General features: G+C 67.0%; 48 protein-coding genes and 1 pseudogene (1 of these 49 running past the window's edge). 27 read left to right on the forward strand and 22 right to left on the reverse strand.

All coding sequences use genetic code 11. The annotated features are described in order from the left end of the window. Together HCU76_RS16385 and HCU76_RS16390 are read left to right on the forward strand one after the other, a co-directional pair. A protein-coding gene (locus HCU76_RS16385) for an ion transporter (protein ID WP_218510015.1) crosses the window boundary here: on the forward strand, positions 1-608 show its 3' portion. The gene continues 286 nt to the left of window position 1, outside the view; the window shows 608 of its 894 coding nt (coding positions 287-894); the start codon falls outside the window, past its left edge; the stop codon is at positions 606-608. A gap of 99 nt (positions 609-707) precedes the next feature. Further along, positions 708-1025, forward strand: coding sequence for an EthD family reductase (locus HCU76_RS16390; protein ID WP_218510016.1), 318 nt, complete (start codon positions 708-710; stop codon positions 1023-1025). Between the two features lie 32 nt (positions 1026-1057). On the opposite strand, the gene treF is transcribed toward HCU76_RS16390, so the two are convergent. From treF to HCU76_RS16405, 3 genes are all read right to left on the reverse strand, one after another. Next, positions 1058-2587, reverse strand: coding sequence for an alpha,alpha-trehalase TreF (gene treF, locus HCU76_RS16395; protein ID WP_371319840.1), 1530 nt, complete (start codon positions 2585-2587; stop codon positions 1058-1060). 101 nt (positions 2588-2688) lie between these two features. Continuing rightward, positions 2689-3924, reverse strand: a complete 1236-nt coding sequence (locus HCU76_RS16400) for a CaiB/BaiF CoA-transferase family protein (RefSeq protein ID WP_218510017.1) — start codon at positions 3922-3924, stop codon at positions 2689-2691. A gap of 170 nt (positions 3925-4094) precedes the next feature. After that, positions 4095-5297 carry an acyl-CoA dehydrogenase gene (locus tag HCU76_RS16405; RefSeq protein ID WP_218510018.1) on the reverse strand — a complete coding sequence of 401 codons (1203 nt, stop codon included), beginning with the start codon at positions 5295-5297 and terminating at the stop codon, positions 4095-4097. A gap of 178 nt (positions 5298-5475) precedes the next feature. Here HCU76_RS16405 and HCU76_RS16410 point away from each other — a divergent pair, with 178 nt between their 5' ends. Both HCU76_RS16410 and HCU76_RS16415 read left to right on the forward strand, forming a co-directional pair. Continuing rightward, a complete protein-coding gene (locus HCU76_RS16410) occupies positions 5476-6387 on the forward strand; it encodes a LysR substrate-binding domain-containing protein (protein WP_218510019.1) in 912 nt (303 codons plus the stop codon). 384 nt (positions 6388-6771) lie between these two features. Continuing rightward, a pseudogene (locus HCU76_RS16415) lies at positions 6772-8052 on the forward strand (ABC transporter substrate-binding protein); the annotation flags it as partial. 313 nt (positions 8053-8365) lie between these two features. Here HCU76_RS16415 and HCU76_RS16420 read toward each other — a convergent pair. After that, on the reverse strand, positions 8366-10168 hold the full coding sequence (locus HCU76_RS16420; RefSeq protein ID WP_218510020.1) for an NAD(P)/FAD-dependent oxidoreductase: 1803 nt from the start codon (positions 10166-10168) through the stop codon (positions 8366-8368). A gap of 117 nt (positions 10169-10285) precedes the next feature. On the opposite strand from HCU76_RS16420, the gene HCU76_RS16425 reads away from it, so the two are divergent. The 7 genes from HCU76_RS16425 (at position 10286) to HCU76_RS16455 (ending at position 18895) form a co-directional block, all read left to right on the forward strand. Next, positions 10286-10441, forward strand: coding sequence for a hypothetical protein (locus tag HCU76_RS16425; protein ID WP_218510021.1), 156 nt, complete (start codon positions 10286-10288; stop codon positions 10439-10441). A gap of 241 nt (positions 10442-10682) precedes the next feature. Continuing rightward, positions 10683-12650, forward strand: a complete 1968-nt coding sequence (locus HCU76_RS16430; protein ID WP_256354229.1) for an adenylate/guanylate cyclase domain-containing protein — start codon at positions 10683-10685, stop codon at positions 12648-12650. Between the two features lie 26 nt (positions 12651-12676). Further along, entirely contained in the window at positions 12677-13855 is a 1179-nt protein-coding gene (locus HCU76_RS16435) for a phosphatase PAP2 family protein (RefSeq protein ID WP_218510022.1), read from the forward strand. 12 nt (positions 13856-13867) lie between these two features. Then, positions 13868-15826 (forward strand): hypothetical protein, encoded by a 1959-nt coding sequence (locus tag HCU76_RS16440; protein ID WP_218510023.1) that lies wholly within the window; start codon positions 13868-13870, stop codon positions 15824-15826. Positions 15827-15909: 83 nt separating this feature from the next. Next, on the forward strand, positions 15910-16695 hold the full coding sequence (locus HCU76_RS16445) for an enoyl-CoA hydratase (RefSeq protein ID WP_218510024.1): 786 nt from the start codon (positions 15910-15912) through the stop codon (positions 16693-16695). Positions 16696-16744: 49 nt separating this feature from the next. Beyond that, on the forward strand, positions 16745-18148 hold the full coding sequence (locus tag HCU76_RS16450; RefSeq protein WP_218510025.1) for a selenium-binding family protein: 1404 nt from the start codon (positions 16745-16747) through the stop codon (positions 18146-18148). Positions 18149-18193: 45 nt separating this feature from the next. After that, on the forward strand, positions 18194-18895 hold the full coding sequence (locus tag HCU76_RS16455) for a hypothetical protein (RefSeq protein ID WP_218510026.1): 702 nt from the start codon (positions 18194-18196) through the stop codon (positions 18893-18895). 154 nt (positions 18896-19049) lie between these two features. Here the strand turns inward: HCU76_RS16455 and HCU76_RS16460 are convergent, their stop codons facing one another. Continuing rightward, a complete protein-coding gene (locus HCU76_RS16460) occupies positions 19050-19442 on the reverse strand; it encodes a cupin domain-containing protein (RefSeq protein ID WP_218510027.1) in 393 nt (130 codons plus the stop codon). Positions 19443-19569: 127 nt separating this feature from the next. Between HCU76_RS16460 and HCU76_RS16465 the strand changes: the two genes are divergently transcribed. Continuing rightward, the gene (locus HCU76_RS16465) at positions 19570-20463 is read left to right on the forward strand and encodes a GyrI-like domain-containing protein (RefSeq protein WP_218510028.1); all 894 of its coding nucleotides are present in this window, start codon (positions 19570-19572) and stop codon (positions 20461-20463) included. Here the strand turns inward: HCU76_RS16465 and HCU76_RS16470 are convergent, their stop codons facing one another. Further along, positions 20464-21027: a hypothetical protein gene (locus tag HCU76_RS16470; protein ID WP_218510029.1), complete on the reverse strand. Its 564-nt coding sequence runs from the start codon at positions 21025-21027 to the stop codon at positions 20464-20466. Positions 21028-21206: 179 nt separating this feature from the next. Here HCU76_RS16470 and HCU76_RS16475 point away from each other — a divergent pair, with 179 nt between their 5' ends. From HCU76_RS16475 to HCU76_RS16490, 4 genes are all read left to right on the forward strand, one after another. Then, the gene (locus HCU76_RS16475; RefSeq protein WP_218510030.1) at positions 21207-21866 is read left to right on the forward strand and encodes an ATP-binding cassette domain-containing protein; all 660 of its coding nucleotides are present in this window, start codon (positions 21207-21209) and stop codon (positions 21864-21866) included. Between the two features lie 303 nt (positions 21867-22169). Then, positions 22170-25004 carry a xanthine dehydrogenase family protein molybdopterin-binding subunit gene (locus HCU76_RS16480; RefSeq protein ID WP_218510031.1) on the forward strand — a complete coding sequence of 945 codons (2835 nt, stop codon included), beginning with the start codon at positions 22170-22172 and terminating at the stop codon, positions 25002-25004. Beyond that, positions 25001-25555 (forward strand): (2Fe-2S)-binding protein, encoded by a 555-nt coding sequence (locus tag HCU76_RS16485; protein ID WP_218510032.1) that lies wholly within the window; start codon positions 25001-25003, stop codon positions 25553-25555. Before HCU76_RS16480 ends, HCU76_RS16485 begins: the two co-directional genes overlap by 4 nt. 2 nt (positions 25556-25557) lie before the next feature. After that, positions 25558-26826 (forward strand): cytochrome c, encoded by a 1269-nt coding sequence (locus HCU76_RS16490; protein WP_213954622.1) that lies wholly within the window; start codon positions 25558-25560, stop codon positions 26824-26826. A 233-nt stretch (positions 26827-27059) separates the two neighbouring features. Here HCU76_RS16490 and HCU76_RS16495 read toward each other — a convergent pair whose 3' ends face one another. Both HCU76_RS16495 and HCU76_RS37210 read right to left on the reverse strand, forming a co-directional pair. After that, positions 27060-27386 (reverse strand): DUF427 domain-containing protein, encoded by a 327-nt coding sequence (locus HCU76_RS16495; protein WP_213954673.1) that lies wholly within the window; start codon positions 27384-27386, stop codon positions 27060-27062. Continuing rightward, entirely contained in the window at positions 27356-27679 is a 324-nt protein-coding gene (locus HCU76_RS37210) for a hypothetical protein (RefSeq protein WP_213954623.1), read from the reverse strand. Before HCU76_RS37210 ends, HCU76_RS16495 begins: the two co-directional genes overlap by 31 nt. Before the next feature lie 58 nt (positions 27680-27737). On the opposite strand from HCU76_RS37210, the gene HCU76_RS16505 reads away from it, so the two are divergent. Then, complete coding sequence (locus HCU76_RS16505; protein WP_213954624.1) at positions 27738-29633, forward strand: adenylate/guanylate cyclase domain-containing protein; 1896 nt, start codon at positions 27738-27740, stop codon at positions 29631-29633. A gap of 86 nt (positions 29634-29719) precedes the next feature. Here the strand turns inward: HCU76_RS16505 and HCU76_RS16510 are convergent, their stop codons facing one another. The 6 genes from HCU76_RS16510 to HCU76_RS16535 form a co-directional block, all read right to left on the reverse strand. Continuing rightward, entirely contained in the window at positions 29720-30529 is an 810-nt protein-coding gene (locus tag HCU76_RS16510; protein WP_213954625.1) for an SDR family NAD(P)-dependent oxidoreductase, read from the reverse strand. Between the two features lie 11 nt (positions 30530-30540). Continuing rightward, positions 30541-31470 (reverse strand): branched-chain amino acid ABC transporter permease, encoded by a 930-nt coding sequence (locus HCU76_RS16515; RefSeq protein ID WP_213954626.1) that lies wholly within the window; start codon positions 31468-31470, stop codon positions 30541-30543. Between the two features lie 25 nt (positions 31471-31495). Beyond that, complete coding sequence (locus HCU76_RS16520; RefSeq protein WP_213954627.1) at positions 31496-32812, reverse strand: ABC transporter substrate-binding protein; 1317 nt, start codon at positions 32810-32812, stop codon at positions 31496-31498. A 94-nt stretch (positions 32813-32906) separates the two neighbouring features. Next, entirely contained in the window at positions 32907-33809 is a 903-nt protein-coding gene (locus HCU76_RS16525) for an NAD(P)-dependent oxidoreductase (RefSeq protein ID WP_213954628.1), read from the reverse strand. Between the two features lie 13 nt (positions 33810-33822). Continuing rightward, positions 33823-35763, reverse strand: a complete 1941-nt coding sequence (gene iolC, locus HCU76_RS37215) for a 5-dehydro-2-deoxygluconokinase (protein WP_213954629.1) — start codon at positions 35761-35763, stop codon at positions 33823-33825. Positions 35764-35800: 37 nt separating this feature from the next. Continuing rightward, positions 35801-36682, reverse strand: a complete 882-nt coding sequence (locus tag HCU76_RS16535) for a MurR/RpiR family transcriptional regulator (protein ID WP_213954630.1) — start codon at positions 36680-36682, stop codon at positions 35801-35803. Positions 36683-36792: 110 nt separating this feature from the next. Between HCU76_RS16535 and HCU76_RS16540 the strand changes: the two genes are divergently transcribed. The 4 genes from HCU76_RS16540 to HCU76_RS16555 are packed head-to-tail and all read left to right on the forward strand — an operon-like array spanning position 36793 to position 39927. Continuing rightward, complete coding sequence (locus HCU76_RS16540) at positions 36793-37836, forward strand: branched-chain amino acid ABC transporter permease (protein WP_213954631.1); 1044 nt, start codon at positions 36793-36795, stop codon at positions 37834-37836. Then, positions 37833-38579, forward strand: coding sequence for an ABC transporter ATP-binding protein (locus tag HCU76_RS16545; protein ID WP_345944653.1), 747 nt, complete (start codon positions 37833-37835; stop codon positions 38577-38579). Before HCU76_RS16540 ends, HCU76_RS16545 begins: the two co-directional genes overlap by 4 nt. Beyond that, complete coding sequence (locus HCU76_RS16550; protein ID WP_256354230.1) at positions 38576-39283, forward strand: ABC transporter ATP-binding protein; 708 nt, start codon at positions 38576-38578, stop codon at positions 39281-39283. Before HCU76_RS16545 ends, HCU76_RS16550 begins: the two co-directional genes overlap by 4 nt. 5 nt (positions 39284-39288) lie before the next feature. After that, positions 39289-39927, forward strand: coding sequence for an ATP-binding cassette domain-containing protein (locus HCU76_RS16555; protein ID WP_256354231.1), 639 nt, complete (start codon positions 39289-39291; stop codon positions 39925-39927). 30 nt (positions 39928-39957) lie between these two features. On the opposite strand, the gene HCU76_RS16560 is transcribed toward HCU76_RS16555, so the two are convergent. From HCU76_RS16560 to HCU76_RS16570, 3 genes are all read right to left on the reverse strand, one after another. Next, a complete protein-coding gene (locus HCU76_RS16560) occupies positions 39958-41958 on the reverse strand; it encodes an acetoacetate--CoA ligase (RefSeq protein WP_213954633.1) in 2001 nt (666 codons plus the stop codon). A gap of 32 nt (positions 41959-41990) precedes the next feature. Beyond that, positions 41991-43259: a GAF domain-containing sensor histidine kinase gene (locus HCU76_RS16565; protein WP_213954634.1), complete on the reverse strand. Its 1269-nt coding sequence runs from the start codon at positions 43257-43259 to the stop codon at positions 41991-41993. A gap of 93 nt (positions 43260-43352) precedes the next feature. Continuing rightward, positions 43353-44657, reverse strand: a complete 1305-nt coding sequence (locus HCU76_RS16570) for an AsmA-like C-terminal region-containing protein (RefSeq protein ID WP_218510034.1) — start codon at positions 44655-44657, stop codon at positions 43353-43355. Positions 44658-44728: 71 nt separating this feature from the next. Here HCU76_RS16570 and HCU76_RS16575 point away from each other — a divergent pair, with 71 nt between their 5' ends. Then, complete coding sequence (locus HCU76_RS16575) at positions 44729-45151, forward strand: hotdog fold thioesterase (protein ID WP_213954636.1); 423 nt, start codon at positions 44729-44731, stop codon at positions 45149-45151. A gap of 101 nt (positions 45152-45252) precedes the next feature. Beyond that, complete coding sequence (locus HCU76_RS16580; protein ID WP_218510035.1) at positions 45253-46554, forward strand: solute carrier family 23 protein; 1302 nt, start codon at positions 45253-45255, stop codon at positions 46552-46554. A 156-nt stretch (positions 46555-46710) separates the two neighbouring features. On the opposite strand, the gene HCU76_RS16585 is transcribed toward HCU76_RS16580, so the two are convergent. Genes HCU76_RS16585 through HCU76_RS16595 form a run of 3 tightly spaced genes read right to left on the reverse strand, consistent with a single transcriptional unit; the run spans position 46711 to position 49298 of the window. After that, on the reverse strand, positions 46711-47892 hold the full coding sequence (locus tag HCU76_RS16585; RefSeq protein WP_371319841.1) for an acyl-CoA dehydrogenase family protein: 1182 nt from the start codon (positions 47890-47892) through the stop codon (positions 46711-46713). Positions 47893-47912: 20 nt separating this feature from the next. Then, entirely contained in the window at positions 47913-48431 is a 519-nt protein-coding gene (locus HCU76_RS16590; RefSeq protein ID WP_213954638.1) for a MaoC family dehydratase, read from the reverse strand. 48 nt (positions 48432-48479) lie between these two features. After that, complete coding sequence (locus HCU76_RS16595) at positions 48480-49298, reverse strand: CoA ester lyase (protein ID WP_256354233.1); 819 nt, start codon at positions 49296-49298, stop codon at positions 48480-48482. Between the two features lie 134 nt (positions 49299-49432). Between HCU76_RS16595 and HCU76_RS16600 the strand changes: the two genes are divergently transcribed. The 4 genes from HCU76_RS16600 to HCU76_RS16615 all read left to right on the forward strand — a co-directional run bounded on the left by HCU76_RS16600 (position 49433) and on the right by HCU76_RS16615 (position 54174). Next, positions 49433-50218, forward strand: coding sequence for a GntR family transcriptional regulator (locus HCU76_RS16600; RefSeq protein ID WP_218510037.1), 786 nt, complete (start codon positions 49433-49435; stop codon positions 50216-50218). Between the two features lie 84 nt (positions 50219-50302). After that, positions 50303-51286, forward strand: a complete 984-nt coding sequence (locus HCU76_RS16605) for a tripartite tricarboxylate transporter substrate binding protein (protein WP_218510038.1) — start codon at positions 50303-50305, stop codon at positions 51284-51286. A gap of 133 nt (positions 51287-51419) precedes the next feature. Beyond that, positions 51420-52901 (forward strand): MmgE/PrpD family protein, encoded by a 1482-nt coding sequence (locus HCU76_RS16610; protein ID WP_218510039.1) that lies wholly within the window; start codon positions 51420-51422, stop codon positions 52899-52901. A 10-nt stretch (positions 52902-52911) separates the two neighbouring features. Then, positions 52912-54174 carry a CaiB/BaiF CoA-transferase family protein gene (locus HCU76_RS16615; RefSeq protein WP_218510040.1) on the forward strand — a complete coding sequence of 421 codons (1263 nt, stop codon included), beginning with the start codon at positions 52912-52914 and terminating at the stop codon, positions 54172-54174. A 63-nt stretch (positions 54175-54237) separates the two neighbouring features. On the opposite strand, the gene HCU76_RS16620 is transcribed toward HCU76_RS16615, so the two are convergent. Together HCU76_RS16620 and HCU76_RS16625 are read right to left on the reverse strand one after the other, a co-directional pair. Then, positions 54238-55983, reverse strand: coding sequence for a wax ester/triacylglycerol synthase family O-acyltransferase (locus HCU76_RS16620; RefSeq protein ID WP_213954644.1), 1746 nt, complete (start codon positions 55981-55983; stop codon positions 54238-54240). A gap of 59 nt (positions 55984-56042) precedes the next feature. Then, complete coding sequence (locus HCU76_RS16625) at positions 56043-56885, reverse strand: triacylglycerol lipase (RefSeq protein ID WP_256354234.1); 843 nt, start codon at positions 56883-56885, stop codon at positions 56043-56045. Positions 56886-56927: the final 42 nt, after the last annotated feature.

Below are 56927 nucleotides of genomic sequence, written 5' to 3' on the forward strand. Positions count from 1 at the left end.
GGCCGGACCGCTATGCCTTCAGCGTGTTCGGCATCATCGACCTGCTGGCCCTGCTGCCCACCTATCTTGCGGTGCTGGTGCCGGGCATGCATGCGCTGATCGACGTGCGCGTGCTGCGGCTGCTGCGCGTGTTCCGCGTGTTCAAGCTGACCGAGTACGTGGCGGAGTACGGCGCGCTGGGCCAGGCACTGGCGGCGTCGCGGCGCAAGATCCTGGTGTTCATGTCCTTCGTGCTGATGGTGGTGGTGGTCATGGGCACGCTGATGTACGTGGTCGAGGGCCCGGAACATGGGTACACCAGCATCCCGGTGGGCGTGTACTGGGCCATCACGACGATGACCACGGTGGGCTTCGGCGACATCGCGCCGAAGACCGGCATCGGCCGTGCGATCGCCTCGGTGATGATGCTGCTGGGCTGGGGCACGCTGGCAGTGCCGACCGGCATCGTGAGCGCCGAGTTCACGGTGCAGCGCCAGGGCCGCCGCACCACCACGCGCACCTGCCACGAATGCCTGAGCGAAGGGCATTCGCCGAATGCGCGCTTCTGCAGCGACTGCGGCGCAAAGCTGCCGGCCTACCAGCACGACGCGGCCGACGCGCGTGCATAGCGTCCGTAGCGTCCGGGCGAACTGCATCGGCCCGGCGGCGCTTGCCGGCGCACGGTTGGCCCTCTATCCTCTGGAGCCCAACTACAAGGAGACCAAGCCGTGATCAAAGTGAGCGTGATGTACCCCTACAAACCCGACGCGCGGTTCGACCACGTCTATTACCGCGACAAGCACATGCCGCTGTTGAAGGCCCGCCTGGGTGACGCTTGCCTCTACTACACGATAGACAAGGGCCTGGCCGGCGGCGCGCCCGGCGACCCGCCGACCTACATCGGCATGTGCCACGTCTTCAGCGACTCGGTCGAGATCTTCCAGGCCGGCTTCGGTCCGCATGCGAAGGAAATCCTGGGCGACATCGCGAACTACACCGACCTGACGCCGGTCATGCAGATCAGCGAAGTGGTGGTCGAGAAGTAGGCAGCCCCCAGGGCCGGGCCACGCCGGCCCGCCTATCGATGCATCGGCTCGGCCGCATGCGCCACGCAGGCATGCGCCGTGTGTTGCGGATGCGCATGCAGCAGCGCGCGCGTGACGCCGTTGGTCCAGCCGAAGCCGTCCTGCAGCGGATATTCGCCACCGCCGCCGCCGGTCGTCATCTGGTGCTCGACCTGGCGCAGCGCGTACTTCTCGACCAGCTTGCCCTCGCGTTCGTAGACCGCCGCCACGGTGGCGAGCCAGCGGTGCGCGATGGTGCGCGCCAGGTCGTCATGGCCGTACTTGTGGAAGCCGCTCATCGCCATCCATTGCAGCGAGGCCCAGCCGTTGGGCTGGTCCCATTGCTGGTCGCTGGTGCATTCGGTGGTCGACAGGCCGCCGGGGGCGAGCAGGCGCTGTTGCACGGTGGCGGCGAGCGCGTCGGCCTGCGGCGGGTCGGCGAGGCCGGCGAACAGCGGCGCGATGCAGGCCGCGGTGAGGCAGCTTCGGCGCTGGCGGAGGCGCCAGTCGTGGTCGAAGAAGGCGCCTTGGGCTTCGTCCCACATCCATGCCATGACGGCGGTCTTGCGGGCGGCTGCATGCGCTTCGAATTCGCGCGCGGTGCCGGCGTCGCCCGCCTGCCTGGAAAGCTCGGCGATCGTCGTCTCCAGCTTGAAGAGGAAGGCGTTGAGGTCGACCGGCACGATGTCGGTGGTGCAGATGCTCACGAGCGAATCCCGCTCGTCATGCTGCGGATGTTCCGCGAGCCAGCGCGTGCTGAAGTCCCAGCCTGACTCGGCCGCGGCGCGCAGGTCCCGGTACACCTCCGATGGCTCGCGGCCCGAGAGGCGCGCGGTCGTCACGTCTTCCAGCCAGGCCTCCTCGCGCGGCTCGTCGCGCTCGTCCCAGTAGCGGTTGAGCACGCTGCCGTCGGGCAGGCGCACCGCACGGCGATCGGCACTGCCCGGCGCCAGGCCATCGCTGCCGCGCATCCACCACGCATGTTCCTGGCGAAGCTGCGGCAGGAAGTCGGTCGCGCTGCATTTGTCGACGCTTTCCGACAGCTCGACCATGAACGCGAACAGCGGCGGCTGCGAGCGGCCGAGGTAGTAGGTGCGCGTGCCGTTGGGCACATGGCCGTAGGTGTCGATGAGGTGCGCGAAGTTGACGACCATGTCGTGCAGCAGGTCGGTGCGCCCGCTCGCCACCAGGCCGATCATGGTGAAGTACGAATCCCAGTAGTACATCTCGCCGAAGCGCCCGCCGGGCACCACGTAGGCATGCGGCACCTGCAGGGACGAGCCGCCCGGCGGATGCTCCAGCGGTTGCCGCGTAAGCACCGGCCACAGGTCGTCGATGTGCGCACAAAGCGGCTGGCCCGGCACCGAGATGTAGTCGCTGGGCGGGGGCAACTGCACCTCGAAGTGCTGGTCGACGAAGGCCTTGAGGTCGAAGCCGTCGGCCTTGCCTTGCGCGCGGTAGGCCTGGAGGATTTCCTGCGGGTCCTTCAGCGGCGCGCAGTCGACGAAGGTCTTGCTGTCGGCGAACACGCGTGCGCCCTGCACTGCCGTGAACAGCTCCTGGTAGCGGTCGGCCGGCGTCAGCGTGTCCGGCGCCGGGCAGGCCGAGGCGCGCGCCGCGGCATGTTGTCGGGAGTGGCCCTGGCTCAGACCACCCCCGCGGCGCGCAGGGCCGCTGCCTGCTGCGCGTCCACGCCGAGTTCAGCCAGCACTTCGAAGGTGTGCTGGCCCAGCGCAGGCGGCGCGTGCCGCAGCACAGGCGGGGTGGCCGACAGGCGCAGCGGACTCGCCACGCCGACGATCTGGTGGATGCCGTCGCCGGCATCGCGCGGCATCGTGACGGCCAGGCCGCGCGCCTTGACCTGCGCGTCGTCGAAGGCCTGGTCGATGTTGTTGATCGGGCCGCAGGGCACGGCCTTGTCTTCGAGCAGTGCGATCCATTCGGCCGTCGTGCGCGTGCGGGTGACGGCTTCCATCTCGGGGATCAGCACCTCGCGGTGTTTCACGCGCAGCGTGTTGGTGGCGTAGCGCGGATCGGTGGCCCAGCCCGGACGGCCGGCCGCCTCGCAGAAGCGCGCGAACTGCCCGTTGTTGCCGATGGCCAGCAGCATCGCGCCGTCCTGGGTGTGGAAGTCCTGGTAGGGCGCGAGGCTCGGATGGCTATTGCCCTGCCGTTGCGGCGCGACACCGGTGTTGAGGAAGGCGCTGGCCTGGTTGGCCAGGATGGCCATGCCGACGTCGAGCAGCGCCATGTCGATGTGCTGGCCCTCGCCGGTCTTGTGGCGCACGTTCAGCGCGGCGAGGATCGCGGTGCTGGCATAGACGCCGGTGAACAGGTCGGTGAGCGCCACGCCCACGCGCAGCGGGCCGCCGCCGGGTTCGTCATCCGGGCGGCCGGTGATGCTCATCATGCCGCTGGTGGCCTGGATCATCAGGTCGTAGCCGGCGCGCGTGGCATGCGGGCCGTCGTGGCCGAAGCCGGTCACGCTGCAGTAGATGAGGCGCGGGTTGAGGGCCTTGAGGCTGTCGTAGTCGAGCCCGTAGGCCTTGAGCCCGCCGGTCTTGAAGTTCTCCACCACGATGTCGCTCTGCGCGGCCATCTGCTTCAACAGCACCTGGCCCTCGGGCGTCGCCATGTCGATGGTGACCGAGCGCTTGTTGCGGTTGCAGGACGTGAAGTAGGTCGACTGGTGCGTGTCGTGGCCCTGCGCGTCCTTGAGGAAGGGCGGGCCCCAGGTACGCGTGTCGTCACCCGTGCCGGGGCGCTCGATCTTGACCACGTCCGCGCCCAGGTCCGCAAGGATCTGCGTGCACCACGGGCCGGCGAGCACGCGCGAGAGGTCGAGAACCTTGATGCCGTCGAGTGCTGCTTGGGGGGTCATGTCGAGCTGAGGTTTGGATGCGGGTACCGGCCGCGAAGGACGCGAAGGACGCGAAGGACGCGAAGGTTGCGCGAAGGACGCGAAAAATACAAAGAAAACTTTGAAGGTCTTCTTTCGCGTCCTTCGCGGAACCTTTGCGTCCTTCGCGTACGGCCAAGTCCGAATTCGCGTCAGTTCGCGAAGGCGGCGATGCCGGTGATGGCGCGGCCCAGGATCAGCGCGTGGATATCGTGCGTGCCTTCGTAGGTGTTGACCACTTCGAGGTTGACCAGGTGGCGCGCCACGCCGAACTCGTCGCTGATGCCGTTGCCGCCCATCATGTCGCGCGCCAGCCGGGCGATGTCCAGCGACTTGCCGCAGTTGTTGCGCTTCACGATCGAGGTGATCTCGACCGCCGCGGTGCCCTCGTCCTTCATGCGGCCCAGGCGCAGGCTGGCTTGCAGGCCCAGCGTGATCTCGGTCTGCATGTCGGCCAGCTTCTTCTGGATCAGCTGGTTGGCAGCCAGCGGGCGGCCGAACTGCTTGCGGTCCAGCACGTACTGGCGGGCGCGGTGGAAGCAGTCCTCGGCCGCACCGATGGCGCCCCAGGAGATGCCGTAGCGTGCGCTGTTCAGGCAGGTGAACGGGCCTTTCAGACCTTGCACTTCGGGGAAGGCGTTTTCCTCAGGGCAGAACACGCCGTCCATGACGATCTCGCCGGTGATGCTGGCGCGCAGGCCGACCTTGCTGTGGATCGCCGGGGCGCTCAGGCCCTTCATGCCCTTCTCCAGCACGAAGCCGCGGATCGGGCCGACGGCGCCGCTCTCGCTGACTTCCTTGGCCCACACCACGAACACGTCGGCGATCGGCGAATTGCTGATCCACATCTTGCTGCCGCTGAGCGAATAGCCGCCCGGCACCTTCTTGGCGCGGGTGGCCATGCTGCCGGGGTCGGAGCCGTGGTCGGGTTCGGTCAGGCCGAAGCAGCCGATCCATTCGCCGGTCGCGAGCTTGGGCAGGAACTTCTGCTTTTGCGCGACGGTGCCGAACTCGTTGATCGGCACCATGACGAGCGAGCTCTGCACACTGGCCATCGAGCGGTAGCCCGAATCGACGCGCTCGACTTCGCGGGCGATCAGGCCGTAGCAGACGTAGTTGAGGCCGGGGCCGCCGTATTCCTCGGGGATGGTCGGGCCGAGCAGGCCAAGCGCGCCCATTTCGCGAAAGATCGCCGGATCGGTGATGCCGCTGCGGAAGCCTTCGATGACGCGCGGCAGCAGGCGCTCCTGGCAATAGGCGTTGGCCGCGTCACGCACCATGCGCTCGTCGTCGGTGAGTTGCTGGTCGAGCAGCAGCGGGTCGTCCCAGTGGAAGTGGGCTTTGTTCGAGGCCATGGGGGCTTGTCTCCGGAAAGATGTTGAAACGGGAATGAGGCTGATCGTAGCGGTGGGAGGGGTGCGGCGCAAACGAGTTCTTTGCACCCAGTTATGCGATGGACGCATGTCTTGGCGGGCTGCCACTACGCCACTTCATTGGTAAGGCGGCGCTGCGAGTCATACACTGCCGGTATACATGCGCCGCAAGATCCCGCCCCTCCAGACGCTCGTCTGCTTCGACGCTGCCGCGCGCCACGAGAGCTACACCCGCGCGGCGCAGGAACTGTCGCTCACGCAAAGCGCGGTGTCACGCCAGATCGGCACGCTGGAATCGTTCCTTGGCGTGGCGCTGTTCCGCCGCACGCGGCACGGCGTCGCGCTCACGGCCAGCGGCGCGGCCTATGCGCGGCAGATCACCAAGCGTTTGGAAGCGATGGAGCGCGACACGCTCGACGCGATGTCACACCAGGGCGAAGGCGGCTCGCTCGCGCTGGCGGCCGTGCCGACGTTCGCCACGCGCTGGCTGATCCCGCGATTGCCCGCCTTCGCGGAAATGCGGCCCGACGTGGTGGTGCACATCGAGACCCGCACGCGGCCCTTTCTCTTTGCGGATGCCGAGTTCGATGCCGCGCTGTATGCAGGGACGCCCGCGCAGGTTGCCAATTGGGCTGGCACGCGGGCATTGCTGCTGCTGCACGAGGATGTGGTGCCGCTGTGCAGTCCGAAGTTGCTGCCGCGCGGCAAGCCGGTGGCGCCAGCCGCGATCGCGAGGCTGCCGCTTCTGCAGCAGAGCACGCGCCCCGACATCTGGCGCCAGTGGTTCGACGCGCAGCAGGTCGATGCGCCCGGTGCGCGCGGCGGCCCGCGCTACGAGTTGTTTTCGATGCTGGCGACGGGCGCGGCCCATGGGCTCGGGGTTACGCTGATGCCGACCATGCTGGTGGCCGACGAACTCGCGCGCGGCGAACTCGTGGTGGCCTGCGCGCGACCGTTGGCGGGCGAGCGCAACTACTACCTCGTCACGCCCGACCGCGGCGATCCGCCACCATTGCTGGAGCTCTTCGCTGGATGGTTGCTAGGACAGGCGCAGGCATCGATGCGGCGTTAACGTTCTTCGTCCGCACCCCGACGACTCCGGGCGTCACAAGGATGTGACGCTCGCTGTCCTTCTTTCGGGGGATGTCAGCAGCAGCTTTCGCGGTCTAGAGTGGGGTGAGGCCTTCGCCTCCTTGCCTACGCGAATGAAGGGCTTCAGATGGACGTTGCGCTCGACTTCACCTGCACCATGCAAGAGAGCAGAGCGGTCAAGGTGCCGGCACGTGGCAATGCCATGGACAGCACGCCTGTATTGACTGGCACCCATCGCGCAAGGAACCCCCGCCTGATCGCAAGTGGAAAGGCCACCGGCCCTGGCGTTTCGCAGGCAACCACGGGAGGATTCATCGTGATTGCACACAACGTGGTCATGGCATTGCGGCGAGAAGTGCTGGCAATGGGCATCTTGCTGGCCCTGAGCAGCACCGCCCATGCGCAAGTCCTGCGCTGGGCCAGCCAGGGCGACCTGCAAACCCTTGATCCGTACTCGCAGAACGAACTGCTGACGAACTCGATCAACGGTCAGGTGTACGAAGCGCTGGTCGGGCGGGACAGGCAGCTTGGCCTTGTTCCCGCGCTGGCGACGCAGTGGCAACAGGTGAGTCCGACCCTCTGGCGCGTGCAGCTACGTCCCGACGTGAGGTTTCACGGGGGGCAGGCCTTCACCGCCGCGGATGTCGTTTTTTCCGTCGAACGGGCCAGGGATCCTGCATCCACCATCCGGGCCTATGCGTCGGCGCTCGGGACCGTCCGCGCGCTCGACCCGCTAACAGTCGAATTTGCGTTGCCGCAGTTCAATCCGATATTCGTGGAACAGTTGTCGCTGGTGCAGATGATGAGCAAGTCATGGTGCGAGGAACACGACGCCGTCAAGCCCCAGGACTTCAAGGCGAACGAGGCACGGTATACGACGCTCAATGCAAACGGCACCGGGCCCTTTATCCTTGTTTCCCGGCAACCCGATGTAAAGACGACGTTCAGGCGCAACCCCGGCTGGTGGGGCAAGTTCGACGGAAACGTGTGGGAGGTAGTCTATACACCGATCAAGAGCGATCCGACGCGCACGGCGGCACTGATCTCCGGCGAACTCGAACTAGTACTCGACCCCCCTCCCCAGGACACGGACCGGCTTCGCGCCACCCCCGGCTTGAAGATCGTGGACGGCGTCGAGAACCGCGTCCTGTTCATCGGAATGGACCAGGGGCGGGACGAATTGAAATACAGCTCGGTCAAAGGCGCCAATCCCTTCAAGGACGTCCGCGTTCGCAGAGCGCTCTACCAGGCGATCGACATCGAAGCGCTGCGCACGTCCGTCATGCGTGGGCAGGCGCGGCCCACGGGGGTGTTGGCGCCTTCGCCGCTTGGCGCCTTCAACGATCCGGAACTTGAGAAGCGATTGCAGTTCGACCTGCCGACCGCCCGGAACCTCATGGTGCAGGCGGCCTACCCCGACGGGTTCGAGGTAACGCTCGACTGCCCCAACAACCGCTACATCAACGACGAGAAGATTTGCGTTGCGCTTGCCGGGATGTGGGCGCGGATCGGCGTGAAAGTGAGGGTCAACGCCCAGCCCAGGGCCATCTACTTCGCCAAAGCCGAAAAGCTCGACGTGTCGATGTACCTGCTCGGATGGGGAGGGGCGATTACCGACGAGGAGGTGACACTCACACAGGTTCTGCGTTCGCGCGGAGAGAACGGCATCGGCTATTACAACTGGGGGGACTACAAGAACCCCAGGCTGGACGCGCTGGCTGCGGCATCGTCCATCGAGTTTGATCCTGTCAAGCGGGAGCAATTGATCAAGGCCGCCCTGCGTGAGCATGGGGAACAGGTCCATCACATTCCGTTGCACCGCCAGGTCATCCCCTGGGCCATGCGCAGCAATGTCGAAGCCGTGCACAGGCCGGACAACTGGCTGGAGTGGCGGTGGGTGACGGTACGGTTATTCGACAAGGGAGCGGCCGCCGGAGAGGGCGGCCATTGCTCAACCGTCAACGCCTGTGGAACGTCGGCGCGCGCTCGTACACCGGCGTCGGGATGCCTTCCATGCGCGCCTTTAACTGCAGCGACAGGAACTGCGAATAGTGGCGTGACTGGTGCAGGTTGCCGCCATGGATCCAGAGGTTGTCGACCTGCGTCGGCTTCCACATGTTGCGCAGTTCGCCCTCCCACGGACCAGGATCCTTGGTGGTGTCGGAGCCCAGGCCCCAGCACTTGCCGACCTTGTCCGCAACTTCGGGCGACACGATGTCGGCCAGCCAGCCGTTCATCGAACCGTAGCCCGTGGCGTAGACGAGCAGGTCGCAAGGCAACTCGGTGCCATCGGTCAATGTCACCGAACGCTCGTTGACGCGCGCGATGTTCACGCCGCTCCTCAACTTGATGCTGCCATTGGCCACCAACTCGGAGGCACCCACATCGATGTAGTAGCCCGAGCCGCGCCGCAGGTACTTCATGAACAGGCCCGATCCGTCATCGCCAAAGTCGAGCATGAAGCCGGCCTTCTCCAGCCGCGAATAGAGATCCGCATCGCGTTTCTTCATCTCCTCGTACACGGGGATGTGGAATGTGTGCATGACCTTGTAAGGCACCGACGCGAAGATCAGGTCGGCCTTGTGATGGTCGATGCCGCTCTTCACCGCCTCCTCGGAATAGAGCCCGCCCAGCGCAAGTTGCATCAGCGATTCAGACGGCGCGATGTGCGTCGACGAGCGCTGGATCATGGTCACGTCCGCGCCGTTCTCCCACAGTGCCGCGCAGATGTCGTGCGCCGAATTGTTCGAGCCCAGCACCACGCACTTCTTGCCCTTGTAGGCTTCCGGGCCCGGGTGCGCGCTGGAGTGATGCTGGTCACCCTTGAAGTTCTCCGCGCCTTCGATCTTCGGCGTGTTCGGATAGCCCGATACGCCCAGCGCAAATACCAGTTGCCTCGGCCGGAGCACGACCTCCTTGCCGTCGCGCTCGACCGTTACTTCCCACTCCTTCTTTGCCTCGTCGAAGCGCGCCTTCTTCGCGGTGGTCGAGCTCCAGTAGTTGAGCTCCATCACTTTGGTGTACATCTCGAGCCAGTCGCCGATCTTGTCCTTCGGCGAGAACACGGGCCAGTCGTCGGGGAACGGCAGATACGGCAGGTGGTCGTACCAGACCGGGTCATGCAGGCACAGCGACTTGTACCGGTTTCGCCAGGAGTCGCCGGGCTTTGCGTTGCGCTCCACAATGATGGTCGGCACGCCCAGCCTGCGCAGCCGCGCACCGAGTGCGATGCCACCCTGCCCGCCGCCGATGATCACGACCTCGGGTTGCTTCGTGTAGCCGAGCGATTGCTCCTCTTCCTTGCGCTTTTCGAGCCAGGACTTGCGGCCCGGCTGCTGTCCATGCTCTGCGCCCTTGATGCGTTCGCTGCCGGTCTTTTCCTCGTGGCCCTTGAGTTGGGTCATCGTGGTGAGCAGCGTCCAGGCCTTGCCATCGCGCAGGCGCAGGTGGCCGCGTCCGCGTGCAACGCGGGTCTCGAAGGTGAACCACGTGTCGATGATTCCGCCAGCCTCGGTCGCCTCGCCCTCGATGGCGAAGTTGGACGGCGCTGTGTCGGCCAGGCGCGCCTTCAGCATCGCGCGGATGGCGTCGGCACCCTCCTGCGTTCGGATGTTCCAGGTGAAGGACACCAGGTCGCGCCAGTAGCTGTCGGATTCGAAGAGGGCGACGGCGGCGTCGATGTCGCCTTTGGCAAGTGCGGCGCCGAATTCGGCAAGCCATGTGGTCGCGGCCTGGGTCGGGTCAACGGTCACTTCGGTCATTGAGCATGTCTCCGTAGCGTTGATTGAAAGTCGGCCGGACATGATCTGCCTGCGATGGGGCGGGTGCGCCGGGGTTAACCCGGAAATGGTGTACCGCTTGTCAGGAAACTGGCGCAGATGCGCATGCCGGGCGTGGTCATCAAATCGATCGGGTTGCCGCCGCATGTGGTGTCTGAATTGGACCTTGCCTGGCGCGCCGCCGATGAGCAGGACAGCCCGGTGGTCGAGCGGTATCGGCAGATGCGCGGGGCCGATTCATTAGGGAGACTCTGAACAAGTCCCTCGCGGACCGCGCATCCTCGGCTCGGGCGGTCTGCGGTGTTGCAAATCCTCGCCATAGCTTTGGCTGTGGCTCCGGTTTGCGCCTTGCATCCCATCCCGGGTCGAGGCGCGCACTCTCGCGGGGACTTGTTCAGAGTCTCCTTAGTCCGGGGGATGACCCGGCCGGCGAACGCAGCCTAGAGTCGCTCGTGGTTTTCGCTCACAGGAGCGAATCGCGAACGAAGGGCCTCCGATGGAAGCTGCGTACAACTTCACCTGCACTGCGCGAGAGGTCGTAGCAGGCATGGGGTTGGCAAGCAGCCGTGGTCCGGTAGGGGCCAGAAAGAGGGCCGCCTTGCCGCGCGCGCCGTATGCGCGGGCGGCGGCAGTCATCGACCTTGTCATCGGGAGCCGCCGCCTCGACAATTCCGTCGAGGGCTACATGGTCAACAACAACAAGATCGCGGTCGAAACGGAGCGCGTCGTGCGCACGGTGCTGGTTGTCGACGTGGTTGAATCAGTTCGCCTGATGCAACTCGACGAGGCCGGCGCTGTGCGGCACTGGCGCGCGTTCGCAGACGAAGTTGCCGATCACATCGTGCCCGCCCACGGTGGGCGGCTGGTGAAGAGCCTCGGCGACGGCCTGATGATCGAGTTTCCGCTTGCGCCGCAAGCCGTCGAAGCAGCCTTCGCGTTGCAGCAACTCACCGAACGTCTCAACGAAGGCGTCCCCGAAGTCAACAAGATGCGTGTGCGGATCGGCGTACACGTCAGCCCGCTGATCGCCGATGCGCGCGATATCTACGGTCACGGCGTCAACCTGACTGCGCGGCTCGCCACGCTTGCCGGCCCCGGCGAGATCGTGGTGTCCGCTGACGTCCGCGATCAACTGACGCCGCAACTCGACGCCGACATCGAGGATCTCGGCGAGTGCTACCTCAAGCACTTGAAGCAACCCGTGCGCGCCTTTCGCGTAGGCGCGGTCGGCGACCAGCCGGTGCTCTCGTCGGCCGAAGCTGGCGGCCAATTGCGGACCACGATCGCAGTGGTCCCATTCACGGCACGTGGCGTTCAACCGGAGCACGACGTGCTGGGCCAGATCCTGGCCGATGACGTGATCTCTGCGCTGTCGCAGTCGCCCCAGATCAACGTCGTGTCCCGCCTGTCGACGACCGCCTTTCGCGGGCGCGAGACACCGCTGAAACAAATGAGCGTGTTCCTCAACGCCGACTATGTCGTGTCCGGTTCGTTCACGATCGAGGGCGATCGGTTGTCACTGCGCGCCGAGTTGGCCGAAACCGGCTCGCAATTGGTCGCCTGGTCGAAGACGCTGAAGGGCGACGTGAACGCGGTGATTGCCGGCAAGGACGAACTTGCCGGACGACTGGTGGCAGAAACCTGTGCCGCAATGATGATGCACGAGTTGCAGCGATCGTTCGGCAAGGGACTGCCGACGCTGGAAAGCCATACGCTGCTGCTGTCGGGCATCACGCTGATGCACCGAATCTCGCCGCTCGCATCGAAGCGTGCGCAGCAGATGCTGCAAGCCCTGATTGATCGTGCGCCGCGCCTGGCAGCCCCGTACGCATGGATGGGCAAATGGCACGTACTGCGCGTCACGCAGGGCTGGTCGGAGGACCCCAAGGCCGATGGGAAGCAAGCGCTGGACAATGCCCGCCGGGCGCTCGACCGCGATGCGACGCTGTCGCTGGCCATGACAGTCGAGGGGCAAGTCAACACCTACATCCACAAGCGGCTCGATGTCGCCGAGGAGTGCTACGAGTCTGCGCTTCGCGAGAATCCCAACGATTCGCTCGCATGGTTGCTGAAGGGCACGTTGCACGCGTTTCGCGACGAAGGCACTGAAGCAGTGCGCCATACCCGGCAGGCCCTCAAGCTTTCGCCGCTGGACCCGCTCAAATACTACTTCGACTCGTTGGCTGCGACGGCGGCGCTGTCAGCAGGCCAATATCCGCGCGCATTGAAGCTCGCGCAGGCCTCGCTGCGATTGAACCGCACACATGCCTCGACCTTGCGCGCACTGATCACCGCTCAGTGGCATCTGGGCCGTGAGGAGGAGGCACGCGCGACAGCGCGCGACCTCTTGAGGATCGACCCTGATTTCAAGGTTTCGACATTCCTGGACAGATCACCTACGGCGCCCTTCAAGCTTGGCAAGGCGGTTGCCTTTGCCCTGAAGAGCGCCGGAGTTCCGCAGTAGCAGCGCAACAAGAAGAGGAGTCGGACATGAGCTATCTCGAAGGCGTTGAGGGTGTTGAAGGTGTCGAGGGTGTGGAAGGCGTGGAAGGTGTAGAGGGCGTGGAAGGCGTGGGGCATTTCTCCCGAATGCCTGTCTCGTCGCTGATTGCGCACCGGGAGGGCATCGTCGGGTATTGGGCCGATCCCACCAACTGGCCCTACAAGACTGGATGGGACAGCAGTGAACTGGACCCCGGGGCGCATGGCCCGTTGTGGCGCTGGGATCCCCGCATCCGGCGCTTCCTGTTCGAGTTCGAGTTGCTGTCGTCGCTGTACTTCGCGTTCGACACGACATACGACGCCAACAACGTGCCGCTGCCACGGGCCACCTTGTACAGCTTCCAGCCGACCAACGTGCCGTCGAGCACGGCGGCGCCCGTGGGCACGTGGTCCGGGTTCTTCAGCATGACCCGGCCATCCGAGGCCAGGCTCCTGAAACAGCTCGACCTGATGAATGGCTACGCGGACCTCCGGCGCGACCGGGCACGCGAGATCGTCGCCCAGATGTCGCCGCAGTTCGCTTTCTGGGGTTCGGTGATACCGATCTATCCGGCGCGCCATCGGTACACGCTGGAGCTCATCGAGATGGTCCTGCGGCTGGCCAAGCACGCCGAAATGCAGTTCAAGAACGCCCTGTGCGTTCGACGCCCGAACGAGTACTCGCCGCAGATTCAACCGATCATCCAGACGCCGGTGCATGGCTCGCTGCCAAGTGGCCACTCGACGGAGGCTCATGCGGTGGCAAGGGTGCTGTATGCGCTGGTCTCGAAGGGAGCGCCGCCTCTCGACGGGGGCGGGCTGGTCAAGCCCGAATTACTGCTCCTGCGCCAGCAACTGAAGCGCCAGGCCGCCCGCATTGCCATCAACCGGACGGTGGCTGGCTTGCACTACCCGGTTGACAGCATGGCCGGACAGGCGCTGGGGCTCGCTGTCGGCGACTACTTCATAGCGCGGGCGACCGTTGGGGGCCAGGTGGCCGCCTGGACGTTCGACGGTGCGGTCTATCCGGCCTTGCAGGATTTCACAGGGTCGGAGATCTACGACGAGGTAACCAACGGCCGCCAGAGTTCGCTGCCCGCCTATCTCGTGTCGGACCCCACGTTCACGGTCAACATCGCCCCGGGCTTGAACTGGCTGTGGGGCCAGGCGACAGGCGAATGGCCTTGATGCGAGGCGATCATGTCCACGCATACACCTTTCAACAACAGCGCATCACCAGCCCATCCCTATCTCGACTGGGCGATTGCCACCAACTTCGCCTATCTGCGTCCCGGTGAGTGGATACCGCTCCTTGTGGAGACCGAAAGCGGCCCCGAAAACTCGCGAGGCAGATTCATCAGCCTCGAATGGCTCGAAACCGCGTCTCGGGACGACATACGAATTCCCCACCTGTTCCGGCAACCGCTGTCTGAAGAACTCGAGTCTCTCCACCCCGTCACGATATATGTGATGCTGATTCGCCGGGAAGGGGCTGGCGCGCTCGTGGCCGACGGCGGCTGGCAACAGACGATTCGCAGGGCGGAGATGGGGCCGCCCATGCCTGACGCGGCTGCCGGCGAAGGCCCCTTCAACGAGCCGCCCACGATCGACACGCCCGACGCGGCAGTCGTGAACCAGCGTGTCCTCATGGCAGTGATCGACGAAGGCATTGCCTATGCCCACCGGCGCTTCGCCGCCCGTGCCGGAACGGCAATCCAGACGCGAATCAGGTACTTGTGGCAGCAGGATGAGGCGGGCACCGGCGGCAATGAATTGACCGGAGCCCAGATCGACCTGGCAGTCAACGCAAATGCATCCGGGGCCGGCGAGGAAGGCGTCTATCGCGCCCTCGGCGGCCTGGAAATGAATGCGGACGGCTACAAGCCATTGGCTCGCCGCCGCTCGCACGGCACGAGCGTTCTCGACCTTGCGGCCGGGTACGAGCCCGCCGTCCCAAAGGGAAAGCAGCGTCCGATCATCGTCGTCGATATGCCCGAAGCCGCCGTCGGCGATCCCGCAGGATCGACGTTGAATGCCCACGCCCACTGGGGACTGGCCTACATCGTGGCGCGCGCAATATCGATGTGCCAGCCCGATGAGGTGTTGCCGGTCATGGTCAATATCAGCTATGGACCGCACGAAGGGCCTCACGATGGCAGCTCGATGCTTGAAAGGTTCATGGACTATCTCGTCCAGGTGACGCCTCTTTTGCGGATCCCCATGAAGATCTTTCTGGCCGCCGGCAACTATCGACAGTCGCGCACGCATGCGCACATCGCGTCGTTGCAGGCGTCGGCGACCACGACACTTCAATGGCGTTTGCAGCCGTGCACCATGACGCCGAGCTTCATGGAAATCTGGTTGTCCCCGACGGCGGGCGCGAGCGTCCAGGTCACGCTCATTGCGCCGGACGGGCGGCAGTTCGCGGCTCCCACCTTTGGTCCAACGATCAGCGTGCTGTATGCCCCGGCCGGCACCTATTCGGCGCTGCGCAGCGTCGTCTTCCTGTTTGTCGCGCCGACTGCTGTCGATCCCTGGATCGAGCCCGCCAATCCGATCGTTCCTTCCGGGCTGTGGACGGTCACAATCAAGAACACCTCCCAGACGCCGCTGGACATCGACGCATGGATCAGGCGCAGCGACACGCCCGGCGGGCGCCGGGCGAAGGGGCGACAGTCCTATTTCGATGACCCGTCTTACCAGCGATTCGACGCCAACGGACGGCCAACGGAATTTGACGGTGGCACAAGCTACGTCATGCGCCAAGGCACGCTCAGCGGCATCGCGACCGGACAGCGCACTCACGTGATCGGCGCCTTTCAGCGGGCGGCGACGCCATGCACCTGGATGCCCGCGGCCTACTCTTCGGAGGCATCTGCGGCCATGCGGGCCCCCAACTGGCTGCTGCCCGGCGACGATTCAACGGCTTGCTGGGGCGCGTTGGGCGCCGGCACCCGCAGCGGCGCACGCGTCGCGATGAGCGGGACCAGCGTGGCCGCACCACAAGCCGCGCGGAACTTCGCGGACCTGGGGCCGCCAGGGGTCTTCGTGCAGGTGTCGAATCGTGTGCCGGTCGCCGACCAGCCGTGGGTCGCAGGCGCCGGGCTGATCAACGTGCAGCCTCCGCTGGATCGGGACTGGGGAAACAACCGGCCATAGCATGCGGCACAACGCAGCCCTGTTGCGCCGTCTGAGGTGGGTGTAGCCTTGCCCCCTGAAGATGCTCCGTCAAGGACTGAACCATGCGCGCCGATGTGCCCACCGCCGAACCCTTGCTGCAGCGTGAAGACCAGCACGCCGTTGCCACACTGAGACTGAACCGACCGCATCAGTTCAACGCCCTGTCGGAGGCGATGCTGACCGCGTTGCAGCGCGAGATCGACGACATCGCCGCCGACACCAGCGTGCGATGCGTGGTGCTCGCCGCCGCCGGCAAGGCCTTCTGCGCCGGCCACGACCTGCGCGAGATGCGCGGACGCCCGGAACTGTCGTACTACCAGACCCTGTTCGCGCAGTGCAGCACCGTCATGCCGGCAATCCAGTCCTTGCCCGTGCCGGTGATCGCGCGCGTGCAGGGCATCGCCACGGCGGCGGGCTGCCAGCTCGTCGCGAGTTGCGACCTGGCCATCGCGGTGGACACGGCACGCTTCGCCGTTTCGGGCATCAACGTCGGCCTGTTCTGCGCGACGCCTTCGGTGGCCCTGTCGCGCAATGTCTCGACGAAGCGCGCCTTCGACATGCTGGTCACCGGCCGCTTCATCGATGCAGGCACCGCAGCCGACTGGGGCCTGGTCAACGAGGCGGTGCCCGAGGCCGAACTAGACGCGGCCGTCGCGCGCAAGGCCGCGGAGATCGTGGCGAAGAGCCCTACCGCCGTGCGCTGGGGCAAGTCGATGTTCTACCGCCAGCGTCAGATGGCGCTGGCCGACGCCTATGCCTACGCCGGCGACGTGATGGCCCGCAACATGATGGAAGAGGATGCCGGCGAAGGCATCGACGCATTCCTCGCGAAACGAATTCCGAAATAGCGCCGAGCGGCGCATACTGGCGCCCCGTGCTTTTTGCAGGAGCCCTGACATGCTCGAGTCACTGCGAACCGACCCGACCTTCCATCCATCGCCGCGCCTGGCGATGGAGGCCGAGCCCGAGCGCATCGCGTACACCGCCCTGCTCTCGCCCGACGCGTCGCGACCCGATGCGCTGGCGGTCGTCGACGTGGATCCGGCCTCCCCCGCCTACGGCACCGTGCTGCACCGGCTCGACATGCCGAACAAGGGCGACGAGTTCCATCACTTCGGCTGGAACGCCTGCAGCTCTGCGCTGTCGCCGATGTCGGGCCATGCCTTCCTGAAGCGACGCTACCTGGTCATCCCCGGCATCCGCTCCTCGCGCATCTACATCGTCGACACGCAGCCCGACCCGGCCAAGCCCACGATAGCGAAAGTGATCGAGCCCGAGGAGGTCTTTCGCAAGACCGGCTACTCGCGCCCGCACACCACGCACTGCGGCCCCGAAGGCCTCTACATCAGCACGCTCGGCGGCGCGGGTGACGGCACACAGGGCCCGCCTGGCGTGTTCATCATGGACTGCAAGAGCTTCGAGATCCAGGGCAAGTGGGAGATCGACCGCGGCCCGCAGAAGCTGCACTACGACTTCTGGTGGAACCTGCCGCGCGACTACATGGTGTCCAGCGAATGGGGCCTGCCGGCGCAGTTCGAGAACGGCATCGTGGCCGAAGACCTCCTGGGCAACAAGTACGGCCACCAGCTCCACTTCTGGGAGCTGAGCGGGCGCCGGCACATCCAGACCATCGACCTTGGCGCGAATCACCAGATGGCGCTGGAGGTACGGCCCGCCCACGACCCGGCGCGGGAGTATGGATTCGTCGGCGTGGTGGTCGACACCACCAACCTCGAGGCCTCGATCTGGACCTGGTGGCGCGAAGGCGGCACGTTCCACGCGAAGAAGACGGCGACGATCCCGCCGGAGCCCGCGGACGCCGCGCTGCTGCCGGACCTGCTCAAGGGCTTCGGCGCGGTGCCGCCGCTGGTGACCGACATCGACCTCTCCCTGGACGACCGCTTCCTGTACGTCGCCTGCTGGGGCACCGGCGAGCTGCGACAGTACGACGTCACCGACCCGATGAACCCGAGGCTTTCCGGCAGCGTGCACGTCGGCGGCATCGCGCGGCGCACGCCGCACCCGAATGGCTCGGCCTTCGGCGGTGGCCCGCAGATGACGGAGATCAGCCGAGACGGCAAGCGCGTGTACTTCACCAACTCGCTCTACAGCAGCTGGGATGCGCAGTTCTATCCCGCCGGCGTGCCGGGGCGCATGGTGATGTGCAACGTCGGCGAGAACGGCGGCATCGAGCTCGACAAGAAATTCGTGGTCGATTTCGGCGCGGAATTCGGCGCCCACCAGATCCGCCTGCAGGGGGGCGACTGCTCGACCGATTCGTTCTGCTATTCGTCGGCGTGAGGTCTTGCAAAGGCCCGCGGGGCGACGCCGTGGGGGATCGCCGGGATGAATGATCTCGCGCCCTCATGGCCGCTGTGGGCCGGCGTGGTGGCGATCGGCATCTACCACGGGCTCAATCCCGCAATGGGCTGGCCGCTGGCCGTGGCGCGCGGGCTGGACCAGAAGCGCGGCGCGGCTGTGTTCGGCAGCTGGATGCCGCTGGGCGCCGGCCATTTGCTCGCGATGGCGATCGTGCTCGTGCCCTTCGCGGTGCTCGCCTGGCTGCTGCAATGGAGCCGCGAGATCCGCATCGTCGTCGGCGCGCTGGTGCTGCTGTTCGGCATCGCGCAACTGGTGCTGCCGCAACGCCATCGGCGCCTCGCACGCATCAAGCCGACGCAACTCGCGCTCTGGTCCTTCCTCATGGCGACGGCACACGGCGCAGCGCTGATGCTGCTGCCGATCCTCATGGGGCTGTGCGATGCGCCGGCTGCGACGACCGCCTCGGTGGGCCTGCTCGACCACGGGAACGTGATGGACCTCATGCGAACCAGCCTGGGCACCGCAGTCGTCGTCTCGCTGGTGCACACGGCCGCGATGATCGGCTCGGGACTTTCCGCGGCGTGGATCGTCTATCGCTACCTCGGCCTGCGCGCGCTGCGCACCGCCTGGCTCAACCTGGAAAAGGTGTGGGCGCTCGGCCTGATTGCATCCGGCGGCGCGGCGGTGATGACAGCGCTTGCGATGACGGGCACGTCGGCGTCATGATTTCTTGAATACGGGACCGGGTACCGAACGCAGAGATCGCGAAGGTTACGCAAGGTCGCGAAAGAAGACCAAAAGAATTTATGGCATTCCTTTTGCGACTTCTGCGAAACCTTTGCGACTTCTGCGTTCGGCTGTCCGTATTCAGGACACGCCATCAGGGATAAGGCCTCACCCTGTCCTGCTCCGCCGGGTCATTGCGCGACACCACGGCGCGCGCCGGCTCCGTCGTGCTGAGGTTGATGGCCACATGCGGCACGCCGGGCGGGATGAAGAGGAAGTCACCCGGCTCGCTGATCACCGACTGCTGGAGCCCTTCGCCATACATCGTCTGCACGCGCCCCTGCAGCACGTAGATGGCGGTTTCATGCCCCTCGTGGAAATGCGGTTGCGAGCGCGCGCCCGGTGGAATCACCACCAGGTGCATCGACAGGCCGCAGGCACCCGCGCTGTGCCCGGAGATGCCGACGAAATACGGCAGGCCCTGGGCGGTGGCCACTTCGAGGTCGGGACGTACGGCGGTCACCGATGGTGTTGAGACGGACGACATGGCGCTCCTTCCTGGCAGACGGATTGAACAGGCAAATATTGCCAGATCGGCGCCGGTAATGCGCCCCCGTCGCAGGCATCGCCGCTGGCGCTTCGCCTGCTCCCCATAATGCCCGGGGAGACAAAACATGACTTCGCGCGACAGCCGATCCGAATACGAATGGCGCATGCACAAGGTGCTGACGCACATCGACGCCCATCTCGACCAGCCGCTGGAGTTGGCCGCACTCGCCGACGTGGCGCACTTCTCGCCCTATCACTTCCATCGGCTGTTCGCGGCCTGGATGGACGAGACGCTGGGTGACTACGTGCGCCGGCGCCGCGTCGAGGTGGCCGCGCTGCGCTTGCAGACGCAGCCGCGCCTGTCGGTGCTCGAGGCGGCGCTGTCGGTGGGCTTTGGTTCAGGCGAGGCGTTCTCTCGCGCGTTCCGTGCGCGCTTCGGCAGTTCGCCCAGCACCTGGCGCGCAAATCGCAATCCGGATCAGGACGGCTTGCCCGACCTTGCGAAGAATCCGGCCTCAGCACGCAAAGCCCAGCACTCCGGGGAACCCATGAACGTCCAGATCATCAGCCGCCCGCCCACGCTCGTCGCTTACCTGCGCCATATCGGCCCCTTCGGCGCACCCGTTGGTGCGTTCTGGCAAGACCGGGTGGCGCCGTGGATCGGCGCCAACAAGCTGTGGCACCGGCCGCGCTACGGCATCAGCTACGACGACCCGAGCATCACGCCGCCCGAGCAATGCCGCTATGACGCATGCGTCGAAGTGGACGAAGACTTCAAGCCGACCGGCGGCTTCCAGAAGACAACCCTGCCCGGCGGCCGCTATGCCGCGTTGGCGTATCGCGGCACGCCAGACGGGATCCTCCAGGCATGGAACGCGCTGCTGCGCGACTGGTTGCCATCGAGCGGCTTCCAGTTCGACCACCGGCCCGCGTTCGAGTACTACCCGGTGGACAACGCCTATGACCCGGCGACGGGCGCTTTCGCATGCCAGATCTGCATTCCGATCGCGCCGCTGTAGTCAGCGCCCCGGTCGCAGGTCGCGCAGCGCGATCGCCAGGCAGCCGCCGAAGAACAACGCGCCCAAGGCGCCGTTCCACTTGTCCGCACTGCTGCCCCCTTCCAGCACCATCCACAGGCCCCCCAGCACGAACACCAGGCTCGCCACGGCCAGGGTGGTCATGAGGATCCGCTGCCCCAGGGTAGCGGGCCGGCGCGGCGGGCTGTAGTGCACCGCGGGTCCGGTGAAGCCAAGCCGCTGCGGCAGCATGTCGAGCGCCTCGTCGGCCTCGCCCGGCGACAGGCGGAACACGCGCTTCACCGCGTCGATGCGCAACTGCCGCCAATGGCCCTGGCTGTCCGTCACCGGCACCGCTGCGATCCCGGGCGCAGGAAAGACGACGGGCTCCGTCGTCACGCCGCGATTGGGCACTTGCACCAGCACCTCCCCGGCCGGCAGCGCGACCACGCGCACCGTATCCCAGGGCCCGGCGCGATCGTCGTCGTAGTGTCGGTGCTCCACGCGCAGCATGCCGTCGGGCGACAGCGCCACGACGGGATCGGCTTGCGGTGGGTCGAGGGGCATGGCGTGGCTCAGAGTCGTTGGCGCACTTCCTTCATGGCCGCAGATTAGCGAGGCCGAAGCGCCCGCGCGATCCCTCGCGTGGCCTATGCCATGCGCTGTGCCGTGCAGATCGGCGCCAGGACCCGGCTGGCACAATCGCCGCGAACCACCCCGCGCACCCTGTCGATCGCCGACCCCGTATGACCGCGACCCCCGACGCCATCCTGCACCTGCAAGACCTGGGCTTTGCGTATCCCGGGCAGCCCCCGCTCGCCACGCGCTGGACGGCTTCGATCGCCGCCGGCGTCACGCTGCTTCACGGCGACACGGGCAGCGGCAAGTCCACCTTGCTGCGCATCCTCGCGGGCACGCAGCCGGCCACGGGGCGCCTGTCCATCGCGAACGTCCGCCTCGATGCCTCGCCCGAGGCCTATTGCCGCAAGGTGTTCTTCATCGAGCCGGACACCGACGCCTTCGACAAGCAGAAGACCGCACGCGAATGCACCGCATCCTTGCGTGCGGACGACCCTCACTTCGACGCGAGCCGATGGCAATCGCTCGTCGACGGCTTCGCGCTGGCGCCGCACATCGACAAGCCGATGTACATGCTCTCCACCGGCTCCAGGCGAAAGACCTGGCTTGCCGCCGCGCTGGCATCGGGCCGCCCGCTGACCTTGCTGGACGAGCCCACCGGCGCGCTCGATGCCGCATCGATCCGCTGCCTCTGGCGCACGCTGGGCGAGCTGTCGCGCGAGCCGCGTCGCGCCTTCGTCATTGCCAGCGGCGAGCGGATCGCCGGCGTGGCGCTGGCAGCCACGATCGACTTGCCGTTGCAGGCTGCCGGCGCTTCAATCGCGTAGCTGCATTCCCGAAGCGCCGGCATTGAATTCGGGCCACAACGTGTATTTTCCAATGACATGGAGATCATCTGAATTCGTGAATGCGGCCCATTGAGTACTCGGTAAAGATAGTTGACATTCGCAATTAATTCGACACGTTGCGCCGCGTCACCACGGACACGCAATTTGTCATTTTTCCTTTGCTTCTTTGCGGTCCAGACATGACACTCACCGCTGCCGAAAACGAGACACGATCCCGTTGCCGGCAACACGATGGATAAATCCGATGCCTTGCCGAATGGGCGCGGAATCAAGGAGGTGACAATGAATCAACGCACTGGCGTGTCCAGGCGCAATTTGCTGAAAATGGGCGCCGCCGGCGGCCTTGGCGTCTGGGTAGCGCCGCTCTTCAGCCCAGCGTACGCGGCGCTGTTCGAAAGCAGGATGCTCACGCCCATTGCTTTCAACGGCGCGGACGGTTCGGTCAAGTTCCGCGTCGACGGAACGGCCAAGGTGACAGGCGACAAGGTGTTCGCCTATGACATCCGCTCCCGCGACATGCCGCACTGGCCACAAGTCCAGTCGCACGCATTGCTGTTGCGCGCCACCTTCGCCGATCGCGCCTTCACCGGCATCGACATCTCCGCGCTCGGCGACGACCTGAAGCCCGATCGCATCGTCACCGCCGAAGACCTGGCACGCGACAAGATCGCCTTCCCCGCCTTCTACGGCGACGACATGCTGCTGCCCACGGGCAAGACGCCGGCCTACCTCGGCCATGCGGTCGCGCTGCTCATCTACAACGACTTCGTGCGCTTCCGCTACGCCAAGACCCGGCTGCGCTCGCTCGACAACAACAGCGTGGTCCAGGGCGGCCCCGTCACCGGGCCGCTGGAGCGCGAGCCCTGGGCCGGCTTCCGCTACATCCGCGTCGGCGGCCGGACCGCCTTCGACGACGACAGCTTCTCCACCTTGAAGGACACGGTGCTGTTCCCGTCGTTCAAGAAGCGCCAGGCCAACTGGCCCGAAGCGCTGATGGATGGCAAGGTCAACGAGCAGGGCATGGCGCATGCCAGGGCCATCGCCGACGAGCTGGACAAACCCGGCGAGGACCTGCTCGTGGTGAGCCGCGAATACTTCTCGCAGTCCATCGACACCTCCGCGCTCGAGCCCGACAACGCCAACTGCTGGTACGACCCCGACAAGCAGGAGCTGCACATGGTCGTGCCAACGCAAGGCCCGGTCGAAGTGGTCGAGTCGATGACGCAGATGCTGGCCAAGGCAGCCTTCCCGGTCAAGAACCTGTTCCTGCACCCCTGCTACACGGTGGGCTACGGTTCCAAGGACCACTACAACTTCCCGTACTACGGCGCGATGGCCGCGTTCTATTCGCCCGGCAAGCCGGTGCGGCTGGCCAACGACCGCTTCGAGCAGTTCCAGACTTCGCTCAAGCGCCACAGCATCCGCATGCAGTACAGGATGGCGGTCGAGAAGAAGAGCGGCCTGATCCGCTCGTTCAAGGGCGACTTCCAGCTCGATGGCGGCGGTCGCATGAACTTCACGCCCTCGGTCACGCTGGTGGCCGCCACCTCGGCGCAGAGCATCTACTACCTGCCCAAGAGCGACTTCACCGCCGTCGGCCTGGCCACGCGCGCCATCGACTGCGGCTCGGCGCGCGGCTACGGCACCCTGCAGGCCATGGGCGCGACCGAGATGCTGGTCGACGACGTGGCCGCGCAGCTGGGCCTCGACCCGGTCGAGTTCAGGCTGCGCAACGTGCTCAAGTCCGGCATGAAGAACAGCCAGGGCGCCATTCCCGGCGGGGCGATCCGTGCCGACGAGGTCATGCTCAAGCTGCAGAAGCACCCGCTCTGGACCAACCGCGCCAAGCGCAAGACCGAATACGAGACGGCCAATCCGGGCAAGCGCTACGGCGTCGGCTTCGGCTGCGTGCAGAAGGACTTCGGCACCGGCGCCGAGTCCTGCTTCGTGCGGGTCGAGATCACGCCCGATGGCGGCATCGTGATGCGCCACAGCGGCGCCGAGATGGGCACCGGCATGCAGACCTCGCAGGCCGTGGTGGTGGCGCGCTGGTTCGGCCGTGCGGCGGACGTGATCGAGACCTCGGTCACCGAATGGTCCGACCTGCCGATGGTGACCAGCGGCGACCCGTACCTGTCGAGCCAGGCCGACCAGGACAAGGCCGTGGCCAACCCGGCCTGGACGCCCAGCTATTGCTCGCCCTCGAGCGCCAGCAACTCGGCCTTCTACTTCTCGCACGGCACGCGCGAGACGGCGCGGGCGGTGTTCGAGCATGGCCTGTGGCCGGCGGCGCTGTCGATCTGGGGCGCGGGCATCGGCGGCGGCCAGTCGGCGCCGCACGTCGTGCGCATCGATGACGCGCGCTGGGTCAACGGCTGCCTCACCTGCGCCGGCATGGAGCCGCTGACGCTGGCCCGACTGGCCCGCAGGGCGCACGAGCAGGGCTTCGTGACCGGCGCGATCGGCCACACCTTCAACCGCTGGCAATGGGCGGAGGCCGACTTCGAGGTCGACGGCCAGAACCAGCGCCGTCCGCTCGACGGCCTGTCCGTGCGCTACGGCGACAACGCACCCGAGGCCAGGCGCAATACCGGCGCTACGACTGGCGGCTATCACTTCATCGCGCGCAAGAAGCTGTTCTATCCGCCGATCCAGCGCAACAACGCGGGCGTGACCTACTACGCGGCGATCGCGACGATCGCAGAGGTCTCGATCGACCGGGCCACCGGCAAGGTCGACCTGATGAACCACCAGTCGGTGCTCGAATGCGGCAACCAGATCGTGAAGCAGCTGGTTTCCGGGCAGATCCAGGGCGGCATCGCGATGGGCATCGGGCATGCGCTGCACGAATCCCTGCCGCTCTACGAAGACGGGCCCGGCAACGGCACGTGGAACTTCAACCGCTACACGCTGCCTCGCGCGGCCGACGTGGCGGTGTGGAGCCAGGGCGCTGAAGTCCTGCCGGCGCTGTCGGACACCGACCCGCCCAAGGGCATGGGCGAGGTGGTGATGATCGCCATCGTCCCGGCCATCGTCAACGCGGTGGCGCATGCCATCGGCCATCGATTCACGGAACTGCCGATCACGGCGGAAAAAATCAGGGGGGTGCTGCAATGAGCACGATGCCGGCGGTCAAACCGCTCAAGCTCACGATCAACGGCAAGGAGGTCGGTCCGACCGACGTGCCCGATGGTCTGATGATGATCGACTACCTGCACGAGTACGCGGGCCTCACCGGCTCTCGCCTGGGCTGCGGCATCGGGGAATGCCGGGCCTGCGTGGTCATCGTCGACAAGCCGGGCGGCGCCAGCGAGGAGGTGCGCACCTGCATCACCGGCGCGCACTATTTCGCCGACAGGAAGGTCCGCACGGTCGAAGGCCATGCGCAGCGCAACGACAAGGGCGAGGTGGTCATGCTCTCGCCGGTGCAGCAGAAGTTCCTGGAGCACTACAGCTTCCAGTGCGGCTACTGCACGCCGGGCTTCGTCAACGGTGCGACCGTGCTGGTCGAACGGCTCAAGCGCCAGCCGATCGCCAGGAGCAAGGTCGAGGCCGAGATCACCCGCTCGCTCAACACGCACCTGTGTCGTTGCACGGGCTACGTTCGCTACTACGAGGCGGTCAAGGACGTGATCCTGTCGACCCCTGGCCTGACCACGGAGGGCTGAGCATGCGCGCCCTCTTCCATCACCCCCTCGCGCGGGTTGCGGCTGTGCTGGGCGCGGCCCTGGCCATGACGGCCTGCGGCGGACCGACCGGCGACGGCAAGCCGGTGAAATCGAGCGCCGACGAGATCGCGCGCGGCAAGTACCTGGCCAGGGCCGCGGACTGCGCGGCCTGCCACACCGCGCCGGGCGGCGCACCCATGGCGGGCGGTGCGGCGCTGGAGTCCGAGTTCGGCGCCCTCTACGGCAGCAACATCACACCGGACCCGCAGCACGGTATCGGCAAGTGGAGCAAGGACGACTTCTACAAGGCGGTCCACGACGGCACCTCGCCCGGCGCCCGGCAACTCTATCCGGCCATGCCCTACGCCTCCTACCGCGCCATGCCGCGCGAGGACGTGGACGCAATCTATGCCTACCTGATGCAGCTGCCCGCGGTGGCGCAGCCGAGCAAGCCCGACGAGCTTCGTTTCCCGTACAACATGCGCTTCGGCATGTTCTTCTGGAAAATCTTGTTCCTCAAGGACGAGTTGCCGGTAGCCTCGCAAGGCCAGTCGCCAGAGTGGGTGCGCGGGCGCTACGTCAGCAACGTGCTCGGCCATTGCGCCGAATGCCACACGCCGCGCGGCGCGCTGGGCCAGCTCGACCTGGGCCTGCAGTGGCAAGGCGCACAGCTCGGCCGCTGGCTGGCGCCCGACATCACGCCCAAGGGCCTGGCCGAGCGCGGCTGGACCGAGAAGGACATCGGCACCTTCATGAAGACGGGTGTCGCGCCGCAGGGCTCCGCCTGGGGCGAGATGCACACGGTGGTCGCGCTGAGCACGCAGCACCTCACCGACGAGGACAGCAAGGCGATGGTGCGCTTCATGACCGGCGACAAGCCGCTCGCGGCCGTGCCGGCGAAGGAAGACCCGGGCGCCGACCAGAAGCTGGGCCCGGGCCGTCAGACCTACCTGAACGTCTGCGCCGGCTGCCACGGCGTGAACGGCGAAGGCCGGTCGCATGTGGCGGTGGCCATGGCCGGCAACTCGACGCTGCGCATCGGCGACCCGCGCAACCTGGTGGTGTCGGTGCTCGACGGCATCGAGGCGCAGCAGTTCACCGGCTACGAGCGCATGCAGGAGATGCCCGGCTTTGCCGACAAGCTCAGCGACGCCGAAGTCGCCGACCTGAGCAACTACCTGCGGGTTCGCTTTGCGGGCCAGCCGGCATCAGTGACGGCGGAGGCCGTGTCGAAGATGCGGGCGAAGGAAACGACAGCCGCGAAGCACTGACCTCTCGACTGACGCGCCACACCACCGGCCTTGCGGAGCAATTCGCAAGGCCGGTTTTTTCTTTTGGCTTTCTGGTCGCCGCGAGGACGCCCGTGATGCGATGAATCGCTTGGCGCCTTCACTGCGCCGGTCGGTTCATCGCATCCCAGGCTTGGGGGTGATTGAACAGCCCCGGCGCTTCGACGGAACAGACACGCGCGTGGGACTCTCATCCATTCAAAGGCGAACCCAGATCAGCCGATCGCATCGACCCGGTCCGGATAAAAGGCCAGGTGGTCCTTGATGGCCGCCACGGCGTCATAAGGCGCCTCGTAGGTCCAGACTGCGTTGATCGACCGCTCGCCGCCCGAAGGGATGCTGTAGTAGGCACAGTCGCCCTTGTAGGGGCAGTAGGTCGCGTGGTCGGTGCGTTGCAGCAGCGCCATGTCGACGTCCTTGCGCGGGATGTACTGCACCGCCGGGTAGCTGGCCTCGCGCAGGCTCAGCGCTTCGGTGGTGTCGGCGATGACCTTGCCGGCCACGGTGACGGTCACGCGCGCTGGATTGCGCGAGATCGTGATCGGGTGGTCGGGTGGTCGGGGCCGGGGATCTTGATGGGCTTGGCAGGCATGCGGCGAACTTTCTTGATGGGCGCTTCAAGATAGCGCTGGATTGAAGCCGCTTGAGCGTCGGGGTCTTGAACCGGCGCCTGCTCGCTCGCGGTGATGCCGCCGACCAGGTACGTCGACCTGAGCAACCACTCTGTCGCACACCGACCATCAGGCCCGCGAATTCCCGCCGGCACGACAAAATGCACATGCTTGCCGTCCGCAAGAAGCCGAGCGGCCGCGTTGACTGACCTGTAGAGTTCCATCGCGGGTCAAACCTCCGGACGGCCCGCCCCGCGTTGCTGCCCCACTTGCACCCACTCCATGCCTGTAGCGCCCCCAACTGCCGTGCCGCTGCGCCTGCGACGCTTCCGCGTCGACGTCGGCACCATCATCACGGTCGTGATCCTGGTCGAGTCGCTGCTGCTCATTGCGCTGGGCTACTGGGGTTCGCAGCGGCTGGTGTCGCGCATCGGCGAGTCGGCGCACCAGGCCGACCACCTGCGCATCGAGGACCGGACCATCGCCTTCCTGAACCATGCGTCGACGGCCGTGCGGTCCATGAGCGAAAGCCCGAGCCTGCAGACCGGCGGCGAGGGCGCCGGCCAGTCGGGCGAATTGATCTGGACGCTGTTGCAGCAGTCGCCTGAACTCGACAGCATCTACGTCGCGGCCGCCGATGGCCGCATGCTCATGGTGACCCGGCATCCCGAACCGGCGGTGGTCAACATGAAGGCCGAGCCGGAGGGCACCACCGAGGTCTGGCACTTCAAGCCGCGGGCCAGCGACAGCACCGATGTGCAGGAGCGCTTTCGCACGGTGCGCGTGGAGACCTTGCACACCCAGTACAAGCCGACCGAACGAGGCTGGTTCAAGAGTGCAATGAACGGCCAGCGCAGCGAAGCGGTCTGGTCGCAACCCTACGTGTTCGCCGCGCAGCAGGAGGAAATCGGGGTGACCTATTCGCTGCCGGCATGGCGGCGCGGCGCGGACGGCAGCACCCAGGAACTGGTGGCCGCCGGCGACGTCTCGCTGGGTCGGCTTTCCGAGTTCGTGCGCCTGTTCAGCCGCGACGGCCAGGGCGAGGCAGCGCTGCTGGGCACCGAGTTCCAGGTGCTGGCGCGCAGCGATGTCGAAGGCGATGTGAAGCACCTCGAGGTGCCGCGCGATGGCGTGCTGGGCGCGGTGATTGCGCGCATGCAGGGCGGCGCCGGCGCGCGCGGCGCCACCGCGGACGCCAGCTTTGCGCTGGACCACGCGGGCCGCCGCTACCTGGTCCGCACCTCGCACCTGCCGTCCACCCACTGGCTGCTGGCCAGCTGGGTGCCGGAGGACACGGTGCTCGGCGGCCTGCAGCGCAACGTGCTGTGGCTGCTCGCACTGGTGCTGGCGTCGCTGGCCATCATCCTGACGGTGTCGCTTCGCCTGTCGAAGGTGGTCACGCTGCCGGTCGAGCAGCTGTCGCGCATCGCGCGCCGCATCGGCCGCTTCGACCTGGACAACATACCGCGCGTGCCGAGCCGCGTGCTGGAGATCCAGCAACTCGACCAGGCGCTCGACGACTCGGCGCGCGGGCTGAAGGCGTTTCGCAAGTTCGTGCCGGTCGACCTGGTGAACCAGCTGGTCGATGAAGGCCACACGCTCACGCCGAGTGGCGAGCCGCGCCGCATCACGGCCATGTTCACCGACATCGAGGGCTTCACGCGCATCTCCGAAGCCGTCGAGACCAGGGTGCTGGTGGAGCAGCTGACGGCGTACTTCAACGTGGCCACGCGCGTGATCGCGCGCCACGGCGGCACGGTCGACAAGTTCATCGGCGACGCGATCATGGTGCTGTGGGGCGCACCCTCGCCGCTCGATGACGCCGAGTACAAGGCCTGTGTGGCCGCACTGGAACTGCGAGCGGAACTTGCCGTGCTCAACACGCGCTGGGCCACGCAGGGCCTGCAGGCCTTCGCCACGCGCATCGGCATGCACACCGGCACCGCGGTGGTGGGCGCGCTCGGCTCGAACGAGCGGCTGGCCTATACGGCATTCGGCGACACCATCAATGTCGCGAGCCGCATCGAAGGCCTGAACAAGGACCTGGGTACGCGCGTGCTGTTGTCGGAGGCGACCTTCGAAGGGCTCCGGGGACGGCTGCGCACGCGGCGCATCGAGGAGATCGCGCTGCGCGGGCGGATGTCGAAGGTGGTGCTGTACGAATTGCTGGAAGGCTGAACGGATTCACTTCGATGGCGCCGCCGCACCATCGCGTAGCCGGCGCACGTGAAGCCGGCGCTGCGAGATCAGCGCTTCGGCGGTGTCTACTGGCTCGCCGTGATCCCACCGTCCAGGTACAGCACCTGCCCCGTGATGAACGCAGCCGCCGGCGAGCAGAAGAACACCGCGGGGCCGGCCACGTCCGATGGCTCGGCGACGCGGCCGAGCGGAATGCGGTCGAGCACCTGCTGGTGCGTGGCGGGGTTGTCGAGCCAGTGCCGGGCCATCTCGGTGCGCACCACCGTCGGCGCGAGGCCGTTGACGGTGATGCCGTGCGGCGCCAGTTCGCTCGCGTGCTGACGGATCAGCATGACCAGCGCGCCCTTGGTGCTGGCGTAGGCGGAGTAGCCGCGACCGCGCAAGCCCAGTTGGGCGCGCACCGACAACAGGTGAACCTGCCTGCCGCCGCGCCCGCCAGTGATCTGGTGCCTCGCCACCGCCTGCGCGAGGAACATCGCCGACTTCAGGTTGACCTGCACCACTTCGTCGAAAGTCTCCTCGGACACATCGAGCAAGGCCTGCTCGCGCTGGATGCCGACGCAGTTGAGCAGCAGGTCGAGCGCGCCGAAGTGGCGATGCACCGCATCGACCGAGCGCTGGATGTCCGCGACGCTGTGCGCATCCATCGCGAGCCCGAGCGCGTCGTGTCCTGCGGCACGCAGCGTGGCAGCGAGCGCCGTCGCCTTCGCTTCGTCACGGCCCGACACGGCCACCCTGGCACCTGCCCGCGCGAGGGCCCACGCAATCGCCTCGCCGATGCCACCATAGCCGCCGGGCACATATGCCACGCGACCGCGAAGGTCGAAAAGGCCCGTGAGGGAGCGAGGATCAAAAGCCATGGGGGTCGCGGTCATCGGACCGTCTTTCATGCGTCGAGAACGCTCTTTTTTCCAAACAGCCCGCGCGAGCGGAACGTGACGACCGCGATGAACAGCAGGTACATCGACATCAGCGACCACTCCGACGCATAAGCACCCGTGAGCCCCACCACCATGCCGACCATCAGTCCCGCGATCACCGCGCCCCACAGCGAGCCGACGCCGCCGAGCACGATGATGAGGAACGCCGGCACCACCGCGTCGACGCCGACGTGCGGCCGGATGCCCCAGATCGGCGCCATCACCACGCCGGCAATGGCGGCCAGGGCCACGCCCAACGCGAAGACGAACAGCCGCAGCCGCGAAAGGTTGATGCCGAGCGCGCGCACCATCTCGCTGTCGTGCGCGCCCGCCTTGATGATGGCGCCGTAGGGCGTCTTCTGCAGGAACAGCCACAGCAGCCCGATCATCAGCACCGCGAAGGCGCTCGCGAAGAAGCGATAGCGCGAGTACACGAGGTCGCCCATCAGCACCGCACCCGAGATCGCCTCCGGCAGCGCGAGTTGCTTCTCCGACGAGCCCCACACGAGGCGGATGCCCTCCTCGATCACCAGCGCCGCGCCGAAGGTGAGCAGCAGGCCATAGAGCGGATCGCGCCCGTAGGTTCGCCGCATGCACAGTTCGAGCAGCATGCCGAAGAGGCCGACGAAGACCGGCGCAAGGAACAGCGCCAGCACGTAGCGAAGCCCGATCGGCAAGCCCATGTACCAGGCCTCCGCTTCCGGAAACAGGCCGAGCTTCGGCGCGACGATGAACAGCGCCGCATACATGCCGAGCGCGAACAGCGAGCCGTGCGCGAGGTTGATCGTCTCCATCACGCCGACGATCAGCATGAAGCCCAGCGCGACCAGTGCGAACAGCAGGCCGAGCGAGATGCCGTTGACCAGGAACGGCAGCAGGTTGCCGATGAATTCCATCGCGTGCGTTGCCCGGTGTTTCGGTTCAGACGTCGTAGCTCGGCGTTGCGTCGTAGCTCTCGAGCTTGCAGGCGCCCTGCGCGTCGGTGTCCATCACGTCCTTCGGATTCGCCTGCGTCATGATCTTGAAGATGTCGTCCTTCTCGGCCGGCTGTTCGTTGTAGCGCGCCATGTAGATGGTCTGCTGGCACTGGTGCGTGACCGGATCCATCCACGCGTCGAAGTGCTGCAGCCTGTCGACCGCATTCATCTGCCGGCCTTCCAGTTTCTTGATGACGGCGATGTTCTGCGTGGTGCCGGCTTCCTCGGTGCAGCGCAGCAGTTCGCGCGTCGCCATGTAGCTGTTGTGATAGACGTTGCCCGGCACGCGGATCGCCATGCCCGGGAACTGCTTCTGGTAGGCCGCGACGAACTCCTTCACGCCCGGCAGGTCGAGCCGGTAGTACCAGGTGGTGCCGAACACGCCGAAGATCGCTTCCGGCCCGAGGCCGTACACGTCGGGCCAGTCCTGCTGGTTGTTGATCCACGCGATGCTCTGGTGCATCTTGAGTTGCACCACCTGCTGGCGCAGCGCCTTGATGTCGTCGCCGCCGACCGCAGTGGCCACCACGTTCGGCTTGAGCTGCTGCAGCTTGAGCAGGTAGGCAGAGAAGTCGCGCGTGTTCTGCGGCACCAGCAGTTCGTCCACGATCTTGCCGCCGTTGGCCTCGACGATGGCGCGCGTGGCCTTCGAGGTGGTGTGGCCCCACACGTAGTCGTTGGTCAGCAGCACCCAGTTCTTTCCGCTCGTGGCGATGGCGTTCTTGACGATCGCGTTGCTGAAGTTGGTGCCGTTGCCGTCCCACACGAACTTGGTGCGGTGGCAGTCCTTGCCGGCCTCGGTCGGCGAGCTGGAGTTGGTGTTCAGGAAGATCGTGCCGTACTTCTGCGCGACCTGCGAGATCGCGTTCGACACGCCCGAATGCACCGCCCCAATCAGGTAGGTCGCCTCGTTGCGCGTGATCATGCGCTCGGCCACGCGCGAGCCGGTGGCGGGCGTGGTCTCGGTGTCGATGTGGATCGCCTCGATGCGCCGGCCCAGCACGCCGCCCTTGTCGTTGAACTCCTTGATCGCCATCATCGCGCCGAGCCGTTCCTCGCCGCCCGAGGCCGCGTACATGCCCGACGCGTCCATCGTGAGCCCGATGACCAGCGGCTTCTTCTGCGCGCTCTGCGCCCATGCGCGGTTGTGCTTCCATGGACCCATGAAGGGCGCGACGCCGTAGAGGCCCACGCCTGCGAGTGCGAGGCCCGTGCCCTTGAGCAGGCTGCGGCGCGAGGAAGGAAGATCCGTCTTGTTCATGGTTTGTCTCCAGCAAGGTTGAGAGGGCGAGCGCCTGTTCACACGACGAACGGAGATCGCGCTGGCCAGGCTTGCCAGCGCGAAGGGGAAGGCCCTAGCGCGGAACGATCTTCACGTCGTTGAGTTTTTCCTGCGCCTCGAACAGCGAGGCGATGAGCTTGTCGCCGTAGCCCATGTTCACGGCCTGCACCAGGCTCTGGTGCGCGGCCTCGCCCATGAAGCTGGACACGGGCAACATCTCTGCCAGGTGGGTGTAGTAGCGCAGGTCTTTCTGCGCGTTGGCAATGCCGAACTTGAAGCCGTCGACCGTGCCCTCGGTCAGCGTCTTCGCGGTCATCATCTGGAAGATGCCGCAGTTGACCCCGCCCACCGACACCACGTCGTAGAGCCGCTTGAGGTCCAGCCCCGACTTGGCCGCAACGGCAAATGCTTCGGCGATGCAGGCCGCGAAGCTCATGGCCATCATGTTGTTGACCAGCTTGAGCACATGGCCGTGGCCGGGCGGGCCGACGTGGAAGATGTTCTCGCAGAAGGCCTTGAGCACGGGCTCGACGACCGCGAAGTCCTCGGGCGTGGCGCCGACCATGGTGTTGAGTCGGCCCTCCTCCGCTTCCTTGGGCGTGCGTGCCAGCGGCGCATCGACCATCTTCACGCCGCGCGCGGCGAGGTCGGCGCGGACCCTGGTGGTGGACGACGGTTCCGCGGTCGAGCAGTCGACCACCATCAGCCCGTCGCGCGCGCCTTCGAGCACGCCGTCCTTGTCGTACACGATGGCCTCGACCTGCGGCGAGCCGGTGACGCAGATGAAGACGATGTCGCTCGCCTGCGCGACCGCCGCATTCGTCGATGCTTCGGTGGCGCCGGCCGCCAGCAGGTCCTCGACGTTGGCGCGGTTGCGATGCACCTTGATGGTGACCGCGAAGCCCTTGGCCAGCAGGTTCTTCACCATGCCGTGGCCCATCATGCCGATGCCGATAAAACCGATGCGTGGATTCATGTGATTCACCTTTTCAAAGAGGAAGTGCGATGGTGCCCTTGCTTTCGTGGCGTGCGGCACGCCAGAGGGCAAGCAGCCGCGCATAGCGATCTGCGATGTCGTGCACGGCCTGGCCGTCGTTCATGCGGCCGGCGAACCATTCGCTGGCGGCCGGCCCGAAGATCGAACGGCCGACGGCAAAGCCGCGGCAGATGGCGTGCGAAGCGGCGGTGCGGAAGCCGCGCTCCAGTTGTTCTTCCGGCGCCTCGAGGCCCAGCAGCAGCACGCCGCGGCAATGCGGGTCATGTCGGGCGATGGTGGCGGCGATCTGGGTCCAGGCTTCTGCCGATGCGGGCGGCGGGAGCTTCCACCAGTCGGGGCGGATGCCGACCGCGTAGATCTGCGCCATCGCCTCGGCGAGCACGCCGTCGTCGGCACGCAGGTCGCGCGGCAGGATCACCTCGATGAGGAATTCATGGAAGGTCTCGACGCTGGCGCTCTGCAATGCCGTGAGCGATGCGAGTTGTGTGTCGCGCAGCGACTGCGTGTCGTCGGGGTGGTAGCTCACCAGGCACTTGGCCACATGCTCGGCGGGCCATGTGCGCATCTCCAGTGCGAGCGACCTGGCGGGTTCGAATTGCAGCGGCCGCGAACCGGGCACCTCGACCGGCCGCGCGACCCACCAGCCGCGCCCCGTGAGGCCAGGCAGGATGTCGGCGCCGAAGCGGCTGTCGAGGATGATGCCCGGCGCCAGTCCCGGCTGTGCATGCACTTGGGCCGCCACCTGCGCGGCTTCGGCAACGAGGCGCTTGAAGGCCTCGATGCGCTGCGGCGCCGCGTGGTGCTGCTGCGCCAGTTCATCGAACTGCACGCGGTGATCGAATGCCAGGATGCCGAGCTCGTCCCAGTGCCGCGTGCGTGTGCTGACGCGATGCAGATGTTCCAGCGCCGCGTCTTCGCGCAGGCGGCGTGTAGGCGAACCATGTGCCAGGAAGGATTGCAGCTCTTCCCAACTCGCCATCGCCGGCGCGCAACCGTGGCGGGACACCACCAGCGCCCCGCACGCATTGGCGAACGCGCAGCAGCGCGCGAGCCGCTCGTCCTTCAGCCAGCCGCGCAGGAAGCCCGCCATGAACGCGTCGCCCGCGCCGAGCACGTTGTAGACATCGACCGGAAAGCCCGGCCCGCGCAGGCCTTGCTCGATATCGTCGGGGATGGCGCCATCGAAGACGACGCAGCCCATCGGCCCGCGCTTCACCACCAGCGTGCCTTGCGTCAACGCGCGCAGTGCACGCAGCGCGGCGAGCGTGTCGGTGCTGCCGCCGGCGATGTGGATCTCTTCCTCGGTGCCGACCACCAGGTCGCAGTACCCGATCACCGACTGGATGTGCGCGCTGACCCGGTCCGACGGCACGAAGCGCTGCTCGCCCATGCCGGGGCTGGTCAGGCCCCACAGCACCGGGCGGTAGTCGATGTCCAGCACCACGCGGGTGCCGGCCTCGCGCGCCAGCTGCATCGCCCTGACGCAGGCCCGATACGGCTGCGGCTGCGAAAGGTGCGTGCCCGAGATCAGCAGGCCGGTCGCCGACGCGAGGTAGGCCGCGGAGAAGTCGTGCTCGTCGATCGCCATGTCGGCGCAGTTGTCGCGGTAGAAGATCAGCGGAAAGGTCTCGCGGTCCTGGATGCCGAGGAAGACCAGCGCGGTGAGGCGCTTCGGGTCGGTCGCGACATGCGTCACGTCGACGCCTTCGGCCGCGAGCGTCTGCCGCACGAAGCGCCCGTGATGTTCGTCGCCGACGCGCGTGAACATCGACGGCTTGAGACCCAGCCGTGCGAGGCCGACCGCCGTGTTGGCCGGCGAGCCGCCGAGGTACTTGCTGAAGCTCTGCATGTCTTCGAGCCGGCCGCCGATCTGCTCGCCGTAGAGGTCGACGGCGGCGCGTCCGACGCAGATGATGTCGAAGGGACGCGTCACTGGAACCTCCGTGCTTCGCACTGCGGTGCGAGCTTGCTCATGCCACCCCCGCCCGCGCGCCCGCGCGCCGCACCTTGCGCTGCGTGCCCTGCTCCGCGATCAGGTGGCCGGCGCTGACCACCAGCGCCTGCGCCAGGCATAGCGGCGCGACGAGGGAGCGGAAGGGCTTGGACGAATCGTCCTGCAGCTCGAAACACACCCTGGCCGACGGCTTCAGCGGCGACAACGGACCATCGGTGATCGCGATGACGTGCGCGCCGATGCGCTTGCCCTCGGCCGCGGCCTCGATCACGTCGGGCGAGTAGTTGCGGAAGCTCGCCACCACCAGCACCTCGCCCGGCGCGATGGCGCGCAGGCTCTCACGCAGCATGCCGCCGGCGCCATCGAGCAGGTGCGTTCGCAGTTCGAGCTGGCTCAGCGCATAGGCGAGGTAGGCCGCGACCGGGAAGGCGCGCTTCTGCGCCAGCACATGGATGCGCGGCGCGGCCGCCACCAGCTTCACGGCGGCCTTGAGATCGGCCTCGCGCACGCTCTCTTCCAGGTGGCTCAGCTCGGCCATGGAATCTGTGGCCAGCTGGTGCAGCACGCCGGCCGGCGCGGTCGCACCGTTGCCGACTCTGGCCTGCGTGCGCCGCATGGTGTCGATGCGGTCGCGGTAGCTCGACGAGCGCTCCACCAGGTGGCTGCGAAAGAGCTGCTGCATCTCGGAAAAGCCACCATAGCCCAAGGCGTTGGCGAAGCGGATCATCGCGGAGGGCTGAACCTCGGTGGCTTCGGCGATGGCCGCGACTGTGCCCAGCGCCAGCTCGCTCGGCCGCTCCAGCGCAAAGCGCGCGATGCGCTGCAACTGCTTCGACATGTCGGGGTAGGCCAGCGCGATCTGGTCCTTGAGTTGTTCGTAGGTGCCGACGGAAGCCATGGAGTGGACTGGAACGAAATCGAATAAATGTTCTTGAGTGTTTTTATATTAGAACGTACATTCTGTTTTGTCCAGTTGCCGTTTCCTTTGTTTTTCAGGACTCCGTTTCCATGCAACTTCCCGCCGGCCGTGCAGCCCTGTTCCCCGCCCCGATGTGGCTGGTGGTCGTGCTGCTGCTGTCCACGCCGCTGTGGGTGTCACGCGTCGGGCTGTACCAATACCTCGCGCTCGAAATCATGATCTGGATGATGTTCGCGCTCGGCTACAACCTGCTGCTGGGCTTCACCGGATTGCCTTCATTCGGGCATGGCGCCTACTTCGGCATCGGTGCCTACGCCTTCGGCCTGATCCAGCACAAGCTGGTGGCGAACCTCTGGGTCGACCTGTTCGGCGCGGTGCTGGTCGCGGCCGCCTGCGGTGCGCTGGTCGGGCTCTTCATCTCGCACCGGCGCGGCATCTACTACGCGTTGCTGACCATCGCCTTCGGCCAGGTGGCATGGTTCATCGCGAACAAGTGGCACAGCATCACGGGTGGCGAAGACGGGCTGCTCAACATCCGCCGCCTGCCGGCCGACTTCGGCTTCGTGGCCTTCGACCTGAAGAGCAACGAAGCCCTCTTCTTCTTCGCGCTGGCCGTGTTCACTGCGGTGCTGGTGGCGCTCTGGCGGCTCGTGCATTCGCCGTTCGGGCGCGTGCTCAGCGCGATCCAGCAGAACGAGACGCGCGCCAGTTTCGTGGGCTACAACGTGTGGCTCTACAAGTGGTTGTCCTTCACCCTGTCGACCGCCCTCGCAGGCCTGGCCGGCGCGCTGTTCGCGATGACGCAGCAGTCGGCCTACCCCAACGTCATGAGCCTGCACAACTCCGGCTTCGTCGTGATGATGGTGCTGATCGGCGGCGGACTCGTGAGCTTCTGGGGGCCGCTGATCGGCGCGGCCTTCTTCATCCTGGCGCGCGACCTGCTCGGTGCCTACACCGAGACCTGGCTGCTCTGGTACGGGCTGGTGTTCATGGCGATGGTGCTGTTCCAGCCCGACGGCATTGCCGGTGCGTGGCAGGCGTGGCGAGCGAGGCATGGGCGCAGAAGCGGGCCAGCGCGCGTGACGAAGCACGGCGTCGAACCGGCAGTGGCCGCGGAAGGCGGTGCCAAGTGAGCGCGTTGTTCCAGGCCACACACCTGTCGAAGCGCTTCGGCCAGCAGGTCGTGCTGGAAGACATCACGCTGGGCTTCGAGGAAGGCCAGCTCTCCGGGATCATGGGACCGAACGGCGCGGGCAAGACGACCTGCTTCAACGTGCTGACCGGCCGCTACAGGCCCGACCGCGGCAGCGTGACCTTTGCGGGCGAGGACATCACCGGCATGGCACCCCGTGAGATCGCGCGGCGCGGCATCTCGCGCTCGTTCCAGATCATGAATCTGTTCAACGATTTCTCCGCGCTCGACAACGTTCTGATGGCGACGCCGCTTGTGCGGATGAAGGGCTTCAACACGTGGCGCGACCTCGGCGCGGACAGCAGTGCGCAGGACCACGCGGCCGGGGTACTGGCGCAGGTTGGGCTGGGCAGCAAGGCGCGTGCGTTGGCGAAGGATCTCTCGTACGGCGACCGCCGCGCGCTGGAGATCGGCGTGGCGCTGGCGGCCGAGCCGCGCCTGCTCTTTCTCGACGAACCGACCGCCGGCCTCGGCGCCGAAGGCACCGCACGATTGGCCGACCTGGTGCGCAGCCTGAAGCAACGCATCACCATCGTCATCATCGAACACGACATGAAGTTCCTCTTCGACCTGGCCGACCGGATCTCGGTCATTCACTGGGGCCAGGTGATCGCGGAGGGCACGCCGCAAGCGCTGAAGCAGAACGAGTGGGTCGCGCGCTCGAACCTGGGTGCGCTGACATGAGCGCCGGGATGCTGTCCGTCGCCAACATCGACACCTCCTACGGCGAGACGCAGGTGCTCTTCGACGTGTCGCTGAATGTCGGCCCCGGCGAAGTGGTCGCCTTGCTCGGCCCCAATGGCGCCGGCAAGACCACGGCGCTGCGTTCCATCCTCGGCCTCACGCCCGCGCGGCGCGGCGCGATCCGCTTCGACGGCTGCGACATCACGCGCGCCCACACGCACGACATCGCGCGCAGCGGCATCGGCTGGGTGCCCGACGACCGCCGCATCTTTCCCACGCTCACCGTGGCGCGCAACCTCGCCATCGCGCGCAAGCGCACCCGCTTCCGCGCCTGGCAGGAGAAGGATTGCTTCGAGATCTTCAGCGCGCTCGAATACCTGATGGCGCGCGAATGCGAGAACCTCTCCGGCGGCGAGATGCAGATGGTCGCGATCTCACGCGCCCTGCTCGGCTCGCCCGGCCTGGTGCTGTTCGACGAGCCCAGCCAGGGCCTCGCGCCGAAGGTGGTGCAGGACGTGATGAAGACCATCACGCGGCTGAAGTCCGAAGGCATCTCGGTGCTGGTGGTCGAGCAGAACGTGCAGAGCGCGCTGGCCGTGGCCGACCGCGCCTACGTGATGCACGCGGGCGCCATCGTCCACGAAGGGCCTGCCCATGCGCTATTGCACGACGCGCCGCTGCAACGCCGGCTGCTGGGCATATGAACGCGATGAACCCGCCCCTCCTGCGCGTCGAGAGCATCGAGCGCCAGTACACGCGCGGCACCTTCCGCAAGCAGGTCACCTTCACGCTCGCGGCCGACTTCGAAGTCGCGACGCCGCGCGTCATCGGCGTGCTGGGCCCGAACGGCTCCGGCAAAACCACGCTGTTCGAACTCATCACCGGCAGCAACCAGCCCAGCGCAGGGCGCGTGCTGGTCAAGGGCCAGGACATCCACAACGTGCGCACGCGCGAGCGCGACCGCCTGGCCATCCACTACCACCAGAGCTACCAGGTGCGCCACTTCAAGCAGGGCAGGCCTGACTTCATGCTCGAACATGCGGCTAGCAATTCGCCGTGGGTCCATCTCTTCGACGAGCCGCAGTTCAACACACAGGACGGCTACATCGGCTTCATGCTCGACTTCTTCCAGCGGCTGAAGCAGTCGGGCCGCCTGGTGTTCCTGTGCATGCACCCGAACGAGCCGTACCACGTCGACATCCTGCGGCAGAGCTGCGAGGAGTTCATCTTCGTGCACAAGGGCGTGGTGACGCACGCGCCCGACCTGCCCTCGCTGATGCAGGACGAACGCGCGCGCAGTTACCTCGGTGCGCTCGCCGGGCGCGCAGGTGCAGCGATGGCGCAATGACTTCGCATCGACGGCGCCTTCAACGGCCCCTCAGACCGCCTGCGCCGCCAGCCTACGCTCCGCCAGCGCCGCGTACCACGCGATGCACCCGGGGTTCGCCATCGCTTCCTTGTTGATGACCTTCTCCGCCGGCTGGCCCAGCAGCAGCTTCTTGATCGGCAGCTCCTGCTTCTTGCCCGACAGCGTGCGCGGGATCTCCGCCACCTGGAAGATGTCGTTCGGCAGGAAGCGTGGCGACAGCGAGGTCTTGATCGCGTGGTTGAGCTTGCCGCGCATCGCGTCGTCGAGCGCGATGCCGGGGCGCAGCACGACGAACAGCGGCATGTAGCTTTCGCGGCCCAGGTATTCGAGGTCCACCACCATCGAGTCGAGCACCTCCGGCAGCGCCTCGACTGCACTGTAGATCTCGCTGGTGCCCATGCGCAGGCCCTGGCGGTTGATGGTGGCGTCGCTGCGGCCGTAGATGACGCAGCCGCCGTCCTCGCCGATCTTGAGCCAGTCGCCGTGGCGCCAGACGCCGGGGTAGGTGTCGAAGTAGCTCGACAGGTAGCGTGCGTTGCCGGGGTCGCCCCAGAAGCGCAGCGGCATCGACGGCAGCGGCTGCGTGCAGACCAGCTCCCCGACTTCGCCGATGACCGGTTCGCCGTTCTCGTTCCATGCCTCGACCGCGCATCCGAGCCAGCGGCATTGCATCTGGCCCGGCACCTCGGGCAACTCGCGGTTGCCACCGACGAAGGCGCCGCAGAAGTCGGTGCCGCCGGAGATGTTGTTCCACCAGACCTTGCTGCCGGCCCGCGCCAGCTGCTCCGTGCCCCAGCGCTCGACCTCCTCGGCCAGCGGCGAGCCGGTGCTGCCCAGGGCCCGCACCCGCGACAGGTCGCCGCAGGCGGCCACGTCGACGCCGGCCTTCATGCAGGCGGTGAAATATGCCGCGCCCGCGCCGAAGTACGTCACCCGGTGGCGTGCGACGAAGCGCCAGAGCACGCCCCAGTCGGGCTTGTCCTTGCTGCCGCCCGGATTGCCGTCGTAGATGCAGATGGTCGCGCCGAACGCGAGCCCGGAGAGTTGCGCGTTCCACATGACCCAGCCGGTCGAGCTGTACCAGTGGAAGCGCTCGCCCGCGCTGTTGGCCTTGTAGCCCGCGCCGATGTCGTAGTGCAGCCCGCAGGCATACATGGTGAGCAGGATGCCGCCCTGCCCGTGCACGATGGGCTTGGGCAGGCCGGTGGTGCCGCTCGAATAGACGATCCAGACAGGATGGTCGAACGGCAGCCACTCGGGTTCGAATGCCGCGACTTCCGCATCGTCGCGCGCGATCGCCTCCGTCCAGTCCGAATCCGCGGGGACCGGGTGTGCGGCAAAGGGGGTCCGGATCAGCAACAGCTTCTTCACGCTCGGCAGCGCGTCGCGCAGTTCCTGCACCGTCGCGGCGCGGTCCAGCGCCTTGGCGCCGTAGTACACGCCGTCCACGGCGATCAGCAGCTTCGGTTCGATCTGCCGGAAGCGGTCGACCACCGCGGCCGTGCCCATGTCGGGCGCGCACACGCTCCACACCGCGCCGATGCTGGAGCACGCGAGGAAGGCGATGAGTGTCTCCGGCACGTTCGGCAGGTAGGCGGCCACGCGGTCGCCGCGCTGCACGCCGAGCGATTTCAGTGCGAGCGCAACGGATGCCACCTGCCGCCTGAGTTCGCGCCACGACAGTTCGCGCACTTCGCCCCGCTCGTTGTCGCTGATGATGGCCGGCAGCCCCGCCGCATGCGCCGCGTCGACGTGCCGCAGCACCTCGCGCGCGTAGTTGACCTGCGCGCCGGGGAACCATACGGCGCCGGGCATCCGGTTCTCGGCCAGCACCGCGCTGTGCGGCGTCGGCGAGCGCATGCCCTGGTAGTCCCAGATGCTTTGCCAGAAGGCGTCGAGGGCGGTGGTAGACCAGCGCCACAGCGCATCGTACGAATCGAACGAGAGGCCGCGGGTGTCGCGCAGCCAGTCCTGGTAAAGCCGGATCTGGGGAATGTGGGGTGCTGTCATGGCCGCGAGCCTAATGCCGCGCGGCGGTGCACTCAATGGGGCTTGACCTGCGGTTGGCCGCACAGGTCGCCGAATCCGTCGCCGGAGGGCTGCATCGGCATGCGCGCCGTGAAGCGCGTGCCGGCCTCCGCCGACGAACTCACTTCCAAGCTGCCGCCGTGCGCCTTCACGATCATCGAGCAGATGTGCAGGCCCAGCCCCAGCCCGCCCCTGGCGCCGCTGTCCGCAGGGCGCCAGTAGGGCTCGAAGATCCGCGCGAGGTTCGCGGGCGCGATCGGCTCGCCGCCGTTCAACACCGACACCTGCAACTGGCCCTGGGCCGATCGGGCCTCCACCACCACCGGTTGGTCGCGCGCGCCATGCGTCAGCGCATTGCCCAGCAGGTTCGACAGCAATTGCTGGATGCGGCCGCGGTCGCACCAGACGTCGGCCGCGACGTCGATGCGCTCGTCGATCCACCGGTCGGGGTGCGCGAGTTGCAGTTCGGACACCACTTCCGACAAGGACGCACCCAGGTCCGCGACCTCTGCCGGCACCACCACCAGCCCCGACCCCATGCGGCCGCGCGCGAAGTCCAGCACGTCGTCGATCAGCAGCGCCATCCGGCGCGTGGTGCCGCGGATGCGCTCGCCGACCTTGGCGGCCTCGGGCTCCGACGCCCGGCGCACCAGCAGTTCGCCCAGTGCGCTGACCGACGCCAGCGGGTTGCGCAAGTCGTGCCCCAGCACCGCGATGAACTGTTCGCGCAGCTCGGCGGTGGTGCGCGCGTCGAGCAGCGCGGTCTCGGTCGCCATCTGCGACTCTTCCTGCTCGAACTGGCGCCCGATCAGCTCGGCAAAGCTTTCGAACATGGCCACCGTCTTCTGGTCGGACACACGCAAGGGGCGCGGGTCGATGGCGCAGAGGTTGCCGAAATACTCGCCGCCCGGCCGCACGATCGGCACGGAGATGTAGCTCTCGATGTTGTACAGGCGCGGCGTGTGGTGGTCGCGGTACACCGGGTCCAGGCTCGCATGGTCGAACACCACCGGCTTGCGTGCCGCGCGCGCCTCGATGCACAGGGTGGTGCGCACGTCGAGCTGGCCGCCCGGCTGCAGGCCGAAGTGGATGTCGTCCTGCACCGCGCACGCCGTCCAGGTTCCGTCCGTCACCCGCGCCACGGCGGCGAAGCCCATCCCGGTGTTGGCGCAGATGATCTTGAGCAGCGTCGGGACCGAGCTGATGCGGCCGATGAGGGCGACGTCGCGGCGGATCGCGTCGGGGGAGTCGATGAGAAGCGATTCAGTCAGGTTTGCATCCATGTTGTCAACGGATTGTCAATGAATCTCCTCGGCGGTGCTTGTCGCGGCGATTGCCGCCGCTTCGACGCGACGACGGTTGTTGCGGCGAAGCGATCAGGGCGCGGCGCGCTTTTTCTTCTTCGCCGCGCCCTTTGGCGATGGGTCGCCGAACAGCTGTTCCATGCGCTGCCCGATCCGCGCGCCGATTGCAGTGCCTACCCCCGGCAACACCGCGCTGCCGATGGCCGCGCCCGCCAGCGCGCCGCCGGTCAGCGACAGCTCCGGCGCATCCAGCGTGCCGCCGACCTTGAGCGGCACGCCGACCACGCCATCGACGATGTCGACCGCCAACTCGCCGTCGACCTTGCGGTTGAGCATGGTGGCGCTGCCGCTCGCGGTGAGCAGGCCGGAACGCGCCTTCAGGTTGGTGTAGCGCAGCACGATGCCGTTCTCGGTGCCCTGCGTGTCGAGCGTGCCGGCGAGTTCGTCGAGCGGGGTCTGGCCGCCGCGGCTGATGCCGGCCGTGCTCACCGCCCGGGCCAGGTCGAAGCCGCGCAGCAGCGCGGGCCGCACGGTGAACCGGGTGCGTGTGTGCAGCACCTGCCACCACTCGATCGGATTGGCGCCTTCGGCCATGACTTCGGTGCGGCCGTTGATGCGGCCCTCCACGGCTGTCTTGCGCCCGAATGCCGACGTCAGGCCGACGATGTCGACATCGCGCGGCACCAGGTCGGCATGCAGGCGCAGGTTCCCCTCGGGCAATGCCTGCACGGCCGCGGTGCCGCTCCAGGTGCCGCCGGCCACCTCGATGTCGGTGCGCCAGCGGTCGATGCCCTCGCCCTCTCGCGTGAGCTCCAGGCGGGCCGGAGGCGTCACGCCGCGGCGTGACACCTCGGCACGGCGCGGCATCCAGCCGGGGTCGAACTCGATGCGGCCGTCGTAGGCCAGCGCGATGCCGCGCCGGTCGATCCAAGTGACGTCATCGAAGCGGACCTGTCCCACCGGCACCGGGTCCATCGTGAAGGCGCCCAGCGCCGCCGGCGATCCATCGCCACGACCGCGGAACTCCCGCGCCGACGCGCGCGGGAACACCGCCCCTTCGATCTCCACGTCGTCGACGCGAATCCGCCGCGCCAGCAGGTCGCGCAGGCTCGCGTGGAGCACCAGGCGGCGCACGGTGATCGGCTCCTTCTGCACGGTGGCGAGTTCATCCAGCTCCAGAGAAAGGCCGGGCCGCAGCGTCCAGTGCGCGGCGCCTACCCGCAAGGCGACGCCGGTGCGCTGCTCGAACTCGGTCGCCACCCGCGCCGCGACCTGCGCATCGCTCGGCAGCCACCAGGCAAGGCCGCCGAGGGCGATCACCAGCACGCCGACACATGCGGCGGCGATGCCGATGATCCAACGTCGAGAGGCGCTCATCCTTCAAGCTTAGTGCTGGCCGCACGCTCGCTATAGTTTTGCTCCTCTTCTCCTACATACCGAAAGCATCCATGGCCATCTGGCAAAAACCCATCTCGCTCGAGGCGCTGAACGCCGGCAACAAGGGCACCGCCGTCGGGCACCTCGGCATCGAATTCATCGAGATCGGCGACGACTACCTGCGCGCACGCGTGCCGGTCGACGAACGCACCATCCAGCCCTACGGCCTGCTGCACGGCGGCGTGTCGGTGGTGCTGGCAGAGACGCTGGGCTCGACGGGCGCGCACTTCTCGTCGCCCGAGGGCCATCGCGCGGTCGGCCTGGACATCAATGCCAACCACCTTCGCTCGCCCAAGAGCGGCTGGGTCACCGCCACCGCGCGACCGGTGCACCGCGGCAAGAGCACGCAGGTGTGGCAGATCGACCTGGTCAACGAGGAAGGCGACTTGACCTGCGTGTCGCGCCTGACAATGGCGATGCTGCTGCCGAGGTAAGTCCCGGGGCCGCGCTTCGGCCCCGCTGGCGGTGTGAATTCGACGCCTCCGCCGCGGCAGGGCCGCCGCGATGTTTCACGAATAATTCAAGGAGATACCGAATGAGCCAGTCTCAAGATTCCTTCCTGCCGCACTGGCGCGAGGTGCAAGCCGTGCAGGGCACCGTGGTGGCGCCCGACGAACGCCTGCCCTGGCCGCAGACCGCAGCGATGGGCGTGCAGCACGTCATCGCGATGTTCGGCGCCACGGTGCTGGCGCCGATCCTCATGGGCTTCAACCCCAACCTCGCGATCCTGATGAGCGGCGTCGGCACGCTGATCTTCTTCCTCGTCACAGGCGGGCGCGTGCCCAGCTACCTCGGCTCCAGCTTCGCCTTCATCGGCGTGGTCATCGCCGCGAGCGGCTATTCCGGCAGCGGACCCAACAACAACATCGCGGTGGCGCTTGGCGGCATCGTCGCGTGCGGCGTGGTCTACGTGCTGATCGGCCTGCTGGTGCAGGTGGTCGGCGCGGGCTGGATCGAGCGCTTCATGCCGCCGGTCGTCACCGGCGCGGTGGTGGCGGTGATCGGGCTCAACCTGGCCAGCGTGCCGATCAAGAACATGGCGTCGAGCAACTTCGAGTCGTGGATGCAGGCCGTGACCTTCCTGTGCGTCGGGCTGGTCGCGGTGTTCACCCGCGGCATGGTGCAGCGGCTGCTGATCCTGATCGGGCTGATCCTCGCGAGCATCGTCTACGCGGTGCTGACCAACGGCATGGGCCTGGGCAAGCCGATGGACTTCAGCGGCATCGCCAACGCGGCCTGGTTCGGCGCGCCGGCGCTGACCGCGCCCGTTTTCACCGGCCCTGCGATGCTGCTGATCGCGCCCGTGGCCATCATCCTGGTGGCCGAGAACCTGGGCCACCTGAAGGCCGTGACCGCCATGACCGGCCGCAACCTCGACCGCTACATGGGCCGCGCCTTCATGGCCGACGGCATCGCGACCGTGGTGAGCGGCAGCGTCGGCGGCACCGGCGTCACCACCTATGCCGAGAACATCGGCGTGATGGCGGCCACCCGCATCTACTCGACGGCGGTGTTCGTGGTGGCCGCGCTGATCGCGCTGGTGCTGGGCTTCAGCCCCAAGTTCGGCGCGGTGATCCAGGCGATTCCGCTGCCGGTGATGGGCGGCGTGAGCATCGTGGTGTTCGGCCTGATCGCGATCGCCGGCGCCAAGATCTGGGTCGACAACAAGGTCGACTTCTCGCAGAACAGGAACCTCATCGTGGCGGCGATCACGCTGATCATCGGCACGGGCGACTTCACGCTGAAGTTCGGCCAGTTCGCGCTGGGCGGCATCGGCACGGCGACCTTCGGGGCGATCATCCTGTACGCGCTGCTGGGGCGGTCGCGCAACGCGTAGGTCTTTGAATACGGACAGCCGAACGCAGAAGTCGCAGAGGTTTCGCAGAAGTCGCAAAAGAAATACCGGAAGAACTTTCCTTGTCTTCTTTTGCGACCTTTGCGTAACCTTCGCGACCTCTGCGTCCGGTATCCGAACCCGTATCCCGGGCCCCCGTCAAACCCTGTAGCGGTCGATCAGCTGCTTTGCAATCACCGTGCGCAGGATCTCGTTGGTGCCTTCGCCGATGCACATCAGCATCGCATCGCGGTAGAAGCGCTCGATCTCGTATTCCACCGAATAGCTGTAGCCGCCGAAGATGCGCATCGCCTCCTGCGCGCAGAAGGCGCCCGCCTCCGAGCCGGCCAGCTTGGCCATCGCGGCCTCCAGGTCGCAGCGCTCGCCAGCGTCGAACTTGCGCGCCGCCTGCTCGATCAGGCGCTTGGCCGCTTCCACCTGCGTGACCATGTCGGCCAGCTTCATCTGGATCGCCTGGTGCTCGCAGATCGGCTTGCCGAAGGCGCTGCGCTCCTGGGCATAGCGCAATGAATGCTTCAGGGCGCCCTCGGCGATGCCGGCGCCGCGCGAGGCGACGTTGATGCGGCCCAATTCCAGTCCGCCGGCTGTCTGGTAGAAGCCCTTGCCTTCGACCCCACCGAGCAGGTTGGCCTTCGGCACGCGGTAGTCCTCGAAGTTCAGTTCGCACGTGTCGATGGCGCGGTAGCCCATCTTCTTGAGCTTGCCGACCACGTTGAAGCCCGGCCCCTTCTCGGCGATCAGCAGGCTCATGCCCTTGTGGCGCGGTTGCGCGGCCGAGTCGGTCTTCACGAGCAGCAGCGTGCCATGGCCGTGCATGCTGTTGGTGATCCAGGTCTTGTTGCCGTTGACGACGTAGTTGTCGCCTTCCAGCCTGGCGACGGTGCGGATGGCCTGCAGGTCGGAGCCGGCGTTGGGCTCGGTCAGCCCGATGCTGCCGCGGAACTCGCCGCTCGCCATCAGCGGCAGGTATTTCGCCTTCTGTTCCTCGGTGCCGGCGCGCTCGATCGCGGACGCCATGATGAGGTGCGAATTGACGATGCCCGACGGCGCCATCCAGATCGACGACAGCTTGATCACGATCTGCGCATAGGTCCACGACGACAGGCCCAGCCCGCCGTATGCCTCGCCGATGGTGGCGCCGAACAGGCCCAGTTCCTTCATCTGCTCGACGATGTCGTGTGGGTACTCATCGGCCAGGTCGTACTTGCGTGCGACCGGGCGCAGTTCCTTCTCTGCCCAGGCTTCGACGGCGTCGACAAATTCCTGCTGGCTGGAAGAGTCGTGCATGGCGGGCGCGGGGCGTGTGGTGACGGCATCCATTCGTTTGTCTCCTGGCCGGCTCAGTAGCCGACCTTGTCTTCGACGCTGTGGCCCTGCTTCGCGATGAGCATGGTGCGGGTGAAGGTGCAGACCACCTTGCCGTCCTGGTTGGTGCCGATGGTGCGCACGGTGACGATGCCGGCGCCGGGGCGCGAGGCGGACTCGCGCTTGTCCAGCACTTCGGAGGCGGCATAGAGCGTGTCGCCGGCAAACACCGGGAAGGTCATCTTGATGTCGCCCCAGCCAAGGTTGGCGATGGCCTTCTGGCTCACGTCGGTCACGCTCATGCCGACCATCAGCGCCACGGTGAACGGGCTGCACACGATGCAGCGGCCGAACTCGCTGGCCTTGGCGTATTCGCCGTCGAAATGCATCGGATGCGTGTTCATCGTGAGCAGCGTGAACCAGGTGTTCTCCGTCTCCGTGACGGTGCGCCCGGGCCGATGCTCGTAGACGTCGCCGACGTGGAATTCCTCGTAGTGGCGACCGAAGCTTTCGCGGTAGCGCTGCTCGCCGATTTTCTTGATGACCTGGACCATGGTGTCTCCTGTTGGCTGTTGATTTCGGGGGTGAAGAGGGAAGGCGGTTCAGCGCTGGCCGGCCCGGGCCAGGATGCGCAGGGCGTTGCGGACCACCGGCGCATCGACCATGCCGCCGCGGAACATGAAGGCGCCCGAGGCACCCTCCGCGGGGAGCGCGTCGCGCAGCGCAAGGGCCCATTCGATGCGCTCCGCCGGCGGCATGAACGCGTCGTGGATGACCGGTATCTGCTGGGGGTGTATCGCCGTCTTGCAGTCGAAGCCGAGCGCCAGCACACGCCGGGTTTCGTCGGCCAGGCTTTCGGGCTTCTGGAGGTCGATGTGGGGCACGTCCCAAGCCTGCAGATCCGCGGCGCGGGCCGCATGGAGGATGCGGGCGCGTGCATAAAGCAGCGCGTCCCAGCCGAACTGCGCGCCCAGTTCGGCCGACAGGTCGGCGCCGCCGAGCATGAGTGCGGCCAGCGGCCCCCCGGCCTCGGCGATGGCCGCGGCACCGTCGATGCTGCCGGGCGTTTCCAGCAGCGCGACGAGGCTCGGGCACCTGGCGCCCAGCCATGCGTGGATGCACTGGACGTCTGCCGCGGCTTCCACCTTGGGCAGCAGGATCCAGTCGGGCATCGTGGCAGCTTGCGCCAGCGCGAGCACGTCGCGCAGCCCTTCCAGCGTGCGCACCGCATTCAGGCGCAGCGCCACGGCGGGCTGTGCCGGGCCGGCGGAGCGCTGTGCGAGCCAGTGCAGCGCATCGGCGCGGGCCGCCTCCTTCCTGGCGGGAGCGACTGCGTCTTCCAGGTCGATGCAGACGAGGTCGGCGCCGGCCGCCATGGCTTTCACGAATCGCTCGGGCTTCTCGCCGGAAACGAAGAGCATGGAACGGGGCGGGGCGGCGGGAGAGGCGGTGGAGGTGGGCAAAAGGCTTGTCTCGTCGGCGTTTATTTGTCCGTACAATAACCCAAGTTTTGCCATGCTGTCAACAAAACAGTCGGCAATGGGATGATTGGCACGTGAGCACCGCCCCCACCACCACTCCCCCACCCGCCGTCGACGAAGACGCCCCGCGCTACATGCAGATTGCGCGCGAGTTCATTCGCGGCATCGCCGACGACACCTACCCGCTCGGCGCTCATCTGCCGACGGAAGCCGAACTGTGCGAGCAATTCGGCATCAGCCGATTCACCGCGCGGGAGTCGATCCGCGTGCTGGTGTCCGCCGGCCTGGTCACGCGGCGCCCCCGCATCGGCACGGTCGTGATCGCCAAGCCGGACACGGCCCGCTACGCGCAGGAAGCCAGCGCGCTGCCCGACCTGCTGCAGTACGCGCGCGACACCGACATGCGTTTCGTCTACATCGGCAAGGTCACGCTCGGCAAGGCACAGGCGCAGGAGTTCGGCGTTTCTCCAGGGGAAGAGTGGACTTATGCGCTTGGCATCCGCTACGCCAGCGACCCCGGAAGCACCGACGCGCCGCCCGCGCAGTCGCGGCCGTTCTGCATCACGCGGCTCTTCCTGAATCCGCAGCTCGAGGGCATCGGCGCCCTCCTGCGCGAGCGAAAGACGGCCGTGTACGCCCTGATCGAACGCGAGTACGGCCTCGCGATCGACCGCGTCGAACAGGAACTCAGTGGCGCCGTGCTCGACGCCGACGATGCCGCCAATCTCGGCGCCCCGCCGGGCGCGCCGGCCCTGCGCATCGTGCGGCGCTACTACGGCAAGCAGGACCGCCTGCTCGAGTACGCCGACAACGTGCATCCGAGCGATCGCTTCACCTACCGGATGAATCTGCGGCGCTGAGCGTCCCGGCCGCGCGCGCCGGGCAGTTGACACTGCGGCCAAAGACTCCTATATTTGTCCGTACAAATACCGGAGACATCATCCATGCCCAAGCTTCGCCGCTCACTCCTCCTCGCTTCGCTGCTCGTCGGCGTCGTGCTGGCCCCGCTCACCGCGTTGGCGCAGAGCGACTACCCCAACAGGGCCGTCAAGGTGCTGACCGGTTTTCCGCCAGGCCAGGCCACCGACACCCTGGGCAGGATCGTCATCAACAAGCTTCAGATGGCGCTGGGGCAGGCCTTCTTCGTCGACAACAAGCCGGGCGCTGCCGGCATCATCGCGACGCAGGCGGCGATGGCCGCGCCGCCCGACGGCTATACCCTGCTGCTCACGTCGTCGGGCCCGCTGGCGGTGAACCCCGGCCTCTATGCCAAGCTGCCCTACGACCCGGTCAAGGACTTCGTGCCGGTCGGCGGCATCGCCATCGTGCCGGAGGTGCTGGTGATCAACATGGACGTGCCGGTCAAGGACGTGAAGGGACTCGTCGCGCTGGCCAAGTCGGAACCCGGCAAGATCAACTACGCCTCCGGCGGCGTGGGCGTGACCAACCACCTGGTCACCGAGATGTTCCGCAGCACCACCGGCATCGAGATCAACCACGTGCCCTACAAGGGCGGCCCACCGGCCCTCACGGACTTGATTGGCGGGCGCGTGCAGATGATGTTCGAGACCTCCGTTGCGACGCTGCCCTTCGTCAAGCAGGGCAAGCTGCGGGCGCTGGCGGTCAGCAGCCCTGAGCGCATCGCCGCCGCGCCCGAACTGCCGACCATCGCCGAGCTGGGCTACCCCGGCTTCAGCGGCGTGCCATGGATCGCGATCATGGCGCCGGCGCACACGCCGCCGGCCATCGTCGCGAAGCTCAACGCCGAGATCAACAAGGCCCTCAAGAGCAAGGACGTGCACGACAGCTTTGTCGCGCAAGGCGTCGAGCCGCTGGTGAAGACGCCGGAAGAGCTGGGCATCTTCGTCAAGTCGGAGATCGCCAAATGGACCAAGGCCGTCAAGGACTCCGGCGCCAAGGCCGAGTAGATGCTTCCTCCGAGGCGCTGCGGCGCTGCCCCTCGAAGGGCGCGCACCCGGCGGCCCGGCCAAGCCGCCTCGCGGTGCCCCCGAACGGGCCTCACTGCGCTCGCCACCCGTTGAACAACCCACCTGGATCGACATGACCGCTACGACCGACCCCCGCCCCGACCGCATCGCCACGACGCTGGCCGGCTTCACGCACCGCCTGCGCCTCGGCGAAGTGCCCGCCGAGGTGAGCCTGCGCGCGCGCCACCTCATGCTCGACGCCATCGGCTGCGCGCTGGCGGCACGCCAGGAGGATTTCGCCCTGCGCTTCGAGAAGGCCGTGCATGCACTGCCCGGCGCCAATGTGCCGGCGGCATGCACCGCCGGCGCGATCGGCTTCGCGCGCCGCCTGCCGCTGCGTGACGCCGTGCTGCTCAACGGCGTGCTGACGCACGGCCTCGACTACGACGACACCCACATGGCCGGCGTGCTGCACCTCAGCGTGAGTGTGCTGCCCTCGCTGTTCAGTCTGGCCGCCGCGAACGACGCCAGCGGCGCCGACATGCTGGCCGCCTACATCGCCGGACTGGAGACGGGCGCGCGCATTGCCAGCGTCGCCAGGAGCGGCTTCCACGGACAGGGCTTTCATCCGACGGGCGTGGTCGGCGCGTTCGCCAGCGCGCTGGCCGTCGGCCGGCTGCTCGGCCTGGATGCCGACGCGCTGGTGGCGGCGCAGGGCGTTGCGCTGTCGCTGGCCAGCGGCAGCCTGCAGTTCATCGAGGACGGCAGCTGGACCAAGCGCATCCACCCCGGCTGGGCCGCCAATGCGGGCCTGACCGCCGCCACCTTTGCGCAGCAAGGCATCCCCGCGCCGGACGCACCGTATACGGGCCGCTACGGGCTGTTCCGCAGCTACCTCGACGCCACACGCCAAGCCCAGGTCGACATGGCCCTGGGCACCGCCGGCATCGGCGCCGATGGCCGGGCCAGCACCTGGGAACTCGACAACATCGCGGTCAAGCCCTTCCCGATGTGCCACTTCGTCCATGCCAGCGCCGACGCGGCCATCACGCTGCACCGCAACGGCATCGACGTCGCCAGGATCCGCAGTGTCGAAGTGGCGGTGCCCGCCGGCGTGGTGCAGTCCGTGTGCGAGCCGCTGGCCGCCAAGCAGCGCCCCACCAGCGACTACGAGGCCAAGTTCAGCCTGCCCTATGCGGTTGCGAGCGGCCTGCTGCGCGGCCGGCTGGGCCTGAAGGAACTCGAACCCGCGGCCTTCGGCGACGCCACCGTGCGGGCGCTCATGCAACGCATCCACTACGTCGAGGACCCGGCGTCGACCTTCCCGCGTCATTACACCGGCGAGGTGCGCGTCGAGATGGAGGATGGCAGCACGCAGGTCCAGCGCGAGCCCATCAACCGTGGCCATGCCGAACGGCCACTGACCAACGACGAGGTGCGCGAGAAGTTCATGGACAACGCCACGCTCTGGTTCCCGCGCAGCCATGCGGAAGCGGTGTGCGAGCAAGTGCTCGCGCTCGACAAGCTTCCCTCGGTGCGCACGCTCGAATCCCTGCTGGCGACGGACCCATCCATGCCGGCCCCTGCCACCACGTCCGCGGCAGTCATGCACTGAACACCCCATCATGTCCAAGCCCACCTCCTCCCTTCCCCTCGCCGGCCTGCGCGTCCTGGCCGTCGAGCAGTACGGCGCCGGCCCTTTCGGCACCTCCTACATGGCCGACCTCGGTGCCGAGATCATCAAGATCGAGAACCACAAGGACGGCGGCGACGTCGGCCGCCATGTCGGCCCGCACTTCTTTGGCGAGGAAGACAGCCACTTCTTCCAGACCTTCAACCGCAACAAGCGCAGCATCACGCTCGACCTCAAGCATCCCGAGGGCATGGCCGCGTTCCGCAAGCTCGCAGCCGGCGCGGACGCGGTGCTCGACAACCTGCGCGGCGACCTGCCGGTGAAGCTCGGCCTGACCTACGCCGCGCTCAGGGACGTGAATCCGGCGATCGTCTGCACCCACCTGTCCGCCTACGGCCGCGAGGGTTCGCGCCGCGCCTGGCCCGGCTACGACTACCTCATGCAGGCCGAGGCGGGCCACCTCACGCTCACCGGCGAGCCCGAAGGTCCGCCCACGCGCTACGGCCTGTCGATCGTCGATCTCATGACCGGCCTGGTCGCGGCCTTCGCGCTGCTGGCGGGCGTGACGCGCGCGCGGCGGACCGGCGTGGGGCTGGACATGGACACCTCGCTGTTCGACGTGGCCCTGCACAACCTCAACTACCCCGGCACCTGGTTCCTCAATGCCGGCGTGGTCACCGGTCGCACGGCGCGCAGCGGGCATCCGAGCCTGGTGCCGAGCCAGCTCTACCGCACGCAGGACGGCTGGATCTTCATCATGTGCAACAAGGAGAAGTTCTGGCCGATCCTGGCGCGCGAACTCGGGCATCCCGAATGGGCGACCGACCCGCAACTCGCCACCTTCGCCGTGCGACTGGCCAACCGTGACCGCGTGACGCGCCTGCTCGACGACGCGCTGATGCAGGCGCCGACGGCCCACTGGATCGACCGGCTGTCCGGCAAGGTTCCGGTGTCGCCGGTGTTCGACGTGGCGCAGGCGCTGGAGAACCCCTTCGTGCAGGAACGCGACGGCGTGCTCGACTACGACTACGAAGACGGCCGCGCCGCACGCATGATCGCCAACCCCATCCGCGTGCCGGGCGTGACCTTGCCGCACCGCGCCGCGCCCTGCATGGGTCAGGACAACGACGCGCTATTGCGCGAAGCGGGCTTCGACGATGCGGCCATTGCCAAGTTGCGCGATCTGGGCGTGATCGCCGAGTCGCGCGAGGCGCATGCACTGGCCGAAGACATCGGTCACGCGGCCGGGCCCTGAGCCACGCGCTCGCTCCAATGAAAACGGCGCCCTCGAGGGGCGCCGTTCTTCATGGCGGATGCCTTATTCGGCGGCGGCGGCTTCAGCGGGCTTGGCCGCGGTCTTGCGCGCGCGCGTCTTCCTTGCGGGTGCGGGGAGTTCCGCCGCGGCGACCTTCTTCGCGGGGGCCTTCCTGGCTGCGGGCGCCTTCGCAACGGGCGCCTTTGCAGCGGGCTTCCTTGCAGCGGGCTTCCTTACGGCGGACTTTTGCGCAGCGGGCGCCTTCGCCCGGCCGCTCGCCGGCGCCTCGACGACTTCCGCCTTTGCCTTCGCCACTTCGGGCGCAGCGTGCGGCAGGGCCGTCTTTGCGGCGGCAGCCTTGGCGGCGGAGCCCGCGGACTTCGCATCGCCCGGCAGCGTATTCGTCAGCTCCAGCAGCATGCGGTGCTCGGCCAGCATGTAGTCGCCCAGGTCGGTCAGGTCGGGCAGCACGCGGCGGCATGCGATCAGGCCGTAGTCCATGCGGCCGTTGTAGCTCTGCACCGTGATGTTCAGCGCCATGCCGTGGCTGGCGATCGACACCGGGTAGTAGCAGGTGACGTAGGCGCCGGCGAAGTACATCGGGAAGGGCGCGCCGGCCACGTTCGAGATGGCCACGTTGGCCATCGGCGGCACCACGTTGACCAGGCCCGAGCGGCCGTACATCGTGGCCATGCCCGACATCAGCCAGGGCGCGGCGAACATCGGGAAGTCGTCGATCATCACCGACTTGAAGCGGTTCATCACACCCTTCGCCGAGGTCGACGAGGTGTTGATGGCGCGCATGCGCTCGATCGGGTCCTTGATGTCGGTCGCCAGGCTCACCAGGATCATGCTGGCCTGGTTGTTCTGGGTGTCGTCGCCGGCTTCGCGCGTGCTCACCGGCACGCCGGCCACCAACGACTGCTCGGGCAGCTCGTTGGTGTCCTTGAAGAAGTGGCGCATGGCGCCGGCCACGGTGGCCATCACCACGTCGTTGAGCGACACGCCGAAGTGCTTGCCGATCGCCTTGGTCTCGGCCAGCGAGATGGTGCGGCCGGCAAAGGTGCGCTGGTTGGTGATGGAGACGTTCAGCACCGTGCGCGGCGCGAACAGGTTGAACTTCTTCGGCGCCGCCTTGGCGTCCTTGCCCTCGGCGGACTCCACCGGCTTGGCCAGGCCCGCGATGGCCTTGACCAGCGCAGGCGCCATCTTGTACAGCTTGACGTATTGCTGCACCGTGTTCTTCATGGCCGCGCTGGCGAGTTCGGCCATGCCGAGCTGGTACTTGTTGCCGCGCGGCTTGATGCGCGGCGGCTTGATCACGCGGCCGGTGGGCGCGGTGTCGAAGATCGCCTTGCCGACCTCGACGCCGGCCTGCCCGTCGATGCCCGCATGGTGCACCTTGGTGTAGAGGCCGACCTGGCCGCTCTTGAGGCCGTCGATGATGTAGAACTCCCACAGCGGGCGGCTGCGGTCGAGCAACGCCGAATGCAGCCGCGCCACGACCTGCTGCAACTGCCGGTTGGTGCCGGGGCTGGGCAGCGTGATGTGGCGGAAGTGATGGTCGATGTCGAGGTCGTCTTCCTCCACCCAGACCGGGTTCGACAGATCGAAAGGCATCAGCGCCAGCTTGCGGGTGAACACATCCGCCAGGTGGATGCGTGCCAGCATGTTGGCCTTGGCGTCCTCGAAGAAGTTGCCCTTGTAGCCCTCGGGCAGGTCGAGCACGTTCAGCGAGCCGACGTGCATCGGCATCTCGGGGGTTTCAAGGTGCAGGAAGGTCGAGTCGAGTCCGCTCAGGTGTTTCATGTGTTGTCTCGCTGTTCGTACGTAGCTGTGAAAGTTCTTCTCGCCGGCGCCCGCAGCGCTCAGCGGGACGGGCTGACGGCAGGATACAAGGCGCGTTCGGGGCCGGTCGGCTTGAAGTGTTTCCATCCGTCTTCCGGCTGCGCCAGCCGGTCGCCGATGGCATAGAGCGCCAGTGGATGCACTCCGAGACCGGAGTGCGAAGCACAGACGATCTCGATATTGTCGCTGAGGGGCCCCTTCTTCTCGATGCTGCAGCCCCAGGCGACGATGCCGTCGGAGCGGGTGAAGATCGCCGTCATCGGCACCCCCGGCGGCGGACCGTCGCCGCGCTCGCCGGGGTCGACGTCGTTGCGTCCGCTGACGAACTTGTAGAGCTGCGACGCATTGCTGCTGCTGTCCGGGTCGCCATAGAGCGGGCTGCCGAGCGCCATGGCCTGGCGCACCCTGTCGGGCGACTCGCGGGCCATTTCACGGGCATACACCCCGCCGAGGCTCCATCCGATGACGCTGACCTTGCGGCCGGACTGCGCATGCAGGTCGGCGAGCGTCTTGCGCAACCGGGTCAGCACGCCCTTGCGCGGCCCCACGTTGGGGCCCTGGCCCCAGCCGGAGGTCTGGTAGCCACGCGAGTTGAGAAAGCGGCGCAGCGGAATGGTGGAGTTGTCGTCGGCCATCAGGCCCGGCAGAACCAGTACCGTGTGCCCGTCGCCCTTCGGCACGCGCGACATGAGCCAGGGCATCGCCAGCGGCAAGGCCGACAACTCGAGAAGAGCCCGTCCCTCGAGCAACATCAGCAGCCTGGAAGGCCTCCTCTCGTCGGGGGTCTTGCCGAAGATGCTGCTGAAAGGCAGGACATCGTTGAGGTTGAGGTTCAAAGGCACTCCCTGTTGGATATTGACCATGAAGGGCATTCTGAGAGCACGGCCACAAAAGTGGAGCACTTC

It is taken from the genome of Variovorax sp. dw_308 (assembly GCF_019207085.1).
Classification (GTDB): Bacteria; Pseudomonadota; Gammaproteobacteria; order Burkholderiales; family Burkholderiaceae_C; genus Variovorax.

Coding starts and splice junctions, on each gene's coding strand:
- HCU76_RS16400 (WP_218510017.1), bottom strand. CDS start 3,924: ATGACCCCCCAAGCAGCACTCGACGGCATCAAGGTTCTCGACCTCTCG.
- HCU76_RS16405 (WP_218510018.1), bottom strand. CDS start 5,297: ATGGCCTCGAACAAAGCCCACTTCCACTGGGACGACCCGCTGCTGCTC.
- HCU76_RS16410 (WP_218510019.1), top strand. CDS start 5,476: ATGCGCCGCAAGATCCCGCCCCTCCAGACGCTCGTCTGCTTCGACGCT.
- HCU76_RS16420 (WP_218510020.1), bottom strand. CDS start 10,168: ATGACCGAAGTGACCGTTGACCCGACCCAGGCCGCGACCACATGGCTT.
- HCU76_RS16425 (WP_218510021.1), top strand. CDS start 10,286: ATGCGCATGCCGGGCGTGGTCATCAAATCGATCGGGTTGCCGCCGCAT.
- HCU76_RS16430 (WP_256354229.1), top strand. CDS start 10,683: ATGGAAGCTGCGTACAACTTCACCTGCACTGCGCGAGAGGTCGTAGCA.
- HCU76_RS16435 (WP_218510022.1), top strand. CDS start 12,677: ATGAGCTATCTCGAAGGCGTTGAGGGTGTTGAAGGTGTCGAGGGTGTG.
- HCU76_RS16440 (WP_218510023.1), top strand. CDS start 13,868: ATGTCCACGCATACACCTTTCAACAACAGCGCATCACCAGCCCATCCC.
- HCU76_RS16445 (WP_218510024.1), top strand. CDS start 15,910: ATGCGCGCCGATGTGCCCACCGCCGAACCCTTGCTGCAGCGTGAAGAC.
- HCU76_RS16450 (WP_218510025.1), top strand. CDS start 16,745: ATGCTCGAGTCACTGCGAACCGACCCGACCTTCCATCCATCGCCGCGC.
- HCU76_RS16455 (WP_218510026.1), top strand. CDS start 18,194: ATGAATGATCTCGCGCCCTCATGGCCGCTGTGGGCCGGCGTGGTGGCG.
- HCU76_RS16460 (WP_218510027.1), bottom strand. CDS start 19,442: ATGTCGTCCGTCTCAACACCATCGGTGACCGCCGTACGTCCCGACCTC.
- HCU76_RS16465 (WP_218510028.1), top strand. CDS start 19,570: ATGACTTCGCGCGACAGCCGATCCGAATACGAATGGCGCATGCACAAG.
- HCU76_RS16470 (WP_218510029.1), bottom strand. CDS start 21,027: ATGCCCCTCGACCCACCGCAAGCCGATCCCGTCGTGGCGCTGTCGCCC.
- HCU76_RS16475 (WP_218510030.1), top strand. CDS start 21,207: ATGACCGCGACCCCCGACGCCATCCTGCACCTGCAAGACCTGGGCTTT.
- HCU76_RS16480 (WP_218510031.1), top strand. CDS start 22,170: ATGAATCAACGCACTGGCGTGTCCAGGCGCAATTTGCTGAAAATGGGC.
- HCU76_RS16485 (WP_218510032.1), top strand. CDS start 25,001: ATGAGCACGATGCCGGCGGTCAAACCGCTCAAGCTCACGATCAACGGC.
- HCU76_RS16490 (WP_213954622.1), top strand. CDS start 25,558: ATGCGCGCCCTCTTCCATCACCCCCTCGCGCGGGTTGCGGCTGTGCTG.
- HCU76_RS37210 (WP_213954623.1), bottom strand. CDS start 27,679: ATGGAACTCTACAGGTCAGTCAACGCGGCCGCTCGGCTTCTTGCGGAC.
- HCU76_RS16505 (WP_213954624.1), top strand. CDS start 27,738: ATGCCTGTAGCGCCCCCAACTGCCGTGCCGCTGCGCCTGCGACGCTTC.
- HCU76_RS16510 (WP_213954625.1), bottom strand. CDS start 30,529: ATGACCGCGACCCCCATGGCTTTTGATCCTCGCTCCCTCACGGGCCTT.
- HCU76_RS16515 (WP_213954626.1), bottom strand. CDS start 31,470: ATGGAATTCATCGGCAACCTGCTGCCGTTCCTGGTCAACGGCATCTCG.
- HCU76_RS16520 (WP_213954627.1), bottom strand. CDS start 32,812: ATGAACAAGACGGATCTTCCTTCCTCGCGCCGCAGCCTGCTCAAGGGC.
- HCU76_RS16525 (WP_213954628.1), bottom strand. CDS start 33,809: ATGAATCCACGCATCGGTTTTATCGGCATCGGCATGATGGGCCACGGC.
- HCU76_RS16535 (WP_213954630.1), bottom strand. CDS start 36,682: ATGGCTTCCGTCGGCACCTACGAACAACTCAAGGACCAGATCGCGCTG.
- HCU76_RS16540 (WP_213954631.1), top strand. CDS start 36,793: ATGCAACTTCCCGCCGGCCGTGCAGCCCTGTTCCCCGCCCCGATGTGG.
- HCU76_RS16550 (WP_256354230.1), top strand. CDS start 38,576: ATGAGCGCCGGGATGCTGTCCGTCGCCAACATCGACACCTCCTACGGC.
- HCU76_RS16555 (WP_256354231.1), top strand. CDS start 39,289: ATGAACCCGCCCCTCCTGCGCGTCGAGAGCATCGAGCGCCAGTACACG.
- HCU76_RS16560 (WP_213954633.1), bottom strand. CDS start 41,958: ATGACAGCACCCCACATTCCCCAGATCCGGCTTTACCAGGACTGGCTG.
- HCU76_RS16565 (WP_213954634.1), bottom strand. CDS start 43,259: ATGGATGCAAACCTGACTGAATCGCTTCTCATCGACTCCCCCGACGCG.
- HCU76_RS16570 (WP_218510034.1), bottom strand. CDS start 44,657: ATGAGCGCCTCTCGACGTTGGATCATCGGCATCGCCGCCGCATGTGTC.
- HCU76_RS16575 (WP_213954636.1), top strand. CDS start 44,729: ATGGCCATCTGGCAAAAACCCATCTCGCTCGAGGCGCTGAACGCCGGC.
- HCU76_RS16580 (WP_218510035.1), top strand. CDS start 45,253: ATGAGCCAGTCTCAAGATTCCTTCCTGCCGCACTGGCGCGAGGTGCAA.
- HCU76_RS16585 (WP_371319841.1), bottom strand. CDS start 47,892: ATGGATGCCGTCACCACACGCCCCGCGCCCGCCATGCACGACTCTTCC.
- HCU76_RS16590 (WP_213954638.1), bottom strand. CDS start 48,431: ATGGTCCAGGTCATCAAGAAAATCGGCGAGCAGCGCTACCGCGAAAGC.
- HCU76_RS16595 (WP_256354233.1), bottom strand. CDS start 49,298: ATGCTCTTCGTTTCCGGCGAGAAGCCCGAGCGATTCGTGAAAGCCATG.
- HCU76_RS16605 (WP_218510038.1), top strand. CDS start 50,303: ATGCCCAAGCTTCGCCGCTCACTCCTCCTCGCTTCGCTGCTCGTCGGC.
- HCU76_RS16610 (WP_218510039.1), top strand. CDS start 51,420: ATGACCGCTACGACCGACCCCCGCCCCGACCGCATCGCCACGACGCTG.
- HCU76_RS16615 (WP_218510040.1), top strand. CDS start 52,912: ATGTCCAAGCCCACCTCCTCCCTTCCCCTCGCCGGCCTGCGCGTCCTG.
- HCU76_RS16620 (WP_213954644.1), bottom strand. CDS start 55,983: ATGAAACACCTGAGCGGACTCGACTCGACCTTCCTGCACCTTGAAACC.
- HCU76_RS16625 (WP_256354234.1), bottom strand. CDS start 56,885: ATGGTCAATATCCAACAGGGAGTGCCTTTGAACCTCAACCTCAACGAT.